This is a genomic window from Coraliomargarita parva, assembly GCF_027257905.1.
GTDB lineage: Bacteria > Verrucomicrobiota > Verrucomicrobiia > Opitutales > Coraliomargaritaceae > Coraliomargarita_A > Coraliomargarita_A parva.
The window spans coordinates 114,403-172,073 of record NZ_JAPZEI010000004.1 but is presented as its reverse complement, the minus strand read 5'-3'; the positions used below and the strand labels follow the sequence as shown (position 1 = coordinate 172,073).

Here is a 57,671-nt window from a genome sequence, read left to right as displayed (position 1 = left end):
TCGCGGCTATATTTCTCCGCTGGAGATGAAGAGTCTGGATTATGTCGCGCACTGGATGAAATACAACGCGCGCTCTATCTATGGCTGCGGCGCCGCTCCCAAGGACTTACCGCCACCACCGAAGGATTGTCGCTATACCTACAACAAGAAACTGAATCGTCTCTACGTGCACATCCTGCATTGGCCGAGGGGAGCATTGTCTCTGCGCGGCCTGGCCGGGCGCGTCAAATACGCGCAGTTACTCTCAGATGGCAGTGCTTTTCAGATCGTAAAAACCGGTAATTTCACCAACGAAAATCTGAATCCGCGCTTTCACAAAGACGCCGCTGCTTTGCGTCTAATGAATCAACCGGAAGACACTTCTATTCCGGTCATCGAAGTTTTTTTAAAGGACTGAACTAGGAAATTATTATGTTAGTCGTAAAAAATATTAAAGATACCATGCTCTGTGAACTCGACGGGCAAGCGCTTTATCAAGCTCCATTGCCCGCTGTTGTCGCTTGTTGGAACTCAGAGGGAATAGAGATAGTCAGCGAAGTAACGAGGGAGAACGGTTGGGTGCTCGACTTTGCTTCGACAGAAGATGGAGCAACCTGCAATGCCGCTCATCCGGTGATGGGGTTGAAATTTCAGCTCAAGCTGACCTGCTATGATGGGGACTCCATTGATGCGATTGTCGAAAAGGATGTATTTGCTGAAGAAGGGGAATACAAATTTAAATCAATCAGATTGTTGCCCGGATTCGTCTCTGGATACGAAGGAGACGGCAGTCAGTTAGTGTTGCCGTGTGGAACCGGGGGTATCTGTAAGAATGAAAAGAAGACTTCTGCGGAATATAAACTGCCAGTCTCTTACCCTTACTCTGCTCCGCATTGTAGCATGCCGTTGTTCGGCGCATTGAATGGAAACGGAGCAGCGATTGCGGCGATTGTGGACGGAGGGCAGTTTGATTTTTACCTGTCGATACGCACCTGCTGGGGAGATCGTAAGCAGTATTCAGTCGATCCTGTTTTTGAGCTACGCGACTTCCGGGATGAAAGAATACTGCCGGAAGATATCCTGGTGCATTTTAAAGTTCTGGAAGGCGAAGACGCTTCTTATGCCGGGATTGGAAAGGCCTACCGCAATTACAATATCAGCGAGCGGAAATTGCCGACCTTGAATGAAAAAATGAAGGATAACCCTGTTTTACAGTATTCTTCAAAAGCCATTTATATCCGTTGCCGCCTTGGGCATAAACCTGTGCCGCCGACCATTCTCGAGCAGACGCCGGAAACGGAACCGGAGGTCAAGGTTTATATGACATTTGATGACGCCTTGGCACTGGTTGAGGAATGTGCTGCGCAGGGGGTTGGTAACACTGAGTTCTGCATGGTCGGATGGAATTACGGAGGCCATGACGGTGCTTGGCCCACGGTTTTCCCGGTTGAGGAGAAATTCGGTGGTGAGGAAGGCTACCGAAAGCTGATAAGCCGGGCGCGAGAGTTGGGCTACCCGATGTCGGGACATGATAATTATTGGAGTGCTTGCACGCTTTCAAATCAATATGATGCCGCTGACATGGCAAAGGATCACGATGGCAGTATTACCTTGTCTGGACGCGCGGGTGGGGGGCAATACTATCAGTTTTGCGCAAAGCAATGTTGCGAAAAATATGTTACGCCCAGATTGGAGAAAATACGGGAGCTAGGAGTGAATGGGGTCTATTATTCCGATGTCATTTCCGTTGCCCAGTTGACAAAGTGCTACGATTCCGTGCATCCGATGACTCGACGCGAGAATGCGGAATGGTTTAAAAAAATATTCAAAAAGCAGAGGGAGTTTTTTGGGGCTGCAAGTTCAGAGGGGGCAAGAGACTGGGCGTTGCCGGAGCTCGACCGGGCTTACTCGATCGCGGGAAATGTCTCAACGGCTCTGCCGTATATTGATGAAGATATCCCGCTCTACCCGATCGTTTACCACGGTTTCCTGATTTATAACGCTTTCCGGTCGGCCGTAAATATAGATTCGGGTGACGATACTTACCTGACTGCCATTGCTTATGGATCAATGCCGACCTTTTATTATCACCATATTTTTAATCCGGATTATTATACCGGGGCTGATGGTTGGACCAATGATGGAGATCTTGTTTTTGGCGGAAAAGAGAAGCTGAAAAAGGATGTTCGGGTGATCAAACAGGTCTCGGAAGATGCTGGCCGAATTTCAGCGCTTCAAACGGAATTTATCGATGACTTTAAACGTCTGAATTCGGAGGTTACCGAAACGACTTATTCCAACGGCTTCAGGGTTTTGGTTAATCACTCAATGGAATCCTATGTGAGTGATGAAGGCATAGTCGTTGCGCCAAAAGGATTTGTTGTAGTGGGCTAATTGTTTTTATATTAAAACTAATATAGTATGTTTACTGGAACGGTGCTTTGTATTGTCACTGGCCTGATGTGGTCGATGATCGCATGCGTAAGAAGGTATGTGGCCAAAAATGGTGTTCCCCTCTTTAAATTCTACTGCATCAGTAATGGCATGGCCTCCATCGTATGCTGGCTTGTCTATCTTCTATACAATCCCAATGTTTCATTTGATTGGGAGCAAGTGCTGCCTTTAGTTGTACTGCTTGTTGCTGCGGGATTTATTAATTCTGTTTCTGAGGCATTCAATGTGAATTGCTTCAAATATGGTCATAACGGGATTTCGGTTGCTGCATCAAACAGTTCCATTGCGATTCCGTTTCTCTATTCAATCGTTTTCATGAACGAACATGTTATCTGGCAGCGCTGGTTGGGGTTTCTACTGCTGCTGTTGTCGCTTGGTATGATGGTGGTTCAGGAATACAGATCAAATCATGGGCAATCGGGTATTTCTGCACGTGATAAAGTAATCTGGGTGAGTTTACTCATGGGCAGAATTTTGTTCACCGGTACGTTTCTCACTTTGATTATTATATCGTCGAAATATCAAGATGTGGAAGCGATGAAAAATTTGAGAATTCCTCTGGTGATGACTGCTTGCGCACTCGGCAATGGGTTCTTTTCTCAATTCAAGTTTATCCCTGGAAATGGAGAAATAAATATAGGAAAAGTGATTAAGGTGAGTTTGATATGGGTGTCTCTGGCTGTTGGATCCTATTATTTCCAGTTCCTGAGCGTCGACAGGATGGCGTCTCTCGGTTCTGCGGCAATTGTCTTTCCTCTTATGGTCTGCGCATATCTTTCAAGCTTTTCATTATACAGCCATTTGAAGCTGAAAGAGCCTTATAATGTCTTTTCTCTTTCGAGTCTGCTTATGTGCATATGTGGAATCTTTTTACTTAGCAGTGAATAATGTTTTTCGTTTTGAAAATGTGAAAGGCTAATCGTATTCTATTATGTGCTGGATTGAATGGACTCTTGTGATTGTGCCTTTGTCGGCTGTCGTGTGTTACTCGCTCAAGTATGTTCGCTGGGTTGCCGGTCGTCAGTCGGATGGACGGGTGGCCGGGCGCTATGTGATGGCCGTAAGTGGGATGCAGTCAGCGCAGGCGCACCGTCCGCTTGCATCGATTTCCAATTCTCTGAATGCACTAAACACTGTGTTTAAAGATTCCATTCTAAAAATACTAATAATCATAGTTATGGGCAGCATTTTTGTACGAACTGGTGATACCGCAGAATCCCTTAACCTTGAGTCACTCGTCGATACGACTGTTCGTTTCCATCCTGCCTTCACGGATCACATGGTACTTCAGCGTGATGTGCCCGTTCGCGTCAGCGGTCAAAGCATGCCGCATTCTGCAGTCAGCGTTACGCTGGGCGAGATCCGAGTGCAGGGCGAGTCCGATGAAACCGGCCACTGGCAGCTCATGCTGCCCCCGCTGGCTGCCTCCGCCGAACACTGTGAACTGACTCTGGAAAGCGCCGGGCAGAGGGTTGCCCTTCACGATGTGCTCGTGGGCGAAGTTTGGTTCTGCTCCGGACAGTCGAACATGGAATTCGAGCTGCGGCGTGTGCATGGAGCGGAAAACGTTCTGCCCTTGGCCGATAATCCGCAGCTGCGTTTGCTCAATGTGACGAAAAACGCTTCCGAACAAATGTTGGACGAACTCCATGGGCAAGCGTGGGTTCTTTGCACGCCGGAAACGGCGAGTGACTTTTCGGCGGTTGCCTACTATTTCGGCCGAGAGTTGCAGGAGCGCCTTGATGTGCCCGTGGGTGTAATTCACGCCTCTTGGGGGGGCACGCGTATTGAGTCTTGGATGAGCCGGGAGAGTCTTGAAGCCAATTCCTGCGTCAAAGAACAAATGGTGGCCTACGACAAGCTCCTGGCAGACTCGCACGCCAACCGCATTATGGGTGTGTGCCAGCGGCCACCTCAGCTTGAAGGCGATCCGCTCAACAGCCCTGGCCGCCAATTGGGCTGGGGTGCCCCCGAGTTTTCCGTCGAAGACTGGCCGCAGATGGAACTGCCCACGCAGTGGCAGAACAAAGGTTACCAGCAAAGCGGCGTGTTCTGGTTCCGCCGGGACGTGGAAATCCCCGCCGACTGGGTGGGGCACGACCTGCAACTTTCTTTGGGAGCGATCGACAAATCTGATGTGACCCACTGGAACGGGACACCGGTGGGCTCTACTCCGATAAGTATGACCTCCTATCGGGAACCACGGTTCTACACCATTCCCGCCTCGCAGGTGCGTGCCGGACGTAACACTATCGCAGTCCGTGTGCGCAGTGAGTTCTTTGACGGCGGCATGACCGGTCCTGCTGAGGCAATAACAGTCTCATGTCCAGGTATCGCCGACGCTTCTCCCTTGCCCCTAGCCGGATTGTGGCGCTTCCAGGTGGAAAACGATTACGGCTATCGCAGTCCGTATGCTCCCACGGAACTCTTCAACGGCATGATCGCGCCCTACCTCGACTATACCATCCGCGGTGTTGCCTGGTATCAGGGCGAAAGCAACAAGAGCGACCCTCTTGAATACGAGGTTCTGCTCAAGGCTTTCATTGCAGATTTGCGTGAGCGCTGGGGGTGCGGCGCACTCCCCGTTCTCATCGTTCAGCTCGTGCATGGAACCCCTCCCAGTTTGTATGAGCCCAACAGTGGCTTCGCTGCGATTCGCGAGGTTCAACAGTCAGTCGCGGAAAACATGAGTAGCGTTCAACTGATCTCGGCGATGGACATCGTCGAATACTCTGACGCATACCATCCCAGTATCAAAGAGCCAGTCGGCAAACGTCTGGCCATAGGAGCGATGTCGCTTGTCAACGGCTTACCGGAAAACCCGGAAGGCCCCGCCATGAAGGCCATATATCGCGTGTCTTCGAGCCTTCGCGTTGTTTTTGACAACAAAGGCTCTTCCTTGAAAACCAATGACGGTGCGGCCACCGCTAAAGGCTTTGTCCTCGCGGGCCCCGACGGCGTCTTTCATCCAGCCGAAGGAAAAATCGAGGGCAACAGCGTTCTGGTCAACTGCCCCGAAGTCCCCGAGCCAAGAGCCCTCTTCTATGCCTGGGCCGACAATCCTATCTGTAACCTATATAATGAAGCCGGTTATCCTGCCTCTCCCTTCCGCTGGATATCTGCTGCCGCTTCTTTCTGAGAAAAACACGATTATACTATGCAAAGTTACGTTACACAAATCCGGCTTTCTAGTTTATTTTTTGCGATGACAGTCGCAAGCCTTGGATGGCAGGCAAACGCTGCGGAAGTCAAACTTGAGCCCGCAGCGAAAGTAGCCGTTCGAGATGAAGCCCCGAACATCGCAGAAAAGATGCAAGTGATCAATTTACGGACACAATACGAACGCAATCCGCTTTGTGTCGACGAGGCGAAGCCGCAGTTGAGTTGGGAGTTGTTGTCTCCGGTCCGTGGGGCTCGGGAGAGTGCCTATCAGGTGCTGGTTGCGTCGAGTCGGGAGTTGCTGGATCGTGATGAGGGTGACTGCTGGGACAGCGGCAAGGTCTCTGGGGATGCAAGCCGTGTGCGCTATGGAGGGCATCCGGTGATTGCGCCGAAGGTGGCTTATTGGAAAGTCCGTGTCTGGAACAAACTAGGCGAGGCCTCCGGTTGGAGCGAAATGGCGTCCTGGGGTGGGGGCATGCCGGAATCGGCTTGGCGGAATGCCCAATGGATTTCAGGCGAAGGCAGATGGGATCGTGAGGAGGCGCCTTCACCCTGGTTTCGCAAAACTTTCGAACTGCCCTTCACGGCTACCCGGGCGATGGCCTATGTCGCCGTGGCTGGCTACGAGGAACTCTATGTCAATGGACGGAAGGTCGGAAGCGATGTCCTGAGCCCTGCGGTATCCGATGACCGCAAACGCGTGTTCTATGTGGTTTACGACATCACCTCATTCTTGCAGGAGGGACAGAATGCGGTGGGTATTTGGGCGGGCCGGGGCTGGTTTATCAGTCCGCTGAGCCCGAGGGTCCGTTTCTTTGCCCGGATCGAATCCGCTCAAGGAGAGGTCATGGAACTGACTAGTGACGAGGGCTGGAAAACCACCGCGAGCCCTTATACCTCGGTTGGGACATACGGATTTGGGCGCTTTGGCGGGGAACGCTACGATGCTCGCTTGGAGCAGCCGGACTGGGCTCTGCCAGATTTCGACGACAGCTCATGGGGAACGCCGCAGAAAGTTGCTGCCCCTTCGGGGGCCTTGGAAGTGCAGCCGTGCCCGCTGAACCGGATCGGCAAAACCATTGAGGCAGTGAGTTGCGAACCGGGCGAAGAGGGTGCCTACAAGATCGATTTCGGGACCAACTTGTCCGGGTGGTTGCGGCTCGAGATTCCGGCGCTGCCGGAAGGTAACCAAGTTGAGTTCGTATGTTCCGATGGTAAGGGCAAATACAATCAGAAGGACACTTACATTTCCTCGGGGCAGCCTGGGGTCTTTCAAAACAAGTTCAGCTACCACGGCTTCCGTTATGTGACCGTCAAGGGCTTGCCGCGGGAGCCGCGCTTGAATGAGGCCCAGGCCTTCCTGGTTGAGAGTGACCTGGAGGAGGCCGGTAGCTTCGCGTGTTCCAACGAACTGCTCAACCGTATCCACGACCTTCACGCATGGACCTACCGCTGTCTGGACTTGGGGGGCTATACGGTTGATTGTCCCCATCGTGAGCGTCTGGGATACGGGGCGGATGGGCAGGCAATCATCGAAACGGGCGTTCATAACTTCTGGGTGCCAGCCTTTTACCGCAAATGGCTGGACGACTGGATTCTGTCGCAAAACCCGGAAACCGGAGCGGTTCCCAATACGGTGCCTTCGAAATGGGGCGGCGGTGGGCCAGCTTGGGGTGCAATGCTCAACATAATGACGTGGCGGCTTTATCAGTATTACGGCGACCTGCAGGTTCTGGAGCGCAGCCAAGAGGCTATGCGGAAATATCTCGAGTTTCTGGAGTCTCACAGTCCGGACAACCTCATGCAGCCTTACGGCAAACAGAAATGGGACTTTCTGGGCGACTGGGTGGCCCCCGAACGGGGGATGGAAAACAATGGTGCCAATTGGCCATCGATTGAAGCAATCTGCTTTTTCAACGACTGCTACCGTATCTACCTCTGGCAAATTCAGGAAAAGACAGCGACGCTTCTGGGCGACGAGGAGGAAGCCGTGCATTGCCGGGAGCGGATCGCAGCCATCCGTTCCAGCGCACATGAAGCCTATTTCAACGAAGAAGGGTCCTACTACGCGCTCGACGAGCAGCCATACTTAGTGATGCCTCTGATGACCGGGGTTCCCCCCGAGTCAGCACGCGCACAGGTTGAGGACCGCTTGATCGAGCGTATCCGCATCCATGCCCAGAACCATGTCGAAACCGGCATTCTCGGAACGTGGTTCCTTATTGAATATCTGCAGGAAAACGGCCGGGACGATATCCTGTTCGACATCGCCACTCAGGAAACGTATCCGGGTTGGGGTTATATGCTGGCGCAGGGAGCGACCACCATGTGGGAGCAGTGGAATGGCTACGGGACGCAGATCCACGCCTGCTTCGTTTCCCTCGACCGGTGGTTTTATCAGGGAATCGCGGGCATTCGCCCCGAGGAGCCCGGTTACCGCAAAATTCTCATCAAGCCGGCCGTCGTGGGGGATCTGACCTGGGCCAAGGCCCGCGTCCATTCGGTTTATGGTTGGATTGAGAGTTCCTGGAAGCGCGACGGCAAGCACCTGAGCCTGGATGTGACTATCCCGGCCAATACCACGGCCCGCGTGCTGGTTCCCGGGCTTCCCGGTAGCATTCGCGAGGGGGATGTCGCAGCGAAAAGTGCCGAGGGCGTGCGCTATCTGGAAGAGGTCCCGGGCGGCGTCGCCTACGAAGTTGCTTCAGGATGCTATCACTTCACCTCCATTTTGGACGAGCGTTAGGATTTGAAAATATGACTGTTATGATTATGCGAAAACACTTTTCCGTCCCGTTGTTAGCGCGTTTCTTCGCAAGCGCCTTGATGCTGTTAACTGGCAGTCTCCTTTGTGGTGGTGATTTGAAGCTGCCTGCGATCTTCGGGACGCAGAAGGTCTTGCAGCAGGACGAGGCATTGCCGGTGTGGGCTGGGCCGATCAGCGCCGAGGGCGTCGCAAAGCCCATCGCCGGGCCTACAACCCCGAAGCACCTCTCTACAATAGAGTGGGCCTGCCCATGGTCCCTTTTCGAACCGATGTTCCCTGAGTAATTATGGAAACAGAACAAATACCAAAAAATAAATTAATGCGTGAGCCTATAGAGTGGCTGCGTGTTTGGGTCCCGGATTCCAATCAAACCGAGATTCGTGTTCCGCGCGTTCTGCTCGTGGGAGACTCGATTGTCGCGGCCTATGGGCAGAAAGTTGCCGATGTGCTGATGGATGAGGTTTCAGTGGCCTGGGTGGGCACCTCACGTTTTCCTGCGGATCCTGCCTATCTTAACGAGATTAAGCTGGTTCTGGAATATACGCGCTTTGATGCGATTCATTTCAATAACGGCCTGCACGGCTTCGGTTATTCGGAGGAATCCTATGCCGCGCACTTGGGGCGTATTGTCCGCGAACTGATAGGGCATACTCCGGGAGCCAAATGGATGTTGTGCAACAGCACCCCGGTACGCGTGGCGGATCAGTTGGATCAATATCACACACGGAACGAGCACGTTAAGGTTCGTAATCAGAGTATGGCTGAACTGGCCCATGAGCTTTCAGTCCCGATGACAGACCTTTATAGCGTAATGAAAGATCACCCGGAATTCTACAGTAACGATGGTACGCACTTTAATGAAGACGGGCAAAAAGTGCAGGGGGAAGTCGTCGCGAAAGCCATACGTAAGACATGTCTGTGAGTCGCAGAATGTCAGTCAATGTTCCTGCCGCTAACGCATTGATATTATGAGTAAACCACAATCTGTCTTCCTGTTGCCGGATGATTTCTTTAGGGTAATCTATCATGACAAGGCCATCTCCCGAATCCGGGAGATGACATCCAATGACGGGCTCGTCCATACGCGGAAAGCCATATTGCAACAGCCGGACAACTATCAGGATGTTGAAATCATTTTTTCCGGATGAGGGGGCCCTCGTGATGGATTTAGAATTATTGAATACCGGCATCAGCGGCCATACCAAGCGGGATCTGCTGGCCCGTTTTGATAGAGATGCGGCCTTTAAGCCATGAGAAGTATTCAAACTATAATTAGGCGACGAATTAGTGTTATCATTTATATAGCAATGGTCATCTATCCACTATTTCCCCTGCAATCTCAAGGGCTCCTGAATGAGGAGGAAATGCGGAATGCCGCAACTCTTGATCCTGTCGTCATCGAGGACTGGCATGATGTGCCCGGAACGGTTCCCACGAGGCAAAAAGCCCTTAGCATCAAGGTGGGTGAAATCTGGCCGGGCCGAGACTATCGTGTGCCTGTAAGGTTCATTGTCCCCAAAGAGGGCAAGGCTAAAGGGATGCTGGTGACCGGCGGAAACCACCTTGATAATGTTGAAAAGACAGTCGAGCTGCATGGTTTGGATATTGAGCTTCTGAAAGGCGGGGTCGGCCTGGTCAAAACCATCGTTCAGGACCTTAACAGTTTTGGTCAAGGGGAGCTGGAGAAAGAGAGTGAAGAGAAGTTTCTGGCAACGCTGGATCCTCATGCCAAAAAGCAATTCTGGGCCTGGCCGGCAACGATCAGCCGCGCGATCACGGCGGCCTATGCTGAAAACGAGTTCTTTGCACCGGGAAAGGTCGCCGTGACCGGGGCGTCCAAAAACGGCGCATCCCCTTCGATAAGCCTTATTGCTGATAAGCGCATCACCGCTCAGTTTGCGTGTGTCTCTCCGATCTGGTCATCCCCCCTGCGCATGTGTGACAAAGCGGCATGGGAAGAACTCAAAGCTTATGACCAGCAGTATTTCGAACGGGAAAAAACCTTGGGGCATGATATGAAACCCAGCTATTCCTTTCTCGGCGGGTACTCCGGTCCTAACTATAACGATAAGGCCTTGGCCAAGGGACATTCTTGGGATGAACTGAAACACTTTGCGCAGTCGATGGAAAAAGAGGTTTTCGTCGCCAGTTGTTGGGATGAGTTGATGGAACGAAATGTCGAGATTCTCTTCCAACCGGGGACACACGACTTTGTCATGTATGACCTCATCTATGGTGGCAGCAGATATCCTCAGATCCCCATTTACTTGAAGGCGAACACGGGTCATAGCTACCGGAAGGCGCATCCTGCCGCTGAACACGACGAACAGAACGAGGAAGCATTTCTGTTGCAGCACTTTTTTCTGGAGAAAAATCCTCTTCTTGCTCCGCCTTCCATCACGACTGAAGTCGCAGGCGATTCACTCAAAGTGACAGTGACCTTTGCCCAGAACGATAAGGCGGATAGTGGACGTATTTTCTGGATATACGATCGGGGGCCTGACGGTTCGTTGGCATACATCAATGAATTGATACCCAATGATAACTTCCGGGACATGAATCAGAGTGGTAATAGTTGGGTAGTTGATATCCAACTCGAAAAGGGCCATACAACGATTGATATCTTTAGCAATCACCGAAAGGTCGTCGACATTCGGGGGAAAGCATATATCACTTACATCTCTTCCCCCTATACGAGAATAGAGCTTCGTTCAGAAGAAGGTGCTCTCGATGATGTCCATGATTAGAAAGTGAAAGGCGAGGCATAGAGGAACCGTAATGTTGAGGGCTTTGAGTCTCTTATTCGGGGCCGTCAAACGGCATTATTTAATAGAAAATATGCATTAAAACGTTATACTAATTTTTAACCCCTAACAATTAAATCCCTTTACAGATGAGTAATACCCCTCCGGAAGAAACGACCACCAGTCATGCCGGTGCCGAAGAATACGAGCGCCGCCCGGTCCCTGGGAATGCGCTACTACGTTTTAAGAGCTTCATCGGCATGTATGCCGGTGAGCACACTGCAGGCACTGAGCTCATGATCGGTCCGCTTTTTGTGGCGGCCGGCGTGAGCGCCTCCGATGTGATCGGAGGATTATTCATTGGCAACTTGCTCGCGGTATTGAGCTGGGTGTTCCTGACCGCGCCGATCGCGACGCGGATGCGGCTCACGCTCTACTACCAGTTGGAGAAAATCTGTGGTCGCCAGCCTGTGGTGCTCTACAATTTGGCCAACGGGGTGATGTTCTGCTTCCTCGCTGGCTCGATGATCACGGTGTCGGCGACGGCGGTGGGGGTCTGGTTTAATTTTCCTATGCCGGGGTTGAACGACTTGTATCCTAACAGTGTCGGCTGGGTGCTGGCTGTGGGCGCGATTGGCGTGGCCATCGCCTTTGTGGCGGCCTTCGGCTATCGGATGGTAGCGCGGATGGCGAATATCGCGGCACCTTGGATGGTGCTGGTCTTTATCGCCTTCGGTTTGGTCTCGCTGAAAGAGTTTATTGATGTGACCGGAACCGAAATTCAATCGGCATCCGACCTATGGGCTTTGGCGCAAACCCACTTATGGAAGGGGGGCGATCCCTTGCCCGGCCAAGTGAAGTTCACTTTCTGGCATGTTACCTTCTTTGCCTGGTTTGCCAATATGGCGATGCACGTGGGCATGTCGGACCTGACTGTTTTACGTTACGCCAAGAAGTCCTGGTATGCGATTGCGTCATCGGGTGGCATGTATCTGGGGCACTTCCTGGCTTGGCTGGCGGCTTCGCTGCTGTTTGCGCTTCAAATCCATCTGGATCCTTCCAATACCAGTGTGTTGCCCGGGCCGATGGCGAACAAGGCTTGCGGTATCGCGGGCCTGCTCTGCGTGATTATCGCGGGCTGGACGACTGCGAACCCGACTATCTACCGTGCGGGTCTGGCCTTCCAAGCGATCATGCCAAGCAAGTCGCGTTTTGCGGTGACGATTGGAACCGGACTACTGGCCACAGTGGCTGCGATGTTCCCCGCGATTGCGATGAAGCTGCTGGGCTTTGTCGCCCTTTACGGATTGATCCTTATGCCCATGGGGGCGGTGATCTTCGTCGATTTCTGGTTGGCCAAGCGTATGGGCTTCGAGTCGTTCTATGCGGAAAAGAGTGGATTGTCTTTTAATTGGCCGCCGTTTCTAGCCTGGGTGCTGACCCTCGTCATCTGCATTTTGCTGGTGAAGTTCGCCGGTATCCAGATTTTCTTTGTCAGCCTACCGGGCTGGTTTATCGCGGCGGGCCTGTATGTCGGCCTGAGTAAAGCTCTTCAGAAGAAAACGGAAAGTGAGGTCCTCCATGCGTAAGCTACTACAAGCCCTGTCTCTGATCGCCCTGATTGGTGTCATTGCACCGCCCGTGTTGTTTCTGGCCGGAAGTATCGAATTGCCGGCGGTGCATCGTGTCATGCTGATCGCGACGGTTGCCTGGTTTCTGCTGACCCCGTTATGGATGGGGCGAAACGAGCCCGCAGGGGACTAAGTGATGCGGCGTCTTTGGATACCTTTATGTTTGCTTCTTGTTTCCTGCAAACAAGTTTGGGCTTTTGGTGTCTACCGTGTAGGCAACGATGTGTTGGAGCATAAACCGGATCCGGCTTTAGCGGATTTTATGTCCAATGTGCTCTAGTTGCCTGTTTCGGGTCTGTCCCATTATAGGGGGCGCTGGATCTAGCATTTTGCTGAGATTAGCGTGCCGGCGTGAACTGATCATTGACTTTCCTAACTGTGGTCATGGCTCCGTCGAAATTTAATCCAGTTTAATGGATTAAGTTTCAATTTATTCGTCATTGTATCTCGGATTTTTGGAGCTGTAGCAGCTCATTAATCCTGACCATGAAAGAACCTCAAACGAATACATTTAGAACGAAGCTCTCACTCGACGGGATATGGCAGTTTCGTGTCGAAAAAGCCGAAGATGACCCCCGGGAATGGGGCGGGGGATTTGATTCGAACCGGTTGGTCGCGGTTCCGGCGAGTTTCAATGAGCAGTTTACCGATTATGAAACCTTCAACCACATGGGGAAGGTTTGGTATGCCCGTGAGTTTGAAGTACCGCAGTCGTTGGCCGGTCAGCACTTGGAGCTGTATTTCTCCGCCGTCAATTACATCGCGGACGTTTATTTGAACGGGGAGCACCTCGGACGTCATGAAACGGGCTATACACCGTTTTCCTTCGGTCTGGGTTCCGTGCTTCAGGCGGGGACTAATACCTTGGTGGTTTGTGTGGATTGTGAATTAACACCAGAGACCGTGCCGCAGGGTGGTTTTGACAAGGCCGCGATACCGGGTTTGACCTCGCCCTTTCGGCCGAGTGTCAATTTCGACTTTTTCCCCTATAGCGGGATCCATCGATCGGTCTATCTCTGCGCAACGCCGACGGAGCGGCTTTTATCAGTCTATATCGACCCTGAGATCGAGGGAGCCGATGGCCTGCTTCAAATCAGGGGGACAGTCACTGCCGGGGTGGAAAGCGTTTCCGTGCGCTCAATCGAGAGTGGTGAATGCGAGCAATTTACTGTGAGCGAAGATGGTGCGTTTGAAGGCCTTCTGCGTATTCCCGATGCACGTCTTTGGGGAATATATAAACCGGAATTGTATCATCTTGAGTTCGAATCGAGCAACAATGGCGAAGTCGTGGATCGCTACACGCAACGTTGTGGCATTCGAACGGTTCGTGTGGAGGGCGACCAGCTGTTGTTGAACGGAGAGCCGATCTACCTCACCGGCTTCGGAAAGTGACTACATCGAGAAGAATGGAGCTGCTGAACTCTTGGAGCATGAACCTTGGCGTAAAGCACTAACGCCGAGTTTGTCAGTCTAATAGGGTGTAGCTGCAGGGCGCATAGCCGACTTATTGGTCGTATCCCGGTTCATCGTTTGTTTTGTAAAAACGTACGGAGTTTTGAAAATAGGGAACTTAAGCTAGCTTAAGTTCCCTATTTTCGTTTTTATCGTGCCGATCTCGTTCCTTGTGAAGAACGATTCGTTCCGATTTTCCGCTATGACTCAGTTTGAAAGAAGAGAAGAGCTTGTTGACGCATTCGTCGAAGACCTGCTCAGTCAATTAACCTGCGAAGAAAAAGTATCGCTATGTCACGCAACGACAAAGTTTGGTAATTCAGGGATCGAGCGACTCGGTATACCGGCAATGGAATTGTCCGACGGGCCACATGGCGTTCGTCAGGAAATCAGTAAGGACAGTTGGGAACCGGCGGGCTGGGATGATGACCACAGCACCTATTTACCGACAGGAACGGCTCAGGCAGCCACTTGGAATGTGGATCTAATCATGCAATGTGGGCAAGTTTTGGGGGCCGAAGCTCGGGATCGTGGTAAGGACGCTATTCTGGGGCCGGGCTTCAATATCATACGGACGCCGCTTTGTGGCCGGAATTTTGAATACTACAGTGAGGACCCTTTCCTGAATGCATGCTTGGCGGTTGCCGCGGTGCGGGGGATTCAAGCAGAAGATACCGCTGCCTGCGCAAAACACTTTGCTGCGAACAGTCAGGAACTGAATCGGGATGCAACTGATGTGGAGATGGACGAGCGAACCTTGAGGGAAATCTACTTGCCCGCATTTGAAGCCGCAGTGAAAGAGGGGAACGTGCTCACCGTGATGGGTGCCTATAATAAATTCCGTGGGCAATATTGCTGTCACCACAAATATTTAGTGAACTCAATACTGAAGGGTGAGTGGGGATTTGAAGGTGTATTCTTGAGTGATTGGGCCGGCGTGCATGACACGGCGGAGGCTGTTGAGTTTGGCATGGATCTGGAAATGGGAACTAATAAGTCCTATGATGATTACTACTTGGCTAATCCTTTTTTGGATGGCTTGAGGTCCGGCGCATTTTCGATCGAGCAATTGGATGACAAAGTTCGTCGCATTTTACGGGTGCTTTTTCTAGTGGGTGCATTTGACCCCGAGCGTAAGCGGGGGGCACGTAATACGGAGCTGCATCAAAGCATTGCGAGGGAGACGGCACGCGAAGCCATGGTTTTGTTGAAGAACGAGGGTAATGTTCTGCCTTTGGAGAGAGAATCGATCAAAACACTCGCTGTGATTGGTCAGAATGCGGTGACGCGGCATTCCAATGGAGGTAACAGTTCGGCGGTGAAGTGTCCATATGAAGTCACCATGCTTGAAGGTATCCGTGAATTACTCGGGGACTCCGTGGTCGTTCAATACGCACCCGGATACAGTGGTGCGGGGGAAGGGTTGTCGCCGATCAGCACGGAGTATTTGTCGACGGTCGATGCCGGCACCGGAGTGAAGGGGTGGAGCCTGAGCTATTATGAGAACTGTGAGTTGGTTGGTCCGGCAGTTGTGCAAGAATACAGTGAGGCACCGTCTTTTGACGTGGATAGTTTTTTGCCTCCGGCTGGGATCGAGATCGACAACCATTCAGCTATATTCCGGGCAGAGTTGACGGTCCCGGAGAGTGGCGACTTTGTGCTCGGTTGTGTGACCGACGGCTATGTGATCCTCTCCGTAGATGGTGTGGAATTGATCAACACCTATGGTTTGAATCAGCGTGCCAAGCGCACCGCCGATCGCTATTTTGAAACTGGGAGAACATATACGATTGAGCTCACATACAAGATGAGTGGAGATATGGAGTGTCTGCACTTTGGTTGGGTTCCTGTCTGGGCGAATCAGAACGAACAGGCATCCGGACTTGAAGAAGCAGTTGCCCTCGCGAAGAAATCGGATGCGGTGATCTATTGTGGAGGACTGACGCACCGGGAGGACCTTGAAGGTAAAGACCGCCAGCACTTGAACTTGCCGGATCGGCAAGATGAATTGATCGAAGCGCTATTGGGCGTGAATCCTAATACCGTAGTTGTGCTAACTGCGGGCGCTCCGGTTTTGATGCCGTGGGTGGATCGGGCTAAAGCCATTTTATGGACGTGGTATGCCGGGATGGAAGGCGGTCATGCGGCTGCAGAAATCCTATTTGGTGACGTTGTGCCGAGTGGCCGGCTTCCTGTGACTTTTCCGAACAGTCTGGGAGAATGTCCTGCGCATTCGATAGGAAGCTACGGTTTTGATAAAAGTGTTTATGCGGAGGGTTTGAATGTGGGGTATCGCTACTACGTGAGCGAATCGATCAAGCCGCTCTTTGCTTTCGGATTCGGTCTTTCGTATGCATGCTTTGAATATGATAATCTAACTGTGATGCCCTTCGATGGAGATGTTGTACTTAAGGCCAGTGTTGAGGTGAAAAACAACGGGGCCGTCTCTGCGAAAGAGGTTGTTCAGTTATATCTCGAAGATGTCGAAGCCTCGGTCAGTCGACCCAAAATGGAACTTAAAGGCTTCAAAAAAGTCCAGATTGATCCAGGTGAGAAATGTGAAGTTGAGTTCGAACTTACGCTTCGGGACTTGTCCTTCTTTGATGAGCAGCTGATGGACTGGTTCGCAGAACCGGGGGAGTTTATCGTGCACATTGGCCGTTCATCGACGGACCTCCGTTTAAGTCAATCCTGCTCTGTGGAATTGGGTGGTGTGACTCTGGTGTGAGTTGTGCACATTCTGCATCGTCAATTATTTCTAGGGCAAATGAAGGTTTCGATCTGGATGTAGCGTGAAGGCTTCGTCCTTTATATATGATTTTGCCTATCTGCCTAGAATTTCAACTTTTTGCCGTTTTGTGTCACTGCGCAGTGGAAGCTCCAACAGGCCTGGAATGGTTTGTGCACACTCGACCGGTTGATCATTAATTGTAATACTGACCTTGGATTTTGGGTTGATCGTAACCAGCACTACAGGCGTATTGGTATGCGTGGTCATGAGAGTGCTTACTTCAAATCGCACCCCGTTGAACTCGGGTTCCCACTTCTGGGAATGCAACCAAGCACGAAACCCGGTATTGATTCGACCAGGCCGGAAATACGCTGCAAAAAAGTTGATGATTGGAGAGGAGAGTCCTCCAAAGTGGTGCCAGCCGGCACCACGGCCGCTGTCGTTCATGAAGTGCTCGAAGCAACAATAGCTGTCTTCTGTTTCACGGTTATAGCTGCGAAGGACACGTAAAGCTAACTTGCGGGCAAATTCGCTATCACCTGCATCGAGTGACACTTTCCAAAAAATATATTGATATGGAATCCAAGTTGCGCCGTTCCAATAGCCGTCGCTCTGGTAATAGGGGGCCGTTTGATCCACTGTCGATAATCCTAAGGGGGTCAGGAAGCGTTCTGTATCAGCTAATATCTTGAGAATCCTGATTGCTCTTTCGGAGTTGATTCGACCTGTTAGCAGAGGCATTGCACCGTCGAGTCCGAGGTTGTAGCTTTGCCCGCTGGGATCGTGGCTCAAAATCTTTAAAGGCGTCCCATCATGGGTGTGTTCGAGATATCCATAAAGTCCGCTTTCCGGGTCCCAGGCATAGGCGTCCATGTCGGCGGATAAGCTCTCCGCTAGGTTCTCCCACTCGCTCGGATCTTCATTCAGTTCACGAGCAGCCATCGCCATTATATCCGCAGCGGCAGCCACATGACTCGACATAACCATTGGCGCCGTTCGGTTACGCAGTTCATATTCATCGCCTAAATTATGCAGATAGTACTGAGGCGGATAGTCGTCCCAACCGCCCGAGTTGTAGAAAAGAGGCCAGCTCGATATCAACGAATTCTTGAACGGACGCATCGGCGAGCGCTCATCCAAGCCAGCAATGTAACGTAGAAACTGCGCTAGCCGAGGGTAGAAAAACGCAAGCAGGTTACGGTCTTGGGTTTTCTGCCATAGGTCAAAGTAGAGATAATGCTGAACCGGAACAGGCGAGCCGTGTTGTATGTAAGCGCAATCGGGGTCTCCCGGTTCGGTTACATAAGTATTCAGTATTTCAACGGCTCTTCGTGGTGCGATCTCTCCGAGCCCGAGCCCGATGAAGCCGCAGTCCCATGTGTAAAGCATATCCCACCAGCGTCCGGGTGGGAAGTGGCGGATGACACTCCCTTTGATACGGACCGGATAGACGAGGTTCGTTAGCAAGGTGGCAGCCAGGCGATCCACGCCAAAACGAAGTTTTTCGGCACCTTCGAGGTCGGGCTGATGGTTGGCGTGGATCTCGGAATGAGTCGATCGCGAATGAAGCTGAGCCTGGCCGTTCTTCCACCGGACGATATATTCGTGACGGACGGAGCTATGGGCTGAGAGTCGGCATTTCGGGAAGATGAAATCGTGATAATAGCCTACGCCCGGTGCTGAGAGCTGCGGGCTGACATGATTGTGCATGCCTAATAGTAGAGCCTGTTCCAGATCTCCTGAATAGCTGCGATTAAATGTCTCCTCACCCAGTTCGAGTTCCAGTTCTCCGGGAAGATTCTCCCAGTGCAGAGAGGCCTTACCTTTATGCTGCTGTTTTAGAGCCCCAAACCCATTTGAGCGCTTTGAGTAAATAGGAGGGTCGGCATTGTAAATATGGAGGCCGTCAAGACGAAGACCTTCTGCCATTTCAGATTGAATCGAGATGCTCTCACAATTACCTGGCAGCTCAATAACTGGCGACAGGGATGCACATCTGCTTTCGGGTAATTCCAGGCTGTGCACTGTCGTGCCTGTGTGAATTTGTATAGTTCTTTTTTGAGACGCTTTATAGCGCACTTGCAGTTTGCGCCCGCAGTTTCCGGGGAAGGCATAGTCAACTTTGTGCTGCCGATTGCCTGCCGGCCATTCTATACCGAGGCCCCCAACAAAGCCGTCCTGCACGCACTCTCCTTGTTTTCGGCCATCCGCATTCAGTCCCGGTGCCGGACTGCATCCGAAGTTTGACGAAATGTAGTCCAGAGCATCCACCCAGTCGGCCCCTGAAGGTAATGCAACATCGACGGCATCGATTGTTTGGGGCTGCCATGCACCTTCAGCTAAGGCTTGTAGGCCGACACAAAGGTGTAGGCGGACATCGCGATTCAGCGGGGTATTGTTGGTCCAGTTAACTTCGATTTGATAGGCGTCTTCTTCGCAGCGCTTGAATTTCACATCCGCGTAGAGCTGGTCTTTCGCGAGTATCTGCTGCCGGTAACTGTAGTTCGATAGGTCTTCATTTGCACTCCATGGTAAATAACCGGACTCTTTGATCGCATGTGGAATGGAAATGCTTCTTCGATGTAGTTCCAAAGCGACTATAATATCAATGCGGACGCCGGACGGTCCGGGCAGGTAACTCAGCCCAAAATAACGTTTCCCATATGGTCCCCATGGTCCCAGTCCTATCAAGTCATGTGTCCCGGCAAAGCTCTCAACTGGTAGATCCTGCCAGCGAAAGTGATCGACCGGTGAGCTGTAGTCATGAAAATTAGCAGCTTGAGATGGGGTAGTATCCATATGATTCGCCAATACTGTGAGCCAACGTCTAATCCTGCAAGGCGTCAGTGGGGCACATGAGGACTGAAAAGTAGCAATCTCTCGGACCATTCTCGACACGAACCAACACTTTATTGTAGCCGGGTTTTAAGAGGATTGTCCGAAAACCTTCGTCCAGACTCCAACGCGACAGGCCCTCGTCTTCAAAGACGACAAGTCCATTGATCCATAACTTGGCCATATCGTCGCTGGCAATCGCGATGGTGACTTCCATCGCAGTTTCGCAAAACACCTCGGTGAAGCCGTAATAAACCGCTTCGTGGATCTCGTCTGGCGGGTTTATGCGGATGTTTTCTGTTTGAACAAATCGCCATTCGAGTTTCATCGGTTCATTTCTTCCGGGGGGGATCTTCCCTGAGTAGGTCGCATCCAAGTCCAGGAATGCTTCAGGAGGAAACTCGACCTCAAACGGTTTTCCTTCTTGGGGTCGTTCCCAGGGGCCTATGACATACCAAGTGTCGAGAAAAATCCAACCCTGCCGGGGGGACTTCATGTCGAGGCGGCGACCGGGGATTGCTTGAGCCATTGTGCGTCTCGTGTCCAGAGTGGCTTGAGACGGTAATGTGCTCTGCTTCATGGCTGATTTATAGGTAGGGCTGATGGGGATTCCAAATCCGAGATCTTCACTGCTGTTCTGATTACTGACTTCTGCGATCGAGTAATTTTCAGCCATCAGCATCCGCATGTCCTGCACGTTGCCGCTTTCGCGTCCACTGTTCTGGGCGAGGAGAGTCATTTTGGCTTGGATCTTGTTTTGCTGCCTGAGTTGGGACTTTAGCTGGTCTTTATTTTTGTCCGTTTCCTCGCCGGATAGCTGTATGCTTTCACCTGTTAGAGCTTCTTCCCGGTTCTTGGCCGTGCGGGCCATCTGTTGCGCGGCACTTGCGGCTTCATTCAGTGCTTTATTGAAGGACTGAAACTCTTTACGCGTGGAGGGCAGGTTCTTTTTGAGCGCGTCTTCCAGGTTGGGGCCCATCTCCGTTACAGGCTGAAAGACTTCGTCCCGGGCTTGTTGCATGGAGAGATCTTTGCGGTTTGCCAGGTCGGTTGCCTGGCCTTCTGTAAAGCTTTCATCGACCCGTTTTGCCATCTCCTGAATTTGTTTGTAGAGCTCAGCAGTATTGGCTTCTTCGAGTTCTTGGTCGCTGGGGAGTTGCGTGTTGCTTGGAGGGACCGAATCTTGATCGAGCTGATCGTTTTTTTGAGAATTCTTTTCGGCTAAATCATCCTGCTCTGGATTGTTCGCTTGTTCTTCTGTCGCATAGGGTGTCCGCGCAAATCTGGCCATTTCTTTGAAGTGCGTTTCTGCCTGCACAATAAATCCTTTGAGCTCATCTTTAAGGGCTTCTGCGGCTTTCTGGTCTTCTGGAACGGCCTGGTTGGCAACTTTGGCGAATTGGCTCCCAAAGCCCTTAGCTTCCCGCATTAAATTGCGTGCGGATTGCACGGCATTGTCGACTTCTTCCTGGCTTACCGATTTCTGGCTTAGATGATGCATGAGGTCGCCGTATTGTGTGGCGAGCTGAGCAATGTGCTCCGCTTCCGGCTGAGCGGAATGCAGGTTGTCCGGCATCTCCTCGCGACTCAGCTCTTCAAAAAATCCTACAGCCTCGCTTTGGAGTGATTCGGCCTGTTTGACCATTTTCTCCCATTCCGTTTCCGGTGTGTCCTTGAGCTGCTTCTTTGCCTCAACCACTTCTTCTATTTGGAGCACTGTTTCGCGCAGCGCCTTGGCTGTCTCTTTCAATTCTTCCCGCTTCTTGCGTTCCTGATTCCGCGATATCTCTAGGACTTGATCTTTATTCGGTTCCGGCTTCTCAATTTTGACCCGTTTGACTTTTTCGCCGTCAGGAGTGGTGATCTCCTCAATCTGACCGGCTGTGTAGTGTCGAAGATCTTCGTTCAAGAGCAGCGCGATGGAGAAACCTCCGATAAGCAGGCTGGCGATCGCTAGGGCGACTTTAAGTGGAGTCCGGCTGGTAAGGGGGCTGCTCATGAATCGTATTTCTCATGGTAGGTGCGCACGCCGACATTACGCAGGTTACGGAAGCTGAGAGCGTCGAGAACTTCGACCAAGCGGTAGAACGGGGTATTCTCGTCGGTATCCAGACGAATGCGCCGTGCGGGATCATTTTGTTCGATGATCTTCAACTCTTCGAGAAGCTGTCCGATGGTGGTTGGCTCACCTTCCAGGTAGAGCTCTCCTTCTGCGTCGATTGCGATGGGGAGCATTGACTCGTCTGGAGGCACTTCGAGGGAAGATCGGGAAATGGGTAGATTGAGGTGCTCGACTTCGTGCACGTCCTTTTTGAGCATGGTCGTGACGAGAAAGAATATTAAGAGTAGAAAGACACAGTCGATCAGGGGGGACATGCTGAGCGCGACATCCTCATCATCCTTGTAGGTGTTGCGCGGCATTACTTGGATTCCCCCTTCCTGAGATCAAAATATTCTTTCTCCCGGTGTCGCAGGCGCACTCCGACTTTTTCAAAACCTTCCATGGCGAGTGTGTCCAGCGTATCCACTACGGTTTGCACGGGGACTTCACGTTCGGCGTCAATCCGGATCTCCACGTCGGTTCCTCTCATTTCGCTCAGCTGCTTCAGGTCGGCTTCAAATGAATCGACTCGATGATAACTCAGTCCTTCGATCGAACGTTTGCCGTTGTTTGCCCGCAGGATACCTTTGTCCTGCGTAATCGCGTAAATAATGACTTCGCTTTCCGCTACGGGAGCCAGCGCGACCGTGTAGTCCGGCAATACGACCGGAATTTGTTTTTCCAATTTCTTGAGCATGCTCGTGACCAGAAAGAAGATCAGAAGCAGGAAGACACAGTCGATGAGTGGAGAAAGGTCGACCTCGACATCGGAGTCGCTGCGACGCCTTCGCCGCAAACGTCGGATTGTGGCGACCTTCGATTGTGGATTCCGGGCACTGGGCCGTAACAATGTGGGGGACCTTGTCATCTATTCTGACGTTTCATCCACCTTCTCTTCCGGATGGAGCCAGGGAGACATGAGCACGTCGACCATTTCCTCCAGACGAATCCCATAACTGTTTACCCGGGACTTGAAGAAGTGGTAGCTTGCGAGTGAGGGAATCGCAATGATGAGGCCCAGAGCTGTTGTTATCAGTGCTTTACCGATCGAATCGGCGAGCACGGAGGCATCACCGGTATCACCCATGAGTGCCACTTTTTGGAAGGATTCAATCATGCCGATAATTGTGCCGAGCAGACCGAGCAGGGGGGAAATGGTTGCGACGACCGCCAGCGGATAGGTGCGCTGATGTTGCCGTGACACTGTGCGACCAATCGTGTCGGTGACCCCAAACGATAAAATTTCAAAAGGAATGTGTGTGTGCTTGGCGATGTATTCGCCGATATTCCCGAGGACGCTGTTCGACTTGTTGCTAACCTGTTGAATCGATTCGAAGTCCGATTGAACTGCATAGAGTTTAATGTCCTGCTCAAGCTTAGCTGGAAGGAAATTAGCCGCACGGATCACGATTAAACGCTCGATGAAGAAGACAATGCCGGCAAAACCAACCAAGAGCAGGACGACTGAAGTCACCCCGCCCTTGAAGACTTCGGCGACCCAGTCGATGGTGCCGGCAGCATCGGATTCCGGAGTGACTGTAGCTGCGCTTTGAGCCACCGCATAGCTGGTGAACAGTAATAAGAAAAGAAAGGGGGTGTATCGCTTCATGATATCAAATAATGTGTGGTGCGTTTCGTTTGTAGTCCGTTAGGCCACGGAGAATTTCGTTTTGAGTAGATCCCGCTCCAAGCTGCTGCCACCGACTTTGAGTTCGAACTCACCCGGTTCGACGACACGCTCACAGTTTACGTTGACGATGCTGCAATCAGTGATGGGGATCTCCCACTCGACTTCCTTTCCCTCGCCCGCTTCCAGGTCTACCTGAGTGAATGCTTTCAGTTCTTTATTCACCCAAGTCACCGAGGTAACCAGATCGGAGATGTATGCCTGCACGGTTTCCCGACCGGCACAGTTGCCTGTGTTTTTTACATGGACACTGAATCGTAAAGACCCGGTCCGGGGCAGCGGAGATTCATCCAGGATTTTTAAGCCGCTGTATTCAAATTTTGTATAGCTGAGTCCGAAGCCGAAGGGGAAATGAGCTTGCTGGGTCGAGTCAGCGTAGCGGTCGCCGTGTTGACCACGAACTTGACTGTAATAAACCGGCTGCTGCCCGACATGGTAGGGGATGGAAACCGTGAGTTTGCCGGATGGATTGATCTTACCATAGATCGCCTCTGCGATCGCCTGACCACCCATCATGCCGGGGTTGAATGCTTCGATAATCGCACATGCATTCTGGACCGCCGGTGGCAGGGTGAGTGGTTTCGAGTTAATCAAGACGACGATCAGCTTGGTATCTACTTTTGCCAATGCATCAAGCAGTGCGAGCTGGCCACCTTGAAGCTCGAGTGTCGCGGTCGAGCGCTGCTCGCCTGTCAGCGAGCGGTCGTCGCCGATCACGACAACTGTAATGTCGGCTTGTGCTGCAGCTTCGGATGCCGCTTGTATCTGTGCGGCATCGGGTGGGACGGAGCAACGCATGCGACGCTTTACCTGACCGTCGTCGTAATCATCGACCGTCACATCCTTATACTCGGAAATTTCAGCGCCTTTTTCGTAAAGAATTTCACAGCCTTCAGGCGCGAGTTCGCGAATGCCATCCAAGACAGTCTTGGTGCACTCGCGGGGATGGCCGTTGGGGAGCCATTCGACTTGCCCGCTTGCGCCTGCCCAATCGCCGAGTTGAGCGTGCTGGTCATCCGCATTCGGGCCGATGACGGCGATCTTGTTGAGTGATTCGGCCTGTAGGGGCAGAGTCCCGTCGTTCTGCAGCAGCACGATCGATCGCCGGGCCAGTTTTAAATTGAGTTCACGGTGCGCTTCGCAGCCCACCACTTCGATTTGCTTGAGTGGGTCCGGTTTGCCCGGGTTTTCAAACAAGCCCATCTTGAATTTCAGCGAGAGAATTCGATACACAACGGCATCGATCTCAGCTTCTTTGATTCGACCGGTGCGACATGCCTCCAGTGCGCCTTCGAGGAATCCGGGGGTGGACATGATGAGGTCGTTGCCGCTTTGGATGGCGACCGCAGATGCTTCGGTCATGTCCGGCACGATTTTCTGCTCCCAATGCATCCGGCCGACATTGTCCCAGTCGGTGACGAGAATGCCCTGGAATCCCCATTCTTCTTTGAGCACATCGTGCAGCAGCCAGCGGCTGGCGGTGGAAGGCACGCCATCGATTGATTGGTAGCCCGTCATAAAGGTCAGGCATCCATTGCGGGCGGCTTTTTCAAAGGGGGGCAGGAAGTAGGAACGAAGTTTACGCTGGCTATGATCGGCCTCCGAGGCATCCCGGCCGCCTTGGGTCTCCGAGTAGCCTGCGTAATGCTTGGCACAGGCAAGAATGGCGTCAGGCGCACCGAGACCATCGCCCTGGTAGCCCCGAATCATGGCACAGGCAAATTCGCCGATCAGATACGGATCTTCGCCGAAGGTTTCGCCGACACGTCCCCAGCGCAGATCGCGCGTCAGGCAAAGCACGGGAGAGAAGGTCCATTTGATGCCGGTGACTGCGACTTCCTTTGCCGTGATCCTGGCGGCTTCTTCAATTAATTCCCTGTTCCAACTACAGGCCATGGCCAGCTGGGTCGGAAAGATCGTCGCCCCCTCACAGAACGAGTGTCCGTGAATACAGTCGTCGCCTATCAACAGCGGTATTCCTAGGCGAGTGTTAGCTGCCTTATCAATTGCTTGGCTGGCGCGTTCTCCTTGAATATGAAGGAGCGAGCCAACTTGCTTTTCAAAGATCAGCTCATCGAGGTCGCCGCGTCCGCCATCCAACTGTAAGAGCTGGCCGACCTTTTCCTCTAATGTCATGCGGCTCATCAAGTCCGCGATGCGTGCTTCAATAGTTTGATTAGGATCTTTGTAAGTCTCTGACATGTTCAATCTGTTCAGTCTCTAGATTTGGTTTAGGGCTTGCATGTCAGCACGACTTTACCGAGGTTTTCCTGCCGTTCCAGTATCGCATGGGCGGCTTCTGCTTCGGACATAGGGAGAGTTTCGTGGATCAGGGCCTTAATCTTGCCGGTTGAAAAGGAATCCCAGAGCTTCTGTTCGAGCTCACCCAAAATACGTCCCTTGGTCTCGCTGGAGCGGCTGCGTAGTGTGCTCCCGATTAGTTTTACGCCTCGTTTAAAGAAATCGAGCATGTTCAATTCACTTAGAGGAGAGCCGAGCGTGGCGATGACGATCCAACGGCCCCCATGTGCCATTGTCTCTAGACAGGGGCCGAGGTTCGGTCCGGCGACGCAGTCCATCGCGACATTGACCGGATGCTTGGCGAGAACGGCGGCGATGTTTTCTTTTCTACGATTGATCACCACGTCAGCACCGAGTTCGCGAACAAATTTCTCCTTTTCCTCTGATCCGACGGTGGTCACGACCTCGGCACCCAGTGCCTTGGCTAATTGAATTGCCGCCATGCCCAGGCCACTCGCTCCGGCTTGAATGAAGACCGTATCTCCCTTTTTCATACCACCTTCGATGCACAGGTTTAAGTAAGATGTCGCAAAGGCTTCCGGTATCGCGGCAGCCTCCGCCATGGATAGACCTCTTGGAACCGGTAAGGCCATATCGACAGGCACGGCGACTTTCTCGGCATATCCGCCTCCACCCAGCAACGCACAGACTGTATCGCCGACCTTCCAACGACAATTTGCAGGCGCCTCCAGCACAACTCCGGCGACTTCCAGACCTGGCCATTCAGGCCAACCGGGAGGCGGCGGATAATTCCCTTCGCGCTGCATTAAATCGGCGCGGTTGAGTGCCGCGGCATGCACTTCCACGAGAATCTCATATTCCTTGGCTACGGGATCGGGGACCTCCGACCAGACCAGGTTTTTGTTATTATCAATTATAACGGCTTTCATATTAAAGATGTCTTTCAGTCAGTAGCTGCCCTGTGCTTGGTTATACGGATATTTGTTTCCAATCGAATACGGCACCCACAGGAAAGTCATTGGGTGCATCGGCTAGTTTCTGGTAGATGGACACTGCGGCCTCAGGCGAGTAGGCTGTGGTAAATATTTTTGTCATGTCCAGTCGGCCGTCTGACATGAAGCGCAGGAGGGCGGCGGCATCGTCTTTCCAAGTCCACGAATGAGGGCGTGACTCCTTTTTCGGGCGGGCATTGGTATGCGCTCCAATAATTTCAATACCAGGGCGGTGCACCTGCTGGTAATAGTCGATGGAACTGTCGGAGACACGTGTGCAGCCCAGTAAGGAAATGCGCCCAAAGAGGGCGGCAAAATTCAGGGCTTGTTGCAAGGCGATGGATTGTCCGGAGACTTCGATTGTGGCGTTTACTCCGCCGCGGGAAATGCTTTTCACTCGATCAATGTAGTCGCGAGCCGTCGGATCGAGGGCATGGTCTGCGCCGAGTGCGAGTGCCGTCTCTCGGCGGGCGTGGCTCAAGTCGGAAGCGATGACCGGAGTGGCGCCAGCGATCCGGCACAGTGCTACGGAAAATAAGCCTAGGATACCCAAGCCGATGACTGCGGCACTCTCACCGATCTCAAGGCGAGTCTTGCGCAGACCGTTAAGGGAAAAGCCCGCGATAACGGCAAAAACGGCATGTTTGGAAGGCAGCGAGTCATCCTCGATTTTAAGCAGGTTTGCCTCGGTAATATAATTATAATTGGAATGTCCGCTGCCCCAATGGGTGAGCACCCGGTCTCCCGGTTGGACACTATTGATTTGTTTGCCGGTATCAACGACACGGCCGACCCCGCTGTAGCCAGTTACTTTCGGGAAATCGCACGGAGGCGAGTCGCCGAGATTCGGTAGGTCGAGCAGGCAGGCTCGTTCTGTTCCGGCACTGATAGCGGATACCTCGTTGGAAACAAGAACCTCATCTTCGTGCAAGGGACGTAGTTGAGATTCCAATAGCTCAACTTGGCGCTCTGCTGTAAAGGTTATGGTTTTTCGTGTCATAGGTGAGAATTCTGTTTCACTTTATTAGTAATCGCTCCGCTTGTGAGCTTCGTTGATAAGATGATGTATTGCCGCGTAGTAAACTGATGTCGGATGAGTCGGCTGTTGAAATAGCGATCCTGCTTTCAAATCTCATCGGCATGAGGACGGAAGTTTCTAAATAGAATACCCGCAGGCTTGGAGGTGGCATTGCTGCACGAGTAATTCGTGTGAGTAGGGATACGGGTTTTCGATCTCGCCTCGCACGATACTTGCAAATTCAAGCAATTGGTCCTCATAGCGGTCTCGTAGGGGAGGCTGGGGGATTTCCTGAAGTCCTGCATGAAAGTCACCGCTTGCTTCGCGTAGATTGAGAAAGATGCGCCCACCTGCTCGGTTACCCTCCAACTCTAGTGGCTGGACGATGATCGTGCCACGATCACCACAGATTACCAGGTTCCGTCGTGAGAAACCATCAACTTCGACAATTGTCGTTCGCAAAGAAGCCGTGCAGCCTCCTGGAAATGTCAGCACGGCAAAGCCGTTATCTACGACGCCGTCGTCCTTCGTGCAGGTCGACAAAGGAATGACTTCATCCGGTTTACCCATCAGATTGACAGTGATGTCGATCAGGTGGCATAGGAAAATGTAAGCTGCGCCACCTTGGAAGCTTTTCATGGTTTGGCGGAAGTCTTCCCCGTCGTAGCGGCTCATGGTCGAGTCGATTGAAAATACCTTGCCGACCAGCCCCTCCCGCACGGCTTTCAGGCAGAATTCAATCACCGGGCTGTTACGATACATGTAGCCCATTTGAATGATCCGCTGTCGTTTTTGCGCTTCCTGCAGCAGCGCTTTAAAGGAGGCGAGTGACTCCCCGCCGGGCTTGTCTACATGTAGATGCTTCCCTGCCTGGACACAACGCATGGCGACTTGGACGGTATCATGCTCTTCGACTTCGACAAGAATGGCGTCCAAGTGCGGCATGGCTAGCAACTCATCGCTCCGAGTCCAGTCCAAGCCCTGATAGGCCGGGTGCTGCTGGGCGGCTTGACGTCGTGCGGGATCATCTTCGGCGACTCCGACGATTTCAAAGACATCCGGGTGTAGTTTCAAAGCCCCGATCTTATATGCATGCAGGTGCCCGGTTCCGATTTGACCTATTTTAATTTTTTGTTTCATCGCGTCCAGTAGCATTACGGGTTCTGTCGTTTGACCACGTCGGTAGTGCGAAGGACTTCGAGTGCGTCATGATTGAATGCCGATGCGATCAAAGCCGCAGATGCCAAATTGATTTGGGGGCTTTTCATTTCAAAAAAAAAGCTGGAGGCGTGGATTTGCACCTCCAGCTTTTCCCTGTCGAAATGTTTACGAACGATTGCGGTGGCGAAGTGCGATCATGCTCAAGCCGAAGAGTCCAAGCATGAGTGCAAGTGAGCGAGGCTCTGGAACGGCAACAAGACCGGAGATATCGTATTGGCCATCTCCGACTGTTGTGCCTGCAATCGAAATGCTCGAAATGGTGGCGTTGTCGGCGATCCCGAAATCAGTCAAGTCGATCGCGAGATAGGCAATCGCGCCTGAGCTTTCACTGCCATATGTTGTGAAGGAAGGGATGTCGATCAGCTCCTGAAGCGTGCTCGCAGTATCCAAGTATGGGCTTTGGCTGAGTCGGTAAGTGCCCGTCGAGCCGGTGTCCACGAAGGGGTTGCCGGAACTTCCGTAATTGATGGTGGTTCCGTTGATAGTTATGTTCAGTGTCAGATAACTGGTCTCGGCAGGGTTGAATTCGAAGAGAAAGATATCGGCCCCTGCCTGGTTTACAACCGCGCTGTCAAAGTCGAATGCCAGACTTCTCAACGCAGTGTAGGCAGAAGTTAGGCTGCTGTCTTCCAAGACAGTTGGGGCATCAGTTCCGACAAGGGGGCTGCTGCCGGATGCGTAGATTTGTGTCGTTCTACCATTGTCACCATACATGCTGAATTGTGTCACGGTGGCACCAATGAAGGAAGTATACTCGGTGCCATCTACGGTGATCTTCGTCAGGTTGGCGGCGTTGGTGCCATCGGTTTCGATGGAGATCTGTGCGGAGGCGATCCCTGTGCAAATTCCAAGGAACGTGAGGTGTTTTAGGACTGTGGGGATGTATTTTTTCATGATATGTGTTTAGTTAGAACAGTTGCAAAGATGTGGTTCTTTGTCGTCCGGTTATATTGGTATTGGATTGATTGAGTGTTAGAGTTCAGTTGATGGTCGTGACGCTGAGTGGAGTCGTTGAATAGATGAAGACCGGTGCGCCGGTGATGGAGATTGCAACAGAGCCATTGCTCGCTTCAACAGAGTTTAAGCTGCCGTCAATCCCCACTACCTTGACTGTTGAATCCGAAGTGGTTAGATTTGCGGTTCTGCTGGCTTCATCGGCGGCCCAAATGGCCGTGATGTAAACATCATGCTTCTCATCCCGGAAGCGGTATCCGTAATTGGGGTGGGTCACGTTGCTCAGCTCAACATCAAAGACGGCATCTGACAATACCCTCGAGAGAATGTAGTAGCCATAGTAGGCGGGCTTTGGAATCCCATCCCAATCGATAATGCCGAAATTGTGTTCGATGCTGGTCCCATCGGTTCCGTTGTCTTGGAAGTTGTGCCAGAATATGGCTTTGATGTCCTTGGCGGCCGAGATCATGAAAGCACGGGCCAGGTAGTTTCTCTGTGTGGTGTCATCAATACCGCGTAAATAGGAGCCTCCACCAGTATACGTGCTCCAGCCAAGCTCAGTGAAGACGATGGGCTTGTCGCCGTCGCCATGACTGGTCATCAGACTACGCAGGTCGTCAATTTTGTCGATGAGCGCTTCAGGCACACCTGGAAGTAGACCGGATGGATACGGGTCCGCGTATTTGCAATAGGCATGCACATCCATGACATCGAAGTAGGTCCGGACCAGGTCTCCGTTCTGCCCATCCGCATTGTAGAAATTCTCGAGCCAGGTCAGGCCGGAGGTATTGGTGTCGCCGAGTGCGGGCTCGAAGAGCATCAACCGGCTGTCGGTTGCTTTGAGTGCATCGTGATTGGCTTTGATCGTGTTCGTGGCCGTCACGACGTTCGCACTTGCTAAATCAGGCTCATTATAGGTGGAGAAGGACCACACTCCATAGCCCATATCGAAGCTCAATTTGCTTGGATCGTTGTAAAACAGATGGAAGTTGATGCCCCGGTATGAATACTGGTCCATCACGGGACCATCATGGTTGGACCAACGGTTCTTATTCACTCCAATCTCTTTCAATAGGTCGGCCTTCATTAGCATGTTCGTCCACTCGTCATCATGATCTTCATAGTCGCCCGCACCGTAGGCCGGGTCATTGATGCAGAACAGATTGCGGAGTGTGCCGCTTGTATCGATAACCGCGGGTGTCGTCAGCACCTGAGGCGTGACATCCTGGCGTTCCACATCCCCGCTGGTAACCGGAGTGATGGCGACGTAGTAGGTGGTTTCCGGCTCGAGAGCGAAGTAGGAAGTGAACTTGGCCTTTTGCGCGGTGGAACCGGTCAGGATATTCTGAACTGCAGTCTTGTCGGCGACACTGGTGAACGGTTCCGTTTCTATGTATAGATTATAGGAATCAACGTCGTTCACCACGTGATTATAGTCAGTCCAGTCGAGATAGAGTTTACTGTAGTTGTTGAGCCTCGTATTGACGACGACCTGTTCCGGCGTGGTGTTTATTGGGAGCGTCGTGTCGTAAGGGCGGGTTCCCCAGATCGCGATTTCACCAATGACCAATTGTTCCGAGTCGGAAGCGTTGTGCATGATGATCTTAACGAAGCGCGCATTCTTGCCGGTAATGCCTCCTGTCCACGCGTTCACCATACCGCCGGTGCTGCGACTGTTTTCGTTCGCGGTATATCCCAGTGAGGTGTAGCTGGAATTGTTGGTGCTGATGAGGACTTCGTAGCCATCCATGTAGCGGGTGCTGTCGGCCATCGTCCAGACATCGATTTCGCCAATATCATAGATGTCTTTCAGGTCGAAGAGCACACTTGCATATTGGTCTTGGTAAGTTGTGGAACTGCTGGCGACCATCGACGCGTCCGTCTGCGTGTCGGAACCATCGGTCAGGTCCGGGTATCCGCCAACACCGTCGTTGCTGTCATCCTCATCCGAAGCGATCAATTCGTCACCCGTGACAAAGGGTTGAGCAGTCAACCAACTGTAAGTGGCTCCGGTGCTGATTTTATACATTGATGTGTTGTAGGTGCCGGATTCACGCAGATAGTTATTGCTTAAAAGCTGGATGGGCCCTGCGGGATCCGGTGCTTGTCCGACAATCACGATTTCACCGATGGAAGAGGTGTAGGACCAGTTGCCTAGGTAATCCAAGCTTTTCTCTTCGATGATTGTTTTGACGTAACGTCCGGTGAGGGGAGTGCTAACGGTTTGATTCACTAGGATGATCGAGTCCTCTGTTGGATAATCGACAGTGGAGCTTCCCATATAGGTGTAGGTTGTGCCGTCCACGCTAACGTAGGAAGTTACCTTCTTGGTCTGAGTGCCTGCGCCACAGAGCACCCAGGTGTCGACCGATTCGACTTCACATTCGTCGCCTAAGTCAAAGACTGTGCTGATCAGCGTAATCCCGGAAGTATTGCCGAGATAGAGCATGTCCTCTGAGGCAGTGCTGGCAACGTCGCCGGAAGTTAATAGAGTATGGTTCGGGTCATTGGTGACTTCACTTCCACCTGTATTGACCGGATCAAGGAAACTGTAAGTCACGCCGGTTCTTGGCGAAGCGTAATGCCCCAAGTCTCCGTAAAATTCGAAGTCTTCGGTGGATGAAAAGCTGTTGCCGCTTAACACGGACAACGCGCCGAGCGGGGGAGTGAGTGGATCTTCGGGAACGGCGATAATGCCCGAGATGTCGTATTGTCCATCTCCCGAGGTTGTGCCGGCAATTGAGATGCTTGTTATACTCGCTCCGTTCGCGATCCCGAAATCGGACAGGTCGATTGCCAGATAGCCAATCGGCATCGTTGCGACGCTGCCGAATGTGGTAAATTCCTGAATCGCCATGAGTTCCGCGAGGGTGGTGGCTGTTTGGAGATATGGGCTCTGGGAGAGTCTGTAGGTCGCGGTTGTTCCCGAGTCGATAAACGGGTTGCCGGAGCTGCCGTAATTGATCGTGGTTCCATTGATCGTAATATTGAGCGTGAGGTAGCTACTCTCGCTTGGGGAGATTTCAAAAAGGAAGATGTCGGGTCCTGCCTTGTTCACGACCGCGCTTTCGAAGTCGAACCCGAGGCTTCTCAATGCGCCGTAGCCTGTGGTCAGGCTGCTGTCTTCCAACACAGTCGGAGCTGCGCCGGCGAGTAAGGGACTGCCCCCGTCCGGGTAGAATTGAGTCGTTTTGCCATTATCCCCATACATGCTGAATTGTGTCAGCGTGGCTCCGATGAACGATGTGTATTCGGTGCCATCAATCGTGATCTTCGTCAGGTTTGCGGCTCTGCCACCATCTGTCTCGATACTGATCGAAGGCTCTGCATTGCTTGAGCCTAAGCCGACAATACCTGAGATGTCGTATTGTCCATCACCGACAGTTGTGCCCACAATTGTTACACTCGAAACGCTTGCCCCATTTGCGATCCCGAAATCGGATAAATCGATTGCCAGATATCCGATGGGTTTTGTGCCGACACTGCCGTATGTGGTGAAAGTTGGTATGGCTACCAGTTCGGAGAGCGTGGTCGCAGTCTGTAAATAAGGGCCTTCGCTCAGCCGATAGGTTGTATTGATGCCTGAGTCGATAAACGGGTTACCGGAGCTTCCGTAATTGATCGTAGTTCCGTTGATCGTAATATTCAGTGTCAGGTAGCTGCTCTCGGTGGGAGATAGTTCGAAAAGAAAGATGTCGGCACCGGCTTCGTTCACGATTGCGCTTTCGAAGTCAAAGCTGAGGCTTCTCAAGGCCGTGTAGCCTGTGCCTAAGCTGCTGTCTTCCAATGCGGTGGGGGCGGCGCTTCCCACGAACGGGCTGCTTCCATCCGGGTAGAATTGAGTCGTTCTACCATTGTCACCATACATGCTGAATTGGGTAACGGTGGCGTCGATGAATGATGTGTATTCCGTGCCGTCTACAGTGATCTTAGTCAGGTTGGCGGCGTAGGAGCCGTCGGTTTCGATGCTGATCTGAGGGTAGGCGGTAGCGCTTCCCATCAAGAGCAGCAAGGTTGATGTTAGGGCGTGATTCATTTGGGGTATGGGGAGTTCAGGTAGGTTAAAATGCTGGATTCCAATGCTTTCAGTGTTTTTCGGGGTCGGCTGATGTTTGGAGAGCGGGCATTTTGGGGGGATGAATGCTGGTTCGAATCGAGGCGCCAGGCCCTTTTCTTCTTCAATCAAGCTACGCTCGAATGTCTATTTCTGGCGGCTGTTTCGCGGGCTTAAGATGTGGGGATAAGTGTTTGGAGCGTAGTTACGAAAAAATAATTCTTTGTTACGAAACAAAAGAAAAGGGACTGTGTCTGTCAATTTAAAATTCGTTGGAAGTGCTCGTCTGAAGCGGTATGACTTCCTGTCATCCGTATTAGAGTTTTGGGATGATTTCAGAAAAAAACAGCCAGCACCGGATAGGCTTACGATGCTGGCTGCGTGAGTTTTAATTTCTATCTCGTTGAACGCATCAATGTGCTGAATTAGTATTGATAAAGTCTGTTTCGGTTTTTCCGTGTTCCAATATCCAGGACAATCTGGTTTCCCAGGACGCTTGGGCTTCGAGTTGCAGCCCCGGGCGTGTTTTCAGTTCAACATTATAATTGCCTTGCCCGAACCATATCCGTGGATTGGCCCAATCCTTAGGTTCAAGCGTCTGGGTCATGCTCAGGTCGGCAACTGTGTCGAGGACCGCCCACCAGTTTTGGGTCAATTCTCCGCATTGCTTTTCACCCAAGCCACTCCAGAAAGGCAGACGTTCGACTCTTTGCCCTAAGGGAAAATAGAATACATCCGTAACGGACTCGCCGTTGCCTCCGACTTGATACTCTGGATGCACTTCCAGGCTGAAGTTCTTGGCCGAAGTCCCCTTGTTGGCAACCCGGACGTGATGCTCCAGGGCCGAGTTGTTGACACGCCAGGATTGGGTGATTTCCAGATCGCCGACCTGTCCTTGTAGGATGAGCATTTGGGTGCTTGCCTGCAGCACTTTCATCGGGGCGTCTTTCAACTGACCATTCAATTTGGTCCAGATCCCATAAGCGAACGGAAGGCTGGGGAGGTTCGGTAGAACGTTGTAATCCAGACGTAACTGGTTGGTGAGTGTTTTGTGATCAATGATTTCAAGCACACGTCCCCCGCGGGCAGAATCAATCGTCGCGGTGATTTGATCGTTGCCGAGGACATGGACCGGGCTTTCCAGACCGGGAAAGCTGACGAGCTGGGCTTGCTGGCTGTTCGTGATTTCCTGAAGTCGGCGCAGGAAAAAGGAATATTCCTTGGAGACGGCCAAGCCATTGGTCTTTTGAACGACTTGAACCTTCAGCTTTTGCAGGGATGCCGTGAGCTTCGCAAGATCGATATCCAGCTTCAAGTCCTGCTCCTTTCCCTTTACCGTCAAGATGCGGTCGATAATGACGCCGGCCTTGGATTCGGTGACGATGACGCGGACCGTTTGCTCGCCTTCAATTTGTCCCTCCAATGTGAAAGGCAGCGAAATTGTCTTCTGGTTCGGCCCTGCTATTACTTTCTTCACCGTCGGTCGCACAGACCAGTCGCTTTGATTGTCTGAAGCTTGAGCAACCTCGGAACTCACGAACTGCAGCCCTGAAGGGGCGGTTAAGTAAACCGGGGAGGAGCCGAAGGGCGCTGTCACATACCCTTCTTGATCGGGGATCAGGGTCAGTGTTTCGCCCAGCAGCTTAGTCAGTGTGACTTCGGCGGCACTGGTTTTGAATGTGGCAATACGGTTCTGAGTGCCGTCCCAGAGGACAACAGTCCGGTTACTCGAATCGCGGTGGCGAAACTCATAGCCGTAGGAAGGCAGGGTGATACCAGAGACCGGCTTTTCATAGACGCCGTCCTCCAATGTGCGCATCAGGGTCTGAATGGCATAGAACGCAGGCTTTTTCTGCAGATAGTAGTCGATGATGCCGAAGGTATGTTCGGTGAAATTGATGTCTTCACCCTCGTCGAAAAACGAATAGAGGAACACGCGCTTGAAACCCAGGACGTGATGGATGATCAAGCCTCTCACGAGGTAATCCGCTTTCATCTGGGGTGTCATCGGTCCGGATGGATTGTTAACTGGAGAGTCGCTGTAGCCGAACTCGGTTGAGATCATTGGTTTTCCCCAGTCGCCGTGTTTTTCCAGGACTTGGCGTATCTTACGCATGTTGTCGAACATGGCTTCAGGGGCACCTTTCGGATATCCTTCGGGCTCGATGTGTCCACCGGCGATTTTGCAGTAACTGTGCAGGTCGAGAACGTCAAAATAGGGTTTGGCGCCGAGCTCATACATTTTATCCAGCCATTCGATTGAACTGTCTTCCAATCCGCTGGAGGGAGCGCAAATGACCGATTCCGGACTGAGCTTCTCCTTCTTCTCGTAGACGATTCTCAGGCTGTTCACATAGCGTTCGATCGGCTTGGTTTTCAGGTCCGGTTCGTTGCCGGGGCCTGAGAATGCATGGACCCCAAGCTCAAGACCCTTATCCATATTATTGCCGTAGGGATAGGTGTAGAGACCGATACCCTTATTGTAGTATTTTTCCACAATCCTGCGGTCTGTGAGCCACCAACGGATGTGTGAGATCCCAGTTTGGGCGAGGAGATCCAATGCGACCGTTTCGTAGGCTTCGTCATTGCGGTCGGAGTCCTTTTGACGATTGCCGCCACCACCCCAGAAGTGATTGATGGCGACCATGTCCGAGAAGGTGTCACATGCCAGTGGTTCCGGCATCGCGCATTCGATTGATCTGACCTTCGGATTCTCGCCTTCGTTGAAAACGGCACTGACTGCGAAGTGGTAAGTCTTACCAGGAGTCAATGGATAGAGGAGGGTACGTTCCTCCTTGCCGCCGACTTTCTTCAGCAGTTCGACGCTCTCATCCTGAATCGATGTATAGGGATGGGAACTACTGTAGATCGTCCATGATTTTACGTTCGGGTTTAGTTTTTTGAAAGCACTCCAATCGATGACGGCCACACCGGATTGCACTTTGTTAACGGTGAATTCGACTTCAGGCCTGTCAGTTGCGGTCAGATATTTCTTGCCGTTTTCGGGTTCGCTTCCCCAGACGGCGATATCCGATATCTGTTGTTGGCGAGCGCTTTTTTTGCGGCAAATCCGAACTTGGAGGTATTGCGCGAGAACAGGCTTTTCCAGGCGGAGAGGGATTTTGACGAAGTTCTGTTTTCCGCCCAGCGGCAGATCCGGCATTTGAGTGCGTTGGTGGGGGATGTAGTTGATCCCATCCTGACTGAAGAGGATTTCCACGTAGTCCGTATCACGTGATTTCTCATGCAGGGCCCAGACGTCGAGTGCCTGAATTAAATACTCCTTCTCAAAGCTGAGATTGAGTGTCACCCAGCTACCGCCGCTCCACTTGCTGTATGCGATACTCTTCCAATTGCTCCCGGTATTGCCATCGAAAAGGACTCGACCCGATCCAGTCTTTTGAGCTTCCTTGTCGGAGGCACATTCGCCTTGTGTGACCCATTCGACCTTCATGTCGGTGGCCAGGCTTTGAGACCACTCGCTGTAGCCTGCTGGTATACTCTTCTTGCCTGGGAAATTATTACTGAGCAGGTAGATTTCGCTGGACCATGACGTTCCGCATAGCGCCAGCCAAACGAGAATAAAGCTTATTAATTTTCTGATCATATCGATAGGTGTGAGGTGAGGATTGATTTTAAAATTCTAATACTTCGCCCGCCCGTTTAGTTAATTGTCGGGCTGCCACTTAGTAGTTCGTATAGGCCGGAAACATTGCAGTCTGCATCAGGCAGGTTTTCTTTGCTGCCGATGCCGATCGCTCTCATTTGCGCACGATGGGCAGCTTCAACCCCGGATGAGGCGTCTTCAAAGACCACGCAGCGTTCCGGCGAGAGCTTGAGTCCTTCTGCTCCGCGGATGAATACTTCGGGTGACGGTTTGGCTTCGCTGACCGAGGTGCCGTCAATCACGACGTCAAAGAGGTCCTCGATACCGAGACGGTTAAGGATAGTCTGTGCATTTTTACTGGCCGAGCCCAGCGCGATCCGGACTCCTCTGGATTTCAGCATTTCGATATATTGGCGAGTTCCGGGCAGAATCTCTTCGCCGGTCATCTGGTGTATATATTCCAAATACCATCCATTCTTTAGAGTCAGCATTTGCTGTTTGAGCGTTTCGCCAAAATCAAAGCCTCCGATTTCCAAAAGGATTTCGAGAGAGCGCACACGACTCACGCCTTTGAGTCGTTCGTTGTGGGCTTCCGTAAACTCAAAGCGAAGCTCGTCGGCCAGTCGCTTCCAGGCGACATAGTGATATTTAGCTGTGTCTACAATGACGCCATCCAGATCAAAGATGGCGCCCTCAGCGTCTTTTATGAAGTCGGGTTCCAGGTTCATGCGGAAATGGTTTCCTCTTTTTGTCTGCGAATTGTTTTTCCCGGGGCACAGCTCATGTGCTCCCCGTCGAGAATAAATGGGACCTCGTCATCGTTCCCGGCCTCTGAAATCACTTCGATTTGATCCGGGCTTATCTGCACATGAAACCATTGACCCTTGCGGCAGAAGCGGAATTGCAAGCTTTCCCATTGTGCGGGTAGGTTCGGTCGAAGCTCTACGAACTGAGCACCGACGCGCAGTCCTGCAAATCCGAGGATCGCTGCCATCCAAGCGCCACCATTTGCTGCGGGATGGGTGCCGCCGATATAGAGATCGCCTACGTATTGTTTGGACTTACCTGTCAAATCGATTGTGGCAGTGCGCTTGAAGTAGCGATAGGCCCATTCTGTTTTGCCTAATTCGGCCGCGAGTAGGGCATAGACGCAGGGGCTTAGGCTGGAACCGTGCTCGGTGCGTGGTTCATAGTATTCCCAGTTGGCCAATTTAACCTCGTCCGGATACTCGGACGAAAAAAGGTGCAACATCAGGACCACATCTGCTTGCTTGAGCACTTTCGTGGTTGTCGCAATGCCGTTGCCGCCGCCCCAGTATTCATTGGGCTTGATGAGGCGTTCCTTTAAAGACTCCGGACGGTTGTCTTCGAGTCGATGGTAGCCGTCAAATTGCTCGATGATGAGCGTCTCCGGCTCTGGCTCGGGTTGGTAGAGTTTCTCCGCGAGTTCCTTGAATGATTGCAGCTCGTTGCCTAGAGAAAGCTTTTGGGCCAGCCGGGACCATTCCGCAGGTTGTTGTCTTTGCAGGAGTTCGCTGACTTTGATGGCAATTTGAGCGGTATAGCGCGCCATCGCATTGGTAAACGCATTGTTGTTAACACGTTCGTGGTATTCGTCCGGGCCGACCACATCATGCAACTCGTAGCGCTCGCGGTCCGGCTTGTAATTTGAATAGGAATAGAAGAATCGGGCGCACTCCAGGATGACTTCAGCACCGCCTTCAGTCAGGATCTCGATTTCGCCGGATTGCTCGTAATGACGCCAAATTGCGATGGCGACGTCTGCGCTTATATGAATTTGTTTGTCACGAAAATACGTCCTCATCGGACGGCCTGTGATGACATCTGTTACGTTGAAATAGGTGCAGGCATCGTCGCCGGTTTCCTGGCTTTCCCAAGCATAAAAGGCTCCGCGATAGCCGTAGTCGGCTGCCTTGCGCCGGGCTCCATCCAGTGTGTGGAAGCGGTAATCGACCAGGCGACGAGCGAGTTCCGGTTGGGTGTGGTTGAAAAAGGGGAGCATGAAGATTTCGGTGTCCCAAAAGATGGCTCCCTTGTATACTTGACCTGACAGGCCACGGGCTGGAATGGACAAGCCATTTTTTGTCGGTGCGGCTATGAGCAAGTGGTAGATGGAATAGCGTAAAGCAAACTGAGATTCCTCGTCGCCTTTGATCACTACATCGCTGCGTGACCAGCGTTCGGACCATACTGCTTCATGTGCAGAGCGAATCTGTTCGTATCCCAAGTCTCTAGCCTGGGATGCCGTATTCATCGCTCGGGAAGTCGGGTCTGGAGTATCCTCCCCGCTATAAATTGAGATATACTTGTAGATGGAATAGCTTTTATCCGCTTCGGACGTAAGGCGCAGCACGTGGGCGGATTGGGAGGATTCCGTCTCGATTTCCCAGTCACTGGATGCTGCGATGTCCGAGGCAACGGAAACGGGTATGCCTTTTTCGATGGTTAAACTTTGGAGGCACTGGCAAGTGCCTTGTCCGTTGGGCGTAAAGTCCCTGAGATGCGGCCCGTTGATATCCCAAATATCGCTGGCAATCTTGGTTCGGACTTCCAATTCGCATTCGGTTGTGGTCTGTATCCGACATGACATGACCCCGAGGTGGATGTTGTCTGCACTGAGGAAGCGATCGATTTCAAGGGTGAGAGTTTCGCTGGATGCCAGACGGTAGGTCGTGCGACGGGAGTGAATCGCTCTGGAGAGGTCGAGCGATTGGGTATGTTCAAGGATCTCGCCTGGAGTTGTCTCGAGTTGTTTTCCGTTAACACGGATTTCCAGGTTGAAGGCGTTTGGGGCATTCACCGGTTCACGCCATTGGTCACCGCTTTTATCGTAAAGGCCGTTCAAGGTGCAGGCGACCAACTGATCTTTCCCGTATTCCTCCAATACCCCGCGTAATCCGATATAACCGTTTCCGATCAGGAACCTGTTTCCGTTTTTCTCTATATTCTCTAGGTCGATTCCGTTCTCGATGAGCGACCAGTCTTTTGATGCGTTTTTCATTCTGGTAATATAAGCCTTACATGTGTCTGGACTATGGCCTTTGCCGAAGGGGACTGTCCTCTTCCTGGCCGTTGATGCCCTTGTATTCTTGAGTTGTTAATTCACGCCACCCGACGGACGTAATCCCCGCTCGACAAATTTACGTAATTGGATGCCGCCTTTTCCGTTTGTCTTGGGCAGTATGAACACGGTATTCCGTATTTCCGAACCGACTGCCCACGAAGACCTGTATACCAGACGCATCTCGCCGTCGCTTTCATGTGCTAGCTGAACCTTGACCATTTGATTGGTCTCTTTGAGGTCATCCTGCCGGATTATCGATGTCTGGTTTGGTTCTACCGTATGAATATCCGGCTTATCGCCGAGGGCGAAGACTACCCGATGTTGTGAAAAATTGAATACACGAAAGCTTTTGGGAGGAAATGCGTCCAAGGAGAAGTCCAGGACAATGATTTTGTATTTTTCAGACGATCCGGGGATGCATAGTAGGAGTGCATGCTTCAGTGATGGGTCGATCTGGACAGTGGCTACGGGTTGCGGACGTTCTTCCTCGGGGAGCATGAGCACGCTCTTTTCCGAATAGAAATTAATCAAACTGCTGCCGGCATAATCGGATGGCATGCTAAAGCCACCGGTATACGCTTTGAGCTCTTCGACTACACCGTCGTTCATATAGAACAGGCCTGAAACCGGCTTCCCCCATGCGAGGGTCGTGAGTTTGGCTTGCATGCGAGCATCGTTTTCCTGCCCCACGCCTGCGTTAAGTGTGAGGAGGAAACAGAATATGGCAATGCACCATCGGCGTGTAATAGGGAGCTTGAAAAGATAGCTCATAGTTCATCCTTGCTAAGCCAACGAAAGGCGACGATTCGGAATGAGCGTCCGAACTTCTGGTTGACCGTATTTGACAGGCTTGCGGTCTCCGCCGCTAATTCTACCATGGAGTAGTTTGAGAGATCGTTGCCGGTGCCCACCATGTCCGGGACACGTTGCACCACCGCTTCACACCAGGCCTCGTTTGAGCTCCCTGTGATGTTGTCTGAACTGCCGTAGGCCCGAATTACAAATGTGTCGGACCTCGCTGTCATGAGTGGTGCCAATGCCTGCAAGATATCGCCTTGTAGCACATAGCCAGGATAGCCGGTGGCTTGGCTGTCGCTGCCGCTGTTATCAACCGCTTGCGAATAAATGGAAGCGTCCAAATTCACCGCCGGAGCTGCGAGTTCGTCGGAAATATTTTGGTTGATGGTTTGGTCCAATGCTGCCTGAAGTGCTCCTCGCCGTTGGTATTCGGTCGTGTCGGAGTTTGGGCGGCGGTTGATGAAATCGGCCATTGATAGGAAGGGGCCTCTGTCTTTGACCTCTTGGACGATTGCGTTGGCGAGATCGGTTAGCTCGGCGTCTGACAGTTTCCTGTAACCTTGGAAGAAGGCTTCATTGTTCGTCGAATTTTCTTCATAGCCTTGATCGAAGATGGGGAGGCTTAAATGTGAGATGTAGACGCCGTCCGGATCCGTTTCGGTTAAACTGCCGGCGTCGACTGCTGTCTCGTCGATGTCGACTCGCAGGAAAGGTTGGTCCATACTGCTTAACATGGCCTTCCACGCGTAGACGGAAGTTGAGTTGATGTTGAAGGCTCCGTCGACCATGAAGCGTCCTCCCCAAGCTTGAATCGTTGTCGGGTCATCGAATGCGCGGATCTGGTCAAGGGTGGCTCCTTCAGGGACGACCATGCTCAAGCGGGTGTTGTAAGGCCTTTTGCTTTGACTGATTAAAGATTGGAAATTCGCCTCATTTATCCCTGAATCCACGGTTGAGAGGAAATACTCGTCGAAGATCTGGTCGTTGACCATGTATGCCGTATCAAAGAGGTTCATACCGATGATGGCGTCGAAATCCAAGGCTTGGGTGCTGTCCAGAGGAATGCGTGGATTTGCGTAGGAGTTGCCCAGCAGATAAGTTGGTTCGAAACCATAGCGTGCCAGATTCGCATGCTGGAACTGGCCGATCGATACGGGTGGGTATCGTGGCACATCAAACAGAACCAAACGGGAAACGCCTAAGCTTGGATCTGAAATGGAGGAGCCGTTGAGGCCGGTGTAGCGATCGTAATCGCCGAAGGATGGCTCGATCACCGATCCGGGGGGGAGGTATCCGTTATCGCCACCGGCCTGAAAGGCGGCTGTTGCGAAAAGGTCCGGCCCATCGTAGCGAGGTGTGCCATTAATTGCGCGCGGATTTGCGTCGATTAGGTTGCGTAAAGCCTTATTTGATTCGAGCGTGGTGCGCAGGTAAAAGGTCCATGTTCCCAAGTCAATTGAGGAGTTCGCAATGCTGCTGGGGGTAAATGCCGGAATTACCCCGTCCTCAGCTGTTCCGGGATACAGTGACCAGCTTGGGTTGTTCGCAGCGTATTCCGTATCTTTCCATAGACCGGAGAAGCTTTGTGCGCTCAAACCGGAATTGTTGCTCGGAGTTCTGTGTTTGAGTTCGAAAAATGCCCCGTGGTGATGTTCAGGATGCAGCTTGCCCGAGCGTGGTTCAATTCGGTCTTTAAATGTCAGGTTGCGGATTGTGATCGTGGCATCCCCATCGACATATATGTTATTGGGGTGGTTGGGGTCATCCAGATCCTTGGAATCATAGGTGCCATCTGATTCCGGATCATCCAAGAAGGTTGAGGGCCAGCTGAAGTAGAATAAATTGTTTTCTTGCCAGCCGTAGGCCAGTTCTTTCTCTCGGGCGGCTGTTTCATTCGGCGAGGATAAGAGTCTGATCTCTCCGGGAAGCAGGTCGAAGTCGGTTGGCAAATATAAGGTCCAAAAGCCATCTGTGTAGCTCATTTTATCTTTCGCTTTTGTGCCTCCGGCTGCGAGGTTGATCGTTTTGGTGAATGGTTCTCCGTCATGTGGGCCCCCATCGTAAACGCCTGAGATTTCTAATTCGGGGGCTGCTTCATATTCCAACTTATAATCGGGGTAGTCGTTATCATCATAGGCTCTCTTGATCTTGATATTATACGGGTTCCAGAGCCCCAACATCGGTTGCATGTAGAATCGGAGCTTGTATTTGGTCTCGCCGTCTACTGTCTCTGTGATTGCACCTATCCGGAATGTCATTTGGAAGCGTTCAATGATAGGTGTGATTGGATTATTCAGGTGCTGTCGGTCTTGCCTGGTACTGTTGATGGTTGATAAATCGGGGTCCCAGTAGTTTGTGTAGGGGTAGGTGTCGGAGTTGATCATCGGCGGGTTTCTCACCGCCTTTCCTTCCTCTTGAGGCCAAGGGAAGATGGGCTTGATCGCTCCATCTGCCACCCCGGGGATCTCGTATAGATGATAATAGTGGTAGAGCGTTCCCCAGTTGGGGCCTACATTGCTTTCACTGTTTACTGATTGTATTTCTGGAGTGAGGAACAGCTCTTGAGGTGGGTTTGAGAAATTCTTGAGTCCTTCTGTGAGGGCGTCCTTTTCCTGACTGGGATAGGCATAGGTCGGAGTGCTTGGCTGGACTCCAAAGAATTGTTCGAAGACTTCCGGTTCTTGGAACGCAAGGGTGAGGTCCTTTTTGAAGCCGCCTTTCCGGATGTCAGTTAACAAGCTGCGTGAATAGGTGGTAAAGTCATGACGTATGACGTTGAATTCACTATATTCGGCATCGGAACTTAGGTTTAACGGGATTTGTGTGTCTTCATAACTGGCAGCTTTGCTCAGGTCCTTTAGCGAGGTATCGGGTAAATTGTCCCAGAAACTCCCCGTATGATGAACGCCTACTGTAGAACCAAGTGCTGAAGACAGAAGTGTCTCTTTTTCTTGGTCCGTTCCCGTGTCGAATGTCGGTCCCAATAGATCGTCAATTGTCGCATTGCCGTTGCGCAGCGGGGCATCGGTGTTGATGCGTGCTTTGACTCCTTCATCCCCGACCCACCAAGCGTAGGAGCCGTTTGGTTCGGAGGCGCGGGTGTTTATCGTCTGTTTACCTGCGAAGACGGCTGGAACATTTGTCGTGCTGTCAGCGGATACGAGTAGGACCTGCTGATTGGATGGAATGTTGATGCTTAGCGGGTTGAGGTCCTCGGGAGCGGTGTTGTCTAAGCCCGATGTTAACCATGCAAGTGGAACTGGTTTGGCGTCGGCATTATGCGCTAAGTAGGCCTTGCGTAAGGCGTGGTTGGATCCGGCAGTGCCTGGGTTGTCGTCCTGGCTATCCCAAACACCTGTCCAGAATCGGTAAGGGCTGTTCTCTGTGACGCCGTAGATGTCTGCACGTGCTGTGACGCGAGTGTCCGGGCCAGCTAACCGTTGTAGCTGCCCGATTGCGACTTGTAGGCCGAGCAGGGCATTGGCCTTTGCTTTCTCTGCTTGTGCGTTCGTTTCGGCTGCTTGCGTGTCAACTTTAATGATTAGGCTGAGGCTAAGCATCAGAAAAACAACAAAGGCCATGAGCAATAACGCCACAAGTAGGGCGAACCCACTCTCAGTCTGGCCCCGGAAATTCGCTTCTTTCCTTTTTGAGGAAAGCGTGGGGGTGGGGCACTGGCTGCCAGTAGGGGGCGGTCGATGATCGCGGGTAGCGGTCTTGTCCTCAAGCGTTGAAGCGTGTATATTCATTGATGGACCCGTCCATTGTGGACTTGGAGTAGCAGTCGGGGCGTGAATGACCGGATGCGAGGGGCAAATTTACCTATGTTGTCTCGGGGGTTAACTTTAATTAGGCGAATGAAGAAGTTTTGCTTGTGTTACGAAACAAAATATGGATAATTACGTAACATCAAGTTGAAAATATCCCGAATGTTAAATTATTCCCCTATGTCTATGCATGCTCCTCGCTCTTATTTTTTCGCGACGGGCTTTCGCAAGTTGGACGGGGGAGGGGGCGATTGTCCGTTGGACTTGATAGTATTCTAACTGTATTTTGATTCTGCTAATATGAATATTAGAGCTATAGCAAAAGATTCCGGATTGTCGGTGGCTACCGTTTCCAGGGTAATCAATAATGAGAGTGGAGTTAGTGAAGAGCTTCGAAAAAAAGCCTTCGAGGCAATTGAGCGGCATGGCTACAAGCCGCGTCGTAAAGCAAGAAAGACGGTGACCCGCATCGGGATAGTGGTCGAGGCAGACGCGCCCTCATTTAATAGCTTCTATTCGCAGATATTTTCGGGGGTTTCCAGATACGCATTCGATCGGGGAGTTGAAACCACCTTGTTGTTTTATTCGCCTAGCTTGGAGGAAGACGGGGATCGCCCGGATCTTACCGAGTTGCTTAGGAAGAAACGCTGCAATGGCATGGTCCTTGTCGGTCCTTTGTCGAATCGGGATGCCGAGAAGTTAGTTCAGGCAAGGGTGCCTGCGGTATTGGTTTCCCATCGACTTGAGCTTGAGGGAATTGGTTTTATCGATTGCGATAACATCGCGGGAGCCCAGACGCAGACTGAGTATCTGCTCGGCTTGGGCCACCGAAAAATTGGTTATTTGTGTGGCGATGCTTCGAAAGGGGATAACTGTGACCGGGTCGATGCTTTTATGCAAACGATGCAATCGAATGGAGCCTCGATTGAGCCTGAATGGCTGGTAGAACATAAACCCACTCAGACTTCCGAGGAGGCTGGCTATAATCAAGCAAAGGTATTGTTGAGTCGCTGCCCTGATGTGACGGCGATTTTTGCTAATAACGACTCAATGGCGTGGGGGGCGATTACGGCCTGTGTCGAAATGGGACGTAATGTTCCTTCGGATATTTCGGTTGTCGGCTATGACGACAATTCAGCAAGCCGGTATTTTAATCCTCCTCTGACGACAATGCGCCAACCTTTGGAGGATATGGGGGCCGCCGCTGCCAAATGGGTGGACGAAAAATTGAATAACAAGATTTCTGATCTCCCGCATCAAGTTATCTCCGGCGAACTAATGGTCCGGAAGTCATGCGCCCTGCCTCGGAGCTAGTATCGTTTCCTAGTCGTAGTAAGTCACAACTATTAACGAATCATACATATGAGAAATAAATCGATGAGAATTTTGAGTGTCGCCGTTGCCGCTTTGGTGTCTGCGATGGCTGTGAACCTTGAGGCGTCGCAACTGTTGACGGATAATGTTAGCAAGCATGGTCCTGCATCTTATCCCGGAGCAATGAGCAAGGTTTCAAGTAGTGGTGAAATTTCAACCGGAGCTACGATGTCATTTCTTGTCGATAAGTCGCTTGGTGGGGAGATGGGTAATACAGACCCGGAGCTGGTTAAATTTCCGACCAAAAAACTTCAGGACGGTTACAGTGAGCGGATCGGCACCACCGCCGTTTATGGAGGTTGGCATTCCCGATATGGAGCGACAATTCTGATCGATTTAAAATCTCTTTATGCGGTTGAGCATGTCGGATGTTCGATACGTGCCAACGGTAACCGCGGTGCTGCGACATTTAAAGCCATGGTCAGCGAGGATGGTGAGAATTTCACTCCTCTGGGAGTATGGGATGGAACTCAATCGGTTCTGGATGCTTCTGAATCCGATCCGAAGCGAAATGTTGAAATCGTAGTTAGCAGTGAGAATCCGAGTAAGGCGCGTTATGTGAAAGTGTTCCTTAGCACATGGGATGAGGCGACGGCGGATCGGGTATACAACCAGTTGGTCATTGGTGAGTTGGCGGTTTGGGGAGAGGCGTTGCCTGAATAAGCTCTGTGCCCGGATGGGCATTCGCCGCTAGGAGCAAATTTGATTTTGTTGGAGGTTCCCTGCGATCGCTTGAGGGCTGTTGCAGGGGCCTCGTTTTTTTGAGTATTTTTACTATAGATATCTATGCATTGGATCGATTGGATTATTACTGTTTTGCCGGTATGCCTAGTTCTGTATATCTCAGTATACAGTCGTAAATACGTGCGAGGCGTCGTGGACTTTCTGGCGGCAGGGCGAGTCGCGGGGCGCTATGTTATTTCTGCCGGGGACTTAACCTCGGCCTTGAGTGTTATTACTTTGGTCGCCTTGATCGAAGTGAAATATCAGGTTGGCTACGGTCTGGCATTCTGGCAGTATTTGATCGTTCCGGTTAGTGTGATCATGGGGCTGACTGGTTACTGTGTCTATCGGTTCCGTGAAACCAAGGCGCTTTCGATCGGGCAATTTCTTGAGATGCGCTACAATAAGCCGGTTCGCATCATCGCCGCGACCTTGCGAACTTTGGCGGAGATGATTACGAATGCGATTGGTCCGGCGGTTGCCGTGAACTTCTTCATCTACTACATCGGCCTGCCGCATAGCTTTACGGTGTTTGGTGTCGCTATGCCCACCTTTGCCATTCTAGTCGCCGCCTCGTTATGTCTCTGTATGGTTGTGGTTTGGCCGGGAGGGCGCATTTCACTGTTGATCTCGGACGCTTTTCAAGGGCTGATGAGCTATCCGATCTTTGTCATCATTGCCGGATATATCTACCTGAATTACGGGTGGCACGATACGATTGCTCCCGTGATGATGGACCGGGTGAATGGTGAAAGCTTTATCAATCCACTCGATATCGAGAACCTGCGCGACTTTAACATATTTGCTATTATTGTGACGCTTGTGGGAAGTATTCTGAACCGGGCGAGCTGGATTGGAAATGACACGTCAGGTAGTGGTCGCACGCCGCATGAGCAAAAAATGTCGGGCATTCTTGGCACCTTAAGAAGTTTGTTTGCTTATCTCATGATGCTTCTCATTGCGGTCATGTTGATTACCTTGATGACGCACCGGAATTTTGCGGAAAAGGCGCACGAAATTCGAACTGAGTTGACGGGGAAAGTTGCCCAGGAAGCGGTAGCGGACCAGGAGGTAAGAGGTCAGCTCAACGCACAATTCGCCACCATACCGATACAGCGTCATATCATTGGGGAAGACGCTCCACTCTCACAGGAAAACAATATTGATGCGCCCTATATGGAGACGGCTAGGAGTGTGCTGGCTGGCACGCCTGAAGGAAATCTGGAATACCAGAAATTCAGGACCTTATACCACCAAATGATGATTCCGGTCGCGTTGAAGAATGTTTTGCCGGTTGGTTTAACGGGGCTGTTTTGCCTGCTCATGATTATGCTGCTGCTATCAACCGATGATTCCCGCATTTTTAATGCATCATCGACGATCGTTCAGGACATGATCCTTCCCTTTCGTAAGAAGCCTTTTACGCCGAAGCAGCATGTCATGATTCTACGCCTGACTTCAGTCGGTGTGTGCTGCTTCTTTTTCGTTGTCTCGATCTTTTTTATCCAGATCGACTACATCCAGATGTTCACTGTCATCATGACCGGTTTATGGTTAGGTGGAGCAGGGCCCATCATGATCTTCGGTTTGTATAGCCGTTTCGGGAATTCAGTCGGTGCCTGTGGCGCTCTATTATTCGGTTCCGGTTTGTCGGCGGTCGGACTTTTCCTGCAACGGAACTGGGCGGAAACCGTATATCCCTGGCTTGTCTCAAATGATTGGCATATCCCGGTTGGCCATTTCTTGGAGGCGCTTTCCAAGCCATTTAATCCCTATATTGTGTGGGAGATGGACGCCGTGAAATTTCCAATCAATTCGTATGAACTCTATTTTATGGCAATGGTTTCCGGAACGGTTGCCTATATTCTCGGTTCATGGTTGACGCAGAAGGAACCCTATAATCTGGACCGCTTGCTTCACCGTGGCGTCTACGCCGTGGATAAGGAAGAAAAGGCAGTCTACAAATGGAGCCTTCGCCATATGTTTACTAAAATGATTGGTGTGACGCCCGAGTATACATTGGGCGACAAGGTGATTGCGTGGTCTGCCTTCGGTTATGCGATCATATATAAATTTGGATTTTGCTTTATCGGCGTTTTGATCTGGAACGCATTCTCACCGTGGCCGGTGGAGTGGTGGAGTAAGTATTTCTTTTTTACCAGTCTGGTCGTCTCGCCCTTGATTGGAATTATCTTCACCGTCTGGTTTTTCATCGGTGGCGTTGTCGATATTCGGAGACTTTTCCGTGACCTTTCCCAGCGCATTGATGATCCTTTGGACAACGGAATGGTTGAAGACCATGTATCGCTGTCCGATAAGGCAGCCTTTCAGGCCAAAGGTATTTCAATCGATGACGATGCGGAAGATGAAAAATAAGCTTCACTTGCCTGAAACACTGTCCCGCTCAATGAGTTGATAATCGAGTATGGTGTCCCGTGGTATTTCCATCCGTCGTAGGCTTGCGTCCACAATGTCGGTCGCAATCGACGCGAGCTCATGGTAGTTTTGGGTGATGCAGGTTTGTGGAGGGAGGCAGTAGCGCGAGGTCGTGGCCCGTTCGGACGCGACCAGTGAAACCTCTTCGGGAACTTTCTTTCCAAAGAGCGATAGGGCGTAGGCTGTGATGATGCCCCCCATGCCGCCCGGGGCAAAGATGGCGCTTATCTTCCGTTGTAGGAGCTTACCGGTCTCTTCGATATAGTTGGCTTCATCAACCACACGGATAAATGCGTCACTTGCCGGTAGTTTGCGATCTGACAGGGCTTTTTTCAGGTGTTGTGCCCGGAGTGACGGGTTTCCCCATTTCGTATTGCTAATCAGGCAACCGATTCGCTCATGGCCCTTTTGGATCAGATGGTCGATCGCCAGTTCCATGCCCTGCTTTTCATTGGACCGCACGGCGTATACATGACTTGATTTTTGGGGTGGCTCACGGTCGATTAGGATGAGTGGCGCTTGGAAGCGCCGTCCCCAATTTTTCCAGGGAAGCTCCGCCGCACTGATCTGGATGGCGGCGCAGAACTGTGTGTTTTCCAAGCGCTCCAGATTATCTTCCGGGATGATTTCTATACGGTAGCCGCGCTTGCCGACTGCTTCCGCCAAGCACGCAATGACCATTTCGACATAACTCTGAACGGGGTGTTCGTAACGTGAGGGGGTTATGAGGATGACCGTGCGTCGGCCGATGGATAGGCGGGGCACATAGTTGTGCTTGCGGGCGATACGCAGGATGCGTTCCCGGATTTCAGCCTTCACGTTCGGATGATTGCTGAAGACGCGTGAGACTGTGGCGATTGAGACCCCGGCTTCGCGGGCGATGTCGCGTATCGTAGGCATTTGTATCACTTCTTTCTTCCTGAAAATAAATTGAAAACAGATTATATTTACATGTTAATTTCCAGTCTGCTTACAATATTAATGTTGCCAGAGATGAGGCATCAAAGAGACGATGTTGTCGGTGCAGGTCGTTCATCTCGTGATGACGGTCTGGCATTCGCTCTGTCCGATCAGTCCTGAATAACCCCACAATCATAGCATGAGATTTAAAGATAAAGTAGCCATTGTCACCGGAGCAGCCTCGGGACTGGGATTGCTGAGCTCGCAGCAATATGCCGCCGAGGGCGCAAAGGTTGTGTTGACCGACGTCAATGCCGAAGCCGTTGAAGCTGCGGCCGAAAAGATCAGACAGAGTGGAGGTGATGCCTGCGCCGAAGTGACGGATATACGCTCATACGAGGCAGTCGAGCGAGCTGCCGCACGTGCGGTGGAACGATATGGTCGCATCGATATTCTCGCCAACGTGGCTGGAGGCAATCCACACCGCGTCTGTAAATGCCCCGGAGGCTTCGACCAGATGACACTGGAAGCGATGGACTGGGGGATTGAAGTGAACTTCACTGGGCCGATTTATTTTTGCCGGGCGGTTTTGCCGACGATGATCGCTCAGAAAGGCGGAGTGATTATCAATCTGGGTTCTGTTGGCGGTGTCGTTGGTGGGGCGGGAGCGGTCGTTTACGGCGCAGCCAAGAGTGGCATGATTGGTCTGACCAAGTCGCTGGCTTTGGCCGGTGCTCCGCATGGTATTCGTGCATGCTGCGTTTCACCCGGACCGGTGTTGACGCGTGAGGCGATGGCCAACATCAAGACACCCCTGGGCCGTGCCGCTGAGCCCGAAGAGGTGACGAAGCTTATCCTTTATCTAAGTTCCGAAGATGCGGCGATGATCAGCGGGAGTAACCACCTGATCGACGGAGCACGTGCCTGCGGAGGGTTCGCCTAAGACCGTTTCCTTCTATGAAGCAAAAAGATAAAATTTGGCGGGTAGGCGTTTACTACGACACGAGTCAGTCCGGCCTGGGAGGGCACCTGACGCATCTTGCGTTCAAGGGGCTTCCGCGCACCGAGATCGTTGCTCTGGTGGACTCCAACCATGAGGGGATCGACGAGCGACGGCAGTTGGTCGGGGCGGCCAAGCACTATGCCAGCCTGCCGGATATGTTGGATTCCGAGTCCATTGATATTTTAGTGGTTTGCTCTCGTTTGCCCGGCGAGCACGCAGAGCCGCTTGCCGCCGCGATTGCACGTGGCATTCATGTCTACTGCGAGAAGCCGCTCACGGCAGGTTTGCAAGAGGCGGACCACATTGTCGATGAAGCTGCGCAGCAAGGCATTCGAATCGCAGTCGCGCATTTGGGCCGTTATGCGCAGGTGTTTCAGACGGCCAAGCGGATGATCGAGGCCGGAGAGATTGGGCGCGTGCTATCCTTTTATGGACGCGGCAAGGAAGACCATCGGGGAGGCGGTGAAGACATGCTTGTCCTGGGCACGCACATTCTTGACTTGGCCTGTTTCTTTTTCGGAAAGCCCTTGCACGTTTCCGCAGACATCACCTACGAGGGGAAGCCCATAAAGGCGGGTGAGTGTTTGGAAACCGCCGAGCCGATCGGTCCGGTTGCGGGAGACGAAGTCTGGAGTGCTTATCAATTCGCCAATGGAGTGCGTGGCTGGTTCGAAAGCCGCAGGGGCATGTCCGAGCGCGGGGTTCGCATGGGCATCACGATTGTTGGGACGACCGGGACTCTGGCTGTTCGCTTTGATGACGAGCGAAAGCTTCGGCTGAGCCGCTCGCCATTCCCGCCCGAGGACGAGGCACAGTTTGTGGATGTTCCCATGCCGGATGATGGTGAGATCCCGGGGGCTGATCCACTGGAGTGCGGCGAGTATCAAGGTTTTCATTTATATTTTCTCCGTAATAACCGACGGGCCGCCTGGGATTTAATCTGTGCCTTGGAGGAAGGACGCGAACCTTTGTCCTGTGCGCAGGATGCCCAGGTCGTGCTTGAGATGATTTATGGCGCCTATGCTTCCCAGCTCTCGGGTAGACGAATCGCTTTCCCGCTGTGTGAACGCAGGCATCCCTTAGAAATAAAATCATGAATGTAATCAAAGTGAACGATGACGAATCACTGGTATGGACCGAGGTCGAGGATCCGGTCTGCGCAGCTGGTGAAGTTTTGATCGAAATACATGCGTCTGCCGTCAATCGCGCTGACTTGTTGCAGCGTGCGGGCAAGTATCCGCCGCCTCCAGGTTCGCCCCCCTGGATGGGGCTTGAAGTCGCTGGTGTCATTCTCGAAGTCGGTAAGGAGGTCGACGGTGGCCGCTGGAAAGTTGGTGATAAAGTCTGTGCCTTGCTCGGTGGTGGCGGTTATGCCGAAAAGGTTGCCGTGCCGGCGGAATTGTTGATGCCGGTGCCGAAGGGACTCACGATGGCCGAGGCGGCATCGCTGCCTGAAGTCTTTGCCACTGCATGGCTCAACCTCGTTCACGAAGCGCACTTGCAGTCCGGCGAAACTGCCTTTGTTCATGCCGGAGCCAGCGGAGTGGGCATCGCGGCCTTGCAGATTGCCAAATCTTTGGGCGCCCGCACGGTGACGTCGGTAGGCGGTTCCGCTAAAGTCGAACTGATGCGTGAGCTGGGAGTCGACCGCATCGTCAACCACCACGAGGAATCGGTCGACGCGGCCTTTGATGAATGTCTGGCAGCCGGTCAGCCGGTGAATGTCGTGCTCGATTGTGTCGGGGGCGAAGGCTTGGGTACCAACCTTTCCAAGCTCGCGCTGGATGGTCGCTGGGTGTTGATCGCCACGCTGGGAGGCATCACGACGGAACTGGCATTGAGGGCGGTGCTGACACGCCGCCTGCGTTTGATTGGCAGCACCCTGCGTTCGCGTTCACTGCAACAGAAGCAGCAAATACTGTCGGATCTGGTGGAAAAACTATGGCCGCAATTTGAGTCCGGAGCGATTAAGCCGGTCGTCCACCGGGTTGTAGGTATCCAGGATGCGGATGCAGCCCATCAAATTCTCCAAAACCGGGAAAACATGGGTAAGGTCGTGCTCATGATTCGCGAGGAAGCTTCCTGATCCCGCAATCAATTGAGTCGGAGGCATACGCATGTCCACTTACCACTTAACCGGGGTAATTAGCGCCCTGTTGTCGATCCTTGCCTCTGCTGGCTTGGCGACGCAGGTGCGGCTCTTGTGGCAGCGCCTCCGGCAAAGCCATGGCGAGGAGCGGGTGTCAGAGGGGCTGTCGATTAATCGTTTCGTCACCAGCTTCATCGTCTTTCTCGCTTTGTTCACTTACGGTGGCCTGCTCAACCCTTTCAATCACTATCTGGCTTGGCCCCGTCTCTTGGGGATTGCTCTGGCACTGCTGATCTTACTGCAGATTTACTGGGACCGTCGATGTCGTGTATCGGGCTTTGCCTTTCTGGCCTGTTTCGCTGCCTTTCTCTTATCGGTCATGATTATGGTTTCATGCCGACCGCTCGAGAATTTGAACCCGCTCATTATGCCGGCAATGATGGTCGTGGTTAGCCTGATCTACCTTCAGGGCGGTATGGCACAGATCTTCATGATTCGAAGCAGCGGCAAAACCGGTGGTCTCTCCCAGGGGATGCATCTGCTGTTTGTGCTGAAAGATGTGTCGCTGGCTACCTTTGCTATCGCGATGGGAGTCAGTCATGGCGGGCCGATTCTCTTTACCTGTGCGGTCGGACTCTTCGTGAACATCAGCACCTTGTGGTGCTTTCGCTGGACAAGGCGTAATAGCCTTAACCGCCTAAAAGAGGCAGAAGTCGATTGTGGCGCTCCCTCTGTGTAGCGTCATGTAAGCCCGACTTTTTGAAAACACAGCCGATGTCTCAAATTGAATATAAGGTCGAAACGGTGCTTGGCCCTGTGGCTGCTGAAGATCTGGGCCCGACTCTGATTCATGAGCACATTCTCTGTTCTTCGCTCTCCCTCTACCACTATTTCGGCGAACGCTGGTTCCGCAGGGAAGATGTGATTCAGACCGCTACCAACAAACTTCGTCGACTCGCCCAGCGTCATGGCGTGCGGACTGTGGTGGATGGCACCCCGCTTAACCTGACCCGCGATCTGCGCTTGCTGGCCGAAGTCTCGCGGCGTTCCGGTGTCCATCTTGTTGCCTCCACAGGTTTCTATTATTACGACGATTTTTCCTATTCGCGCTTCCCCGCCGAAGACCTGGCGTCGTATTTGGTAGACGAATGCAAATACGGCGCGGAAGATAGTTCGATTCGACCGGGAATTCTCAAATGTGCCGTCGAAGAAATGACTTCAGCTGCCCGATATCTACTGGAGGCGGTTGGGCGGGCTCAGAGTGCTACAGGACTCCCGCTCTTTGTTCACACTGCGCCAACCCGGAGAAATACCCACGAGGTGCTCGACCTCCTTCAGTCGGCAGGGGCGACTCTCGGTAAAATAATTGTCGGGCATTGTGGAGACACCGACAATATCAGCTATGTGCGTGAGATTTTAGCGCGTGGCTGCTGGGTCGAGATTGACCGATTACGCCGCAACCAACCGGAAGTCCTCGCCCGGAAGGCCGCTATGGTTGCCAGCCTTGCTGAAGACTGGCTCCACCGTCTGCTCATCTCTCATGACTATATATGTTATGACAATCTCCAGGATGAAAAGACCCGCCATCGTTCGGAACCCTTTGAGGATGCTGATTACGATGGATTATGCCTGATCCATGACGAAGTCTTGCCTATGCTTAGATGTGACGGTATAGAGGAAGAGCAAGTGCAGCAGTTACTTTGCATCAATCCTCGCACTGTCTTGACTTCTAATAAAGCCACACATTGCTGAATGTGGATGTCCCTATTTGGACACCAGTGCCCCCTTGGAATTGTTGCAGGTGCTTGAGCAGGCTGGGGCCGTCGACGAGCTGGATGGGCTGTCCTTCGGCCCACTGGATGGCGTCTTTGGTGAAGCTGCCTGTGCCGATGACGATGACCTTGTCGGTGCCCTCGCGTGTCAGCACGCCGAGCATCTCGCGTACGATCTTTACGTCGATCTTCTGGCGTTTCCAATGTTTGCACTGGATCAAGACGCGTGCACCTGAGGGGGAACGGGCCTCAATGTCGATTCCGCCGTCTGCCGCGTTTCCGGGGCCCGTCCGGACCTGCCAACCCGCCGCACGGTAGGCTTCGGCCACCAAATGCTCGAATTCCCGCCAGGAAAGGGCACGCAGACGCTCGAGGGAGTTCGTTTCCGCGAGTGTGCGCTTATGTTTTCTGCGCTCGAACCAGCCTGTGGTGCCGGCGAGAATGAGAAGCAGGAAGACGATACCGCCTGCGTAGAAGGGATAATGATCCAAAGACTCGCCTGCTTGCTGACGGAATGGCTCGATCACTTTCCAGCAAAGCCGGTTCGCTCCGAAAGCACCCAAACTTGCGATAACCGGAACCGCCCAGAAGGGGAGATGGTAACAGACGTCCTTAACCGCGTCCATGATGTCTTCCACTAAACCTTGTTTTGCCATAGTTTGCGGAAGAATTGGCAATCCGATCTGCTGTGTCTAATCAAATTTAATGTGGCGTTAGCTTTCTGTGCTGTGGTCCGGTTTGCGATCGCTGTTGTGTCGGGGAGTGGATCTTTATATTTTGCGTTTAACCCCTGCTAGGGAGCTGACCCCTGCTATGGGAGCCGAGTCAGTGTCACTTTGAAGTCGTCGAAGTCGATGTGGTTGGTGCGGGCGGGGCGGTAGGCATCGCTGCCGCCACCGTGAAAGCTGCTAAAGAAGAAGTGGTTGATGCCCCAGTCCGCTCCGGCCTGTCGCCAGCGCAGGTCGTGACGGTTAAGCAGGAGCTCGCCGTCCACCCACACCTGCAGCACGCCGTCGGGCTCGCCGGGGGTGTTGAGCTTCACGCGCTGCCGTAAGCTGTGCCAGCCGCCGGCCGGAATGAGCAGTTGTTTGCCCAGCGGCAGATCGTCGCCGAAACGCCCCTTTTGTTCCGAGTGATAGAGGTAAACGACGAGGTTGCCGTCCTTGCGCCACATGTAGCGCGAAGTGAATCCATTCGGATTCGGCCGACCGCCGGTGGGCTGGACGCCACCGGTCAGGCCGGGGAGCTTGCCCCCGTGGGTCCAGTCGAAGTCGGCGTCGAAACGAACGCGATACTCGGCCACCGCCTCGTCCACCGGATGCCGGAAGAGCCGATTCCACTGCGCGCCGCTGTTGGGCGGGCTGATCTGCCCCTCGGGATAGGTGAGGCGAATGAATTGGTTGCCGTCCTCCTCGACGACCGAAACACGCCCCTCCGCGACGCCGTTGATCACGTTGGCCTGCCAGTGGGTCTCGAGGTAGTCCGGGGCTAGCACGCCGGTCGGTGCGCCCTCGAAATCATCGCTGAGTATCACCTCCGCCCGCATGACGGAACAGAGAGCTAAAGTTAAAAGTGCCAATGAGGTTAAGGAGTGTCGTGGAGGCATGTCGGGTGGGGTGTCGATTCACTAGTGTTGGTGTAAGCGGCCTGACTCCAATCTTTAAATTTTGCGTTCGACCCCTTTTGGTTCCCTGCCTGCTGATAGGGTCGGAGGGAATACATCCCGCGGAAGCTAGGGAATGCTCCGGTCAATGTATAGTGAATTCGCGGGAGTGGGGTGGAGGGACGTCGTCCCGATGTCCGTTTCGTTGGATCTTTATCTTTTGCGTTTGACCCCTTTAGCCCCTTCGGAGCCCCTTCGGTAACCACAAAAAACGCGCTCCAGTCAATTGGAGCGCGTCGATCGTTTAGCTGAATAAAATCTGCCGTGTTTAAGCCGACTTCACCTTGGTGGCGCATGGACCCTTGGGGCCGCTGCCGACTTCAAATTGGACCTTCTGGCCTTCCTCAAGCGAGGCATAACCGTTCGATTCTATTTCCGAGTGGTGGACGAAAAGATCTTTTCCGCCGTCT

The 57,671-nt window shown here is 52.4% G+C and carries 41 protein-coding genes (2 of these 41 only partly in view); 21 read left to right on the top strand and 20 right to left on the bottom strand.

Annotation, left to right across the window (positions count from 1 at the left end; translation table 11 throughout):
- From O2597_RS07185 to O2597_RS07125, 13 genes are all read left to right on the top strand, one after another.
- Positions 1 to 397, top strand: partial view of an alpha-L-fucosidase gene (locus O2597_RS07185; RefSeq protein ID WP_269523630.1) — the end only. 884 nt of this gene lie to the left of the window's left edge; 397 of the gene's 1,281 nt are visible here — the last part of the coding sequence; its start codon lies beyond the left edge, outside the window; it ends in the stop codon at positions 395 to 397.
- Between the two features lie 14 nt (positions 398 to 411).
- Positions 412 to 2,373, top strand: coding sequence for a DUF5696 domain-containing protein (locus tag O2597_RS07180; protein WP_269523628.1), 1,962 nt, complete (start codon positions 412 to 414; stop codon positions 2,371 to 2,373).
- Positions 2,374 to 2,400: 27 nt separating this feature from the next.
- Entirely contained in the window at positions 2,401 to 3,321 is a 921-nt protein-coding gene (locus O2597_RS07175) for a hypothetical protein (protein WP_269523626.1), read from the top strand.
- Between the two features lie 289 nt (positions 3,322 to 3,610).
- On the top strand, positions 3,611 to 5,572 hold the full coding sequence (locus tag O2597_RS07170; RefSeq protein ID WP_269523624.1) for a sialate O-acetylesterase: 1,962 nt from the start codon (positions 3,611 to 3,613) through the stop codon (positions 5,570 to 5,572).
- 66 nt (positions 5,573 to 5,638) lie between these two features.
- On the top strand, positions 5,639 to 8,341 hold the full coding sequence (locus tag O2597_RS07165; RefSeq protein WP_269523622.1) for a family 78 glycoside hydrolase catalytic domain: 2,703 nt from the start codon (positions 5,639 to 5,641) through the stop codon (positions 8,339 to 8,341).
- A gap of 26 nt (positions 8,342 to 8,367) precedes the next feature.
- Entirely contained in the window at positions 8,368 to 8,646 is a 279-nt protein-coding gene (locus O2597_RS07160) for a hypothetical protein (protein ID WP_269523620.1), read from the top strand.
- Positions 8,647 to 8,648: 2 nt separating this feature from the next.
- On the top strand, positions 8,649 to 9,284 hold the full coding sequence (locus O2597_RS07155) for an SGNH/GDSL hydrolase family protein (RefSeq protein ID WP_269523618.1): 636 nt from the start codon (positions 8,649 to 8,651) through the stop codon (positions 9,282 to 9,284).
- 46 nt (positions 9,285 to 9,330) lie between these two features.
- Positions 9,331 to 9,510 (top strand): hypothetical protein, encoded by a 180-nt coding sequence (locus O2597_RS07150; RefSeq protein ID WP_269523617.1) that lies wholly within the window; start codon positions 9,331 to 9,333, stop codon positions 9,508 to 9,510.
- 159 nt (positions 9,511 to 9,669) lie between these two features.
- Complete coding sequence (locus O2597_RS07145) at positions 9,670 to 11,109, top strand: hypothetical protein (RefSeq protein ID WP_269523615.1); 1,440 nt, start codon at positions 9,670 to 9,672, stop codon at positions 11,107 to 11,109.
- Positions 11,110 to 11,255: 146 nt separating this feature from the next.
- Positions 11,256 to 12,695: a purine-cytosine permease family protein gene (locus O2597_RS07140; protein WP_269523613.1), complete on the top strand. Its 1,440-nt coding sequence runs from the start codon at positions 11,256 to 11,258 to the stop codon at positions 12,693 to 12,695.
- Positions 12,688 to 12,870, top strand: coding sequence for a hypothetical protein (locus O2597_RS07135; protein WP_269523612.1), 183 nt, complete (start codon positions 12,688 to 12,690; stop codon positions 12,868 to 12,870). Before O2597_RS07140 ends, O2597_RS07135 begins: the two co-directional genes overlap by 8 nt.
- A 353-nt stretch (positions 12,871 to 13,223) precedes the next feature.
- Complete coding sequence (locus O2597_RS07130) at positions 13,224 to 14,129, top strand: sugar-binding domain-containing protein (protein ID WP_269523611.1); 906 nt, start codon at positions 13,224 to 13,226, stop codon at positions 14,127 to 14,129.
- 262 nt (positions 14,130 to 14,391) lie between these two features.
- Positions 14,392 to 16,917, top strand: coding sequence for a glycoside hydrolase family 3 C-terminal domain-containing protein (locus tag O2597_RS07125; RefSeq protein ID WP_269523610.1), 2,526 nt, complete (start codon positions 14,392 to 14,394; stop codon positions 16,915 to 16,917).
- Positions 16,918 to 17,013: 96 nt separating this feature from the next.
- Here the strand turns inward: O2597_RS07125 and O2597_RS07120 are convergent, their stop codons facing one another.
- The 16 genes from O2597_RS07120 to O2597_RS07045 form a co-directional block, all read right to left on the bottom strand.
- On the bottom strand, positions 17,014 to 19,719 hold the full coding sequence (locus tag O2597_RS07120) for an MGH1-like glycoside hydrolase domain-containing protein (protein ID WP_269523609.1): 2,706 nt from the start codon (positions 19,717 to 19,719) through the stop codon (positions 17,014 to 17,016).
- A 28-nt stretch (positions 19,720 to 19,747) separates the two neighbouring features.
- Complete coding sequence (locus O2597_RS07115) at positions 19,748 to 21,754, bottom strand: hypothetical protein (RefSeq protein ID WP_269523608.1); 2,007 nt, start codon at positions 21,752 to 21,754, stop codon at positions 19,748 to 19,750.
- Complete coding sequence (locus O2597_RS07110; protein ID WP_269523606.1) at positions 21,751 to 22,176, bottom strand: ExbD/TolR family protein; 426 nt, start codon at positions 22,174 to 22,176, stop codon at positions 21,751 to 21,753. The genes O2597_RS07115 and O2597_RS07110 overlap by 4 nt, the downstream gene beginning before the upstream one ends.
- Positions 22,176 to 22,706, bottom strand: a complete 531-nt coding sequence (locus O2597_RS07105; RefSeq protein ID WP_269523604.1) for an ExbD/TolR family protein — start codon at positions 22,704 to 22,706, stop codon at positions 22,176 to 22,178. The genes O2597_RS07110 and O2597_RS07105 overlap by 1 nt, the downstream gene beginning before the upstream one ends.
- Before the next feature lie 18 nt (positions 22,707 to 22,724).
- Positions 22,725 to 23,465, bottom strand: coding sequence for a MotA/TolQ/ExbB proton channel family protein (locus tag O2597_RS07100; RefSeq protein ID WP_269523602.1), 741 nt, complete (start codon positions 23,463 to 23,465; stop codon positions 22,725 to 22,727).
- A 39-nt stretch (positions 23,466 to 23,504) separates the two neighbouring features.
- Positions 23,505 to 25,745, bottom strand: a complete 2,241-nt coding sequence (locus O2597_RS07095) for a glycoside hydrolase family 3 N-terminal domain-containing protein (protein WP_269523601.1) — start codon at positions 25,743 to 25,745, stop codon at positions 23,505 to 23,507.
- Positions 25,746 to 25,774: 29 nt separating this feature from the next.
- Positions 25,775 to 26,734 carry an NAD(P)H-quinone oxidoreductase gene (locus O2597_RS07090; protein ID WP_269523599.1) on the bottom strand — a complete coding sequence of 320 codons (960 nt, stop codon included), beginning with the start codon at positions 26,732 to 26,734 and terminating at the stop codon, positions 25,775 to 25,777.
- A 40-nt stretch (positions 26,735 to 26,774) separates the two neighbouring features.
- The gene (locus O2597_RS07085) at positions 26,775 to 27,797 is read right to left on the bottom strand and encodes a zinc-dependent alcohol dehydrogenase (RefSeq protein ID WP_269523597.1); all 1,023 of its coding nucleotides are present in this window, start codon (positions 27,795 to 27,797) and stop codon (positions 26,775 to 26,777) included.
- A 156-nt stretch (positions 27,798 to 27,953) separates the two neighbouring features.
- The gene (locus tag O2597_RS07080; RefSeq protein WP_269523595.1) at positions 27,954 to 28,955 is read right to left on the bottom strand and encodes a Gfo/Idh/MocA family protein; all 1,002 of its coding nucleotides are present in this window, start codon (positions 28,953 to 28,955) and stop codon (positions 27,954 to 27,956) included.
- A gap of 186 nt (positions 28,956 to 29,141) precedes the next feature.
- Positions 29,142 to 29,930, bottom strand: coding sequence for a hypothetical protein (locus tag O2597_RS07075; RefSeq protein WP_269523593.1), 789 nt, complete (start codon positions 29,928 to 29,930; stop codon positions 29,142 to 29,144).
- A gap of 85 nt (positions 29,931 to 30,015) precedes the next feature.
- Entirely contained in the window at positions 30,016 to 34,026 is a 4,011-nt protein-coding gene (locus O2597_RS07070) for a hypothetical protein (protein ID WP_269523591.1), read from the bottom strand.
- A gap of 430 nt (positions 34,027 to 34,456) precedes the next feature.
- The gene (locus tag O2597_RS07065) at positions 34,457 to 37,651 is read right to left on the bottom strand and encodes a hypothetical protein (RefSeq protein ID WP_269523589.1); all 3,195 of its coding nucleotides are present in this window, start codon (positions 37,649 to 37,651) and stop codon (positions 34,457 to 34,459) included.
- 56 nt (positions 37,652 to 37,707) lie between these two features.
- Positions 37,708 to 38,379 carry a beta-phosphoglucomutase gene (pgmB, locus tag O2597_RS07060; protein WP_269523587.1) on the bottom strand — a complete coding sequence of 224 codons (672 nt, stop codon included), beginning with the start codon at positions 38,377 to 38,379 and terminating at the stop codon, positions 37,708 to 37,710.
- Positions 38,376 to 40,673 (bottom strand): glycosyl hydrolase family 65 domain-containing protein, encoded by a 2,298-nt coding sequence (locus O2597_RS07055; protein WP_269523586.1) that lies wholly within the window; start codon positions 40,671 to 40,673, stop codon positions 38,376 to 38,378. The genes pgmB and O2597_RS07055 overlap by 4 nt, the downstream gene beginning before the upstream one ends.
- 96 nt (positions 40,674 to 40,769) lie before the next feature.
- Positions 40,770 to 41,402 (bottom strand): hypothetical protein, encoded by a 633-nt coding sequence (locus O2597_RS07050; protein WP_269523584.1) that lies wholly within the window; start codon positions 41,400 to 41,402, stop codon positions 40,770 to 40,772.
- 101 nt (positions 41,403 to 41,503) lie between these two features.
- Entirely contained in the window at positions 41,504 to 45,130 is a 3,627-nt protein-coding gene (locus O2597_RS07045; protein ID WP_269523583.1) for a hypothetical protein, read from the bottom strand.
- 471 nt (positions 45,131 to 45,601) lie between these two features.
- Here O2597_RS07045 and O2597_RS07040 point away from each other — a divergent pair, with 471 nt between their 5' ends.
- The 3 genes from O2597_RS07040 (at position 45,602) to O2597_RS07030 (ending at position 49,774) form a co-directional block, all read left to right on the top strand.
- Positions 45,602 to 46,615 (top strand): LacI family DNA-binding transcriptional regulator, encoded by a 1,014-nt coding sequence (locus O2597_RS07040; protein WP_269523581.1) that lies wholly within the window; start codon positions 45,602 to 45,604, stop codon positions 46,613 to 46,615.
- A 48-nt stretch (positions 46,616 to 46,663) separates the two neighbouring features.
- Positions 46,664 to 47,338 (top strand): discoidin domain-containing protein, encoded by a 675-nt coding sequence (locus tag O2597_RS07035; RefSeq protein ID WP_269523580.1) that lies wholly within the window; start codon positions 46,664 to 46,666, stop codon positions 47,336 to 47,338.
- 123 nt (positions 47,339 to 47,461) lie between these two features.
- Positions 47,462 to 49,774 carry a sodium:solute symporter family transporter gene (locus O2597_RS07030; RefSeq protein WP_269523579.1) on the top strand — a complete coding sequence of 771 codons (2,313 nt, stop codon included), beginning with the start codon at positions 47,462 to 47,464 and terminating at the stop codon, positions 49,772 to 49,774.
- A 3-nt stretch (positions 49,775 to 49,777) separates the two neighbouring features.
- Here the strand turns inward: O2597_RS07030 and O2597_RS07025 are convergent, their stop codons facing one another.
- A complete protein-coding gene (locus O2597_RS07025; protein ID WP_269523578.1) occupies positions 49,778 to 50,734 on the bottom strand; it encodes a LacI family DNA-binding transcriptional regulator in 957 nt (318 codons plus the stop codon).
- Between the two features lie 199 nt (positions 50,735 to 50,933).
- Here O2597_RS07025 and O2597_RS07020 point away from each other — a divergent pair, with 199 nt between their 5' ends.
- The 5 genes from O2597_RS07020 to O2597_RS07000 are packed head-to-tail and all read left to right on the top strand — an operon-like array spanning position 50,934 to position 55,578.
- Positions 50,934 to 51,677, top strand: coding sequence for an SDR family NAD(P)-dependent oxidoreductase (locus O2597_RS07020; RefSeq protein ID WP_269523577.1), 744 nt, complete (start codon positions 50,934 to 50,936; stop codon positions 51,675 to 51,677).
- 14 nt (positions 51,678 to 51,691) lie between these two features.
- Complete coding sequence (locus tag O2597_RS07015; protein WP_269523576.1) at positions 51,692 to 52,834, top strand: Gfo/Idh/MocA family protein; 1,143 nt, start codon at positions 51,692 to 51,694, stop codon at positions 52,832 to 52,834.
- Positions 52,831 to 53,823 (top strand): NAD(P)H-quinone oxidoreductase, encoded by a 993-nt coding sequence (locus tag O2597_RS07010; RefSeq protein ID WP_269523575.1) that lies wholly within the window; start codon positions 52,831 to 52,833, stop codon positions 53,821 to 53,823. The genes O2597_RS07015 and O2597_RS07010 overlap by 4 nt, the downstream gene beginning before the upstream one ends.
- Before the next feature lie 31 nt (positions 53,824 to 53,854).
- Positions 53,855 to 54,565, top strand: a complete 711-nt coding sequence (locus O2597_RS07005) for a hypothetical protein (protein ID WP_269523574.1) — start codon at positions 53,855 to 53,857, stop codon at positions 54,563 to 54,565.
- Between the two features lie 35 nt (positions 54,566 to 54,600).
- Complete coding sequence (locus O2597_RS07000; protein ID WP_269523573.1) at positions 54,601 to 55,578, top strand: phosphotriesterase family protein; 978 nt, start codon at positions 54,601 to 54,603, stop codon at positions 55,576 to 55,578.
- On the opposite strand, the gene O2597_RS06995 is transcribed toward O2597_RS07000, so the two are convergent.
- The 3 genes from O2597_RS06995 to O2597_RS06985 all read right to left on the bottom strand — a co-directional run.
- Positions 55,556 to 56,254 carry a restriction endonuclease gene (locus tag O2597_RS06995; RefSeq protein ID WP_269523572.1) on the bottom strand — a complete coding sequence of 233 codons (699 nt, stop codon included), beginning with the start codon at positions 56,252 to 56,254 and terminating at the stop codon, positions 55,556 to 55,558. The genes O2597_RS07000 and O2597_RS06995 overlap by 23 nt on opposite strands.
- A gap of 155 nt (positions 56,255 to 56,409) precedes the next feature.
- Positions 56,410 to 57,204, bottom strand: a complete 795-nt coding sequence (locus tag O2597_RS06990; protein WP_269523571.1) for a polysaccharide lyase — start codon at positions 57,202 to 57,204, stop codon at positions 56,410 to 56,412.
- Between the two features lie 325 nt (positions 57,205 to 57,529).
- A protein-coding gene (locus O2597_RS06985; RefSeq protein WP_269523570.1) for a cold-shock protein crosses the window boundary here: on the bottom strand, positions 57,530 to 57,671 show its 3' portion. 62 nt of this gene lie beyond the right edge of the window; the window shows 142 of its 204 coding nt (coding positions 63–204); the start codon falls outside the window, past its right edge — the gene reads right to left on this strand; the stop codon is at positions 57,530 to 57,532.

Excerpts from the sequence above, each read along its gene's own strand:
- O2597_RS07085 (WP_269523597.1), bottom strand. The coding sequence starts at position 27,797 with ATGACACGAAAAACCATAACCTTTACAGCAGAGCGCCAAGTTGAGCTA.
- O2597_RS07175 (WP_269523626.1), top strand. The coding sequence starts at position 2,401 with ATGTTTACTGGAACGGTGCTTTGTATTGTCACTGGCCTGATGTGGTCG.
- O2597_RS07075 (WP_269523593.1), bottom strand. The coding sequence starts at position 29,930 with ATGAAAAAATACATCCCCACAGTCCTAAAACACCTCACGTTCCTTGGA.
- O2597_RS07100 (WP_269523602.1), bottom strand. The coding sequence starts at position 23,465 with ATGAAGCGATACACCCCCTTTCTTTTCTTATTACTGTTCACCAGCTAT.
- O2597_RS07125 (WP_269523610.1), top strand. The coding sequence starts at position 14,392 with ATGACTCAGTTTGAAAGAAGAGAAGAGCTTGTTGACGCATTCGTCGAA.
- O2597_RS07025 (WP_269523578.1), bottom strand. The coding sequence starts at position 50,734 with ATGCCTACGATACGCGACATCGCCCGCGAAGCCGGGGTCTCAATCGCC.
- O2597_RS06990 (WP_269523571.1), bottom strand. The coding sequence starts at position 57,204 with ATGCCTCCACGACACTCCTTAACCTCATTGGCACTTTTAACTTTAGCT.
- O2597_RS07080 (WP_269523595.1), bottom strand. The coding sequence starts at position 28,955 with ATGAAACAAAAAATTAAAATAGGTCAAATCGGAACCGGGCACCTGCAT.
- O2597_RS07165 (WP_269523622.1), top strand. The coding sequence starts at position 5,639 with ATGACAGTCGCAAGCCTTGGATGGCAGGCAAACGCTGCGGAAGTCAAA.
- O2597_RS07000 (WP_269523573.1), top strand. The coding sequence starts at position 54,601 with ATGTCTCAAATTGAATATAAGGTCGAAACGGTGCTTGGCCCTGTGGCT.
- O2597_RS07180 (WP_269523628.1), top strand. The coding sequence starts at position 412 with ATGTTAGTCGTAAAAAATATTAAAGATACCATGCTCTGTGAACTCGAC.
- O2597_RS07035 (WP_269523580.1), top strand. The coding sequence starts at position 46,664 with ATGAGAAATAAATCGATGAGAATTTTGAGTGTCGCCGTTGCCGCTTTG.
- O2597_RS07170 (WP_269523624.1), top strand. The coding sequence starts at position 3,611 with ATGGGCAGCATTTTTGTACGAACTGGTGATACCGCAGAATCCCTTAAC.
- O2597_RS07050 (WP_269523584.1), bottom strand. The coding sequence starts at position 41,402 with ATGCAAGCCAAACTCACGACCCTCGCATGGGGGAAGCCGGTTTCAGGC.
- O2597_RS07140 (WP_269523613.1), top strand. The coding sequence starts at position 11,256 with ATGAGTAATACCCCTCCGGAAGAAACGACCACCAGTCATGCCGGTGCC.
- O2597_RS07115 (WP_269523608.1), bottom strand. The coding sequence starts at position 21,754 with ATGAGCAGCCCCCTTACCAGCCGGACTCCACTTAAAGTCGCCCTAGCG.
- O2597_RS07065 (WP_269523589.1), bottom strand. The coding sequence starts at position 37,651 with ATGATCAGAAAATTAATAAGCTTTATTCTCGTTTGGCTGGCGCTATGC.
- O2597_RS07145 (WP_269523615.1), top strand. The coding sequence starts at position 9,670 with ATGGTCATCTATCCACTATTTCCCCTGCAATCTCAAGGGCTCCTGAAT.
- O2597_RS07120 (WP_269523609.1), bottom strand. The coding sequence starts at position 19,719 with ATGGATACTACCCCATCTCAAGCTGCTAATTTTCATGACTACAGCTCA.
- O2597_RS07090 (WP_269523599.1), bottom strand. The coding sequence starts at position 26,734 with ATGAAAGCCGTTATAATTGATAATAACAAAAACCTGGTCTGGTCGGAG.
- O2597_RS07020 (WP_269523577.1), top strand. The coding sequence starts at position 50,934 with ATGAGATTTAAAGATAAAGTAGCCATTGTCACCGGAGCAGCCTCGGGA.
- O2597_RS07130 (WP_269523611.1), top strand. The coding sequence starts at position 13,224 with ATGAAAGAACCTCAAACGAATACATTTAGAACGAAGCTCTCACTCGAC.
- O2597_RS07095 (WP_269523601.1), bottom strand. The coding sequence starts at position 25,745 with ATGTCAGAGACTTACAAAGATCCTAATCAAACTATTGAAGCACGCATC.
- O2597_RS07030 (WP_269523579.1), top strand. The coding sequence starts at position 47,462 with ATGCATTGGATCGATTGGATTATTACTGTTTTGCCGGTATGCCTAGTT.
- O2597_RS07005 (WP_269523574.1), top strand. The coding sequence starts at position 53,855 with ATGTCCACTTACCACTTAACCGGGGTAATTAGCGCCCTGTTGTCGATC.
- O2597_RS07110 (WP_269523606.1), bottom strand. The coding sequence starts at position 22,176 with ATGCCGCGCAACACCTACAAGGATGATGAGGATGTCGCGCTCAGCATG.
- O2597_RS07010 (WP_269523575.1), top strand. The coding sequence starts at position 52,831 with ATGAATGTAATCAAAGTGAACGATGACGAATCACTGGTATGGACCGAG.
- O2597_RS07040 (WP_269523581.1), top strand. The coding sequence starts at position 45,602 with ATGAATATTAGAGCTATAGCAAAAGATTCCGGATTGTCGGTGGCTACC.
- O2597_RS07055 (WP_269523586.1), bottom strand. The coding sequence starts at position 40,673 with ATGAAAAACGCATCAAAAGACTGGTCGCTCATCGAGAACGGAATCGAC.
- O2597_RS07150 (WP_269523617.1), top strand. The coding sequence starts at position 9,331 with ATGAGTAAACCACAATCTGTCTTCCTGTTGCCGGATGATTTCTTTAGG.
- O2597_RS07155 (WP_269523618.1), top strand. The coding sequence starts at position 8,649 with ATGGAAACAGAACAAATACCAAAAAATAAATTAATGCGTGAGCCTATA.
- O2597_RS07070 (WP_269523591.1), bottom strand. The coding sequence starts at position 34,026 with ATGAATCACGCCCTAACATCAACCTTGCTGCTCTTGATGGGAAGCGCT.
- O2597_RS07015 (WP_269523576.1), top strand. The coding sequence starts at position 51,692 with ATGAAGCAAAAAGATAAAATTTGGCGGGTAGGCGTTTACTACGACACG.
- O2597_RS07135 (WP_269523612.1), top strand. The coding sequence starts at position 12,688 with ATGCGTAAGCTACTACAAGCCCTGTCTCTGATCGCCCTGATTGGTGTC.
- pgmB (WP_269523587.1), bottom strand. The coding sequence starts at position 38,379 with ATGAACCTGGAACCCGACTTCATAAAAGACGCTGAGGGCGCCATCTTT.
- O2597_RS06995 (WP_269523572.1), bottom strand. The coding sequence starts at position 56,254 with ATGGCAAAACAAGGTTTAGTGGAAGACATCATGGACGCGGTTAAGGAC.
- O2597_RS07160 (WP_269523620.1), top strand. The coding sequence starts at position 8,368 with ATGCGAAAACACTTTTCCGTCCCGTTGTTAGCGCGTTTCTTCGCAAGC.